This is a genomic window from Autumnicola lenta (assembly GCF_031846515.1).
GTDB classification, from domain to species: Bacteria; Bacteroidota; Bacteroidia; order Flavobacteriales; family Flavobacteriaceae; genus Autumnicola; species Autumnicola lenta.
Window position 1 is genome coordinate 115,344 of sequence record NZ_JAVRHO010000005.1, and the last position, 57,671, is coordinate 173,014.

A 57,671-nucleotide genomic window follows, 5' to 3' on the forward strand; every position below is an offset into this window, starting at 1 on the left:
ATGTGGTTTACCTACTGGGCTGAATATTAGGATCTCAGGAGGGAAAAAACCTTTGTTACTACATCTTATTTTCCATCAGAGTTTTATCTTTTAATTTGCCGCTCATAGCTTACCTTTGCCGCAAAATAAAATCTACACTTTGACTTTTCAGGATCTAAATCTAAATACACCTTTACGCAATGCACTGGAAGATTTGAACTTCCATTCGCCAACTCCAATCCAGGAACAGGCGTTTCCATCAATTATGTCTGGGAAAGATGTGGTTGGAATTGCCCAAACCGGTACCGGAAAAACCTTTGCCTACCTCCTCCCGCTGCTAAAAATGCTGAAATATTCTGAACAAAAGAATCCGAGGATTCTTATTATGGTGCCCACCAGGGAACTGGTAGTACAGGTGGTGGAAGAGATTGAGAAACTGGCAAAATATATTAATCTGCGGGTTTCGGGTGTTTATGGCGGAGTAAATATTAACACGCAGCACCAAAATTTGCTACAGGGGCAGGATATTTTAGTCGCTACTCCGCGTAGATTATATGATCTGGTTCTAAGGCGGGCTGTGCTGCTAAAATCTATTCAGAAGCTGGTAATAGATGAAGTTGATGTGATGCTGGATCTTGGGTTTAAGTTCCAGATCAACAACATCCTGGAATTATTGCCGCAGAACCGCCAGAGCATTATGTTCTCTGCGACGATGACGGAAACTGTGGAAGAACTGATTGACGCAAATTTTAAAGCTCCGGAAAAAATTTCGGTTGCTGTTAGCGGTACTCCCCTGGAAAATATTGAACAGCGCGGATATAAGATTCCGAATTTTAATACCAAAGCAAATTTACTGAAATATTTACTGCAAGACAGGGAGAAATTCAGCAAAGTATTGATCTTTTTAGACAACAAACGTATTGCCGACAGGTTGTTTGAAATTATTGACAAAGAATTTCCGGAAGAAGCTACGATCGTTCATACCGGCAAAGGCCAGAACTACCGGTTAAGAAGTGTTCGCCAGTTTGGTGACGGATTTTGCCGAATTCTAATCGCTACAGATGTAATGGCCCGCGGACTCGATATTGAAAACATCTCTCATGTTATAAATTTTGACACTCCTGCATACCCCGAAAATTATATGCACAGGATTGGGAGGACCGGCCGTGCAGAAAAGCAGGGAATTTCCTTTTTGTTTACTACAGAAAAGGAACAGCAAAGCCTGGAAAGTATCGAGCAACTTATGAATATGCAGGTGCCAGAATACGATTTACCCGAAAAAGTAGAAGTTTCTACAGAATTAATTCCGGAAGAACGGCCACGGGCCATTGAAATTAATAATCCCGGCGCATCTGCAGACAATGCCGGACCCGCTTTTCACGAGAAAAAAGAGAAGAATCGAAAAGAGAACCTTGGAGGTTCCTACCGAAGAGAAATTGCGAAAAAGTATAAAAAACCAAAAACCCGGGGCGACAAGCATGCAAACAGGAGAAAGAAGAAATAAAATAACTGTCTAAAAAGAACTTCAAAATGTCAATTCGAGCGGAGTCGAGAATTTAGTTGAAAATTAATTATAACATTTCGACTGCGCTCAATGAGACAAAAGTGAAGGCCAATCTTTTTAGACAGCCAATTAATTTATTAGATAAAGATTATGTTCTATTCTTTTTCTTAGCTGCTTTCGCTGCGCGCTTTTCTTTTAAATTAAGTACTGGCTCCTTCTTAGCCGAATTTTTTGAAGGTGATTTTTCTTTCGCCATGATTTCTAAAATTTTAGAATTATTAGGTAAATGTATGAAATTCAGCAATTGAAAATATAAAAAAATTTAGTGCCGAAACATTTTTTTCAGAAGCAAACAGGTTTATAAAAAAACCCGGAAACATCTGCTTCCGGGCTATATCTAAATTAAGGTTATTTGCAATCGACTAGATATGCAACGGACGGTTATCTGTTGCTGCAAGAGCTGCCTCTTTTACTGCTTCAGCAAAAGTTGGGTGCGCATGGCTCATTCTGGAAATATCCTCTGCAGACGCACGGAATTCCATTGCAGTAACCGCTTCAGCAATAAGATCGGCAGTACGGGCGCCAATCATGTGCACTCCAAGAACCTCATCTGTCTTTTCATCTGCAAGGATTTTTACGAATCCGTCAATATCCCCGCTGGCCCGGGAACGTCCCAAAGCACGCATAGGGAACTTACCTTCTTTATACTTCACTCCCGCTTCCTTCAGTTCTTCTTCAGTTTTTCCAACTGCAGCAACTTCCGGCCAGGTATAAACCACACCAGGTATTAAATTATAATCGATATGCGGTTTTTGGCCGGCAATGGTTTCAGCAACAAAAGTTCCCTCCTCCTCTGCCTTGTGTGCCAACATTGCACCGCGCACCACATCACCAATCGCGTAAATATTTGCTGTATTAGTTTGCAAATGATCATTCACTTTTACCCGGCCTTTATCATCAAGTTCTACTCCGGCAGCTTCAGCATTAAGTCCATCAGTAAATGGACGGCGACCAACAGAAACGAGGCAATAATCCCCCTTTAATTCTACTTCGTTATCCTTTTTATCGTCAGCTTTTACAATAACTTCATCACCTTTTCGCTCCACGGCTTTCACCTTATGCTTTACATAAAACTTAACGCCCTGTTTCTTAAGGACTTTGCTAAGTTCTCTGGCAAGAGCGCTGTCCATTGTAGGGATAATACTATCCATAAATTCAACCACAGAAACTTCAGCACCAAGTCGCTTATAAACCTGACCTAATTCCAAACCAATCACTCCGCCACCAATAACAATCATGTGCTTTGGAATTTCCTTCAGCTTAAGTGCTTCTGTAGAAGTGATTACCCGCTCTTTATCAAGGTCGATAAATGGCAAATTTGAAGGCTTGGAACCTGTGGCGATAATTATATTTTTTGCCTCAATGGTTTGAGTTTCCCCTTCAGCATTTTCTATTTTAATATGAGTTTTATCTTCAAAAGATCCTACTCCCTGGATCACATCAATCTTGTTCTTATCCATCAGGAATTTGACTCCGTCACAAGTCTGGCTCACTACAGAAGATTTACGCTTCATCATTTGCTCCAGGTTCACCTTAATATCTCCGGGAATATCTATCCCATGCTCTTCAAAGTGCTCTACAGCATCATGATAATGGTGAGAGGAATCCAATAAAGCTTTACTCGGGATACAACCTACATTTAAACATGTACCTCCAAGGGTTGGGTATTTTTCTATGATTGCAGTTTTCATTCCCAATTGTGCGCAACGTATGGCCGCCACATAACCTCCGGGACCTGAACCAATAACCGCAACATCATATTTACTCATAATTCTATGTTTTTTATGTTGATTTTTTAACAAATTGGTCACAAAAGTACGACTATTCTCTTCAATGAACAACGTTGCAGAGCGGCTTTGTAAAATTTTAAGAACTACTGTGTTGGCTACAACTACTTAATTATGTAATTAGTGAAAAATACTTAATAATATAAGTGTTTTTCAAATGGAGACATCTCTTTCTGACATATCCAAAAAGTAACGGAGGAGCATCGAAAAAAATTGTGGAAATGAATCATCTTTCTTCTTCACGTTTTTCCGGAAGAATATTAATACTTGCTCATTTTTGTTTAAAATCGTAACATTACAGGCTAAACAGGTAAAGAGAGAGTACATAAAGCACTGAAGGGGTTATTTTTTATATAACGAGCCGTTCTTGCTACAATAAATATTTCTCTCACCTACACTTAAGAAATTCTAAACACCTGATGGAAAACGAAAATACCTCCTTTAAAAATGAAAAAATCGAAAAAAACAGGGAGCTGAGTATTGGGGAAGCAATGATCCCGGTCTTTGCACTTATTGCCATGCTGGCTTTTAATGTTTTTGTTTTTAAAGATGCGGCGCTTGATGGTTCCAATCAGTTTATTCTTCTTTTGGGTGGTGCCGTTGCAGCAATTGTAGGGTACTTTAATAAGGTAGACTATGATAAAATGATAGATGAAGTTGCCGGAAATATACAGAGTACCACAGGGGCAATTTTAATTCTATTAATGGTTGGTGCACTTGCCGGAACCTGGATGGTTAGCGGCATTATACCCACCATGATTTATTATGGTCTTCAAATTCTTAATCCGACTATATTCCTGGCCGCCTGCGTGGTTATTTGTGCTGTTATCTCTGTCGCCACGGGAAGTAGCTGGACCACTTCGGCTACCGTGGGGATTGCGCTTATAGGAATTGCCGAAGCATTAGGAATTTCTGTAGGAATGACGGCTGGGGCAATACTTTCAGGAGCTTATTTTGGAGATAAACTTTCTCCGTTAAGCGATACTACCAACCTGGCACCTGCCATGGCCGGGACAGATTTGTTTACCCACATTCGGTATATGACCCTCACCACAGTGCCGACAATTATTATTACACTTATTATTTTTGTAATTATAGGGTTTAATATTGATACTTCAGGAACTACCGATACTTCGGCTATTTTAGGTTCTATAGAACAATCTTTCAGAATTTCGCCCTGGCTCTTTTTAGTTCCGGTAATAGTTATTGCTCTAATTGTAAAAAAGACATCGCCTTTAATTGCCCTTTTAATCGGAACTTTACTGGGAGCCCTTGCCGCACTGATTTTTCAGCCGAATATTGTTGCGCAAATCGCGGGTACCGAAAATCTTGATTTTATAAGTGGTTACCGGGGAATTATGCAAGCCATTACTGTAGATACCGCAGTAGAAACCAGTAACGAAAACTTGAACGATCTTTTCTCTTCCGGCGGAATGGCCGGTATGCTGGGCACGATCTGGTTAATTATCTGCGCCATGGTCTTTGGAGGGATAATGGAAGCCATTGGCGCACTGGCAAGAATCAGCAAAGCGCTTTTAGATATGTTCAACACTGTTTTCGGGTTATTTGCAAGTACGGTTTTTAGCTGTCTCGCGCTTAATTTAACTGCTTCAGATCAATACCTCGCTATTGTTGTGCCGGGAAAAATGTTTGCCCAGGCATACCGGGATAAGGGACTTGCTCCTGAAAACTTAAGCCGGTCCCTGGAAGATTCAGGAACCGTAACGTCGGTACTCGTTCCATGGAATACCTGCGGTGCATATCATAGCGGAGTATTAGGTGTACCTGTACTTTCTTATTTTGGCTATGCATTCTTCAATTACCTGAGTCCGTTTATGACCCTCATATTTGCTGCTTTTAACATAAAAATCAGGGAATTAAAGGAGAAATCTGTCGCATAAAAAATTCAAACTTCCTAATTTCACAGTGGTTTTGAGGTAAAATAGAATTATTCTATTTTCTATTTTAATAATCATAATGAAATCCTATTATTGCATAAAGAATTAAAATTTCAAATCCTTTATTTACTGCACTCATTCTCTAAATTTGCAGCAGATTTAAAAAACAAAAACAAACTTTAAAAATCAGTTATACTATGGCATTAGTAGGAAGAAAATTTCCAAATTTAAGCGTTAACGCAATGAATGAGATGGGCGACACTTTTAAGATCAACATTCTTGAAGAAGCTCAGAAGAATAACAAAAAAGTACTTCTTTTTTGGTATCCCAAGGATTTTACCTTCGTTTGCCCTACAGAACTTCACGCTTTTCAGGAAGCAATGGAAGAATTTGAAAAAAGAAATGTAATGGTAATAGGTGCTTCCTGTGATACTCCCGAGGTTCACTTTGCATGGTTAAACACGCCTAAGGATAACGGAGGGATTGAAGGAGTGACTTATCCAATTCTTGCAGATTCCAACAGAAATCTTAGCTCAAGATTAGGTATACTTGATATCTCTAACGAATCTTACGATGAGGAAACAGGAGATTTAACTGTAGAGGGTGACAATGTTACTTATCGTGCAACTTATCTTATAGACGAAGAAGGAACGATCTTCCATGAAGGTGTTAACCACATGCCACTTGGTAGAAACGTAAAGGAATTTCTTCGTTTAATAGATGCTTATACTCACGTACAGGAAAAAGGAGAAGTATGTCCTGCAAACTGGGAAGAAGGTAAAGAAGGAATGAACGCAAACAGAGAAGGCGTTGCTTCTTACCTAAGCGTAAACTAAAAAAGGAGAAAGACTGTTATGGTAAAAGAAATTGAAAGCGATAATCTAAGCGAAATAGTTGCTGATAATGATACGGTTGTTGTGCAATACATGGCTGGATGGTGCGGTAACTGCCGGTTAATGAAGCCAAAGTTTAAAAAACTGGCTTCAGAAAACGAGAATGTAAAATTCTTAATGGTAGATGCCGAAAAATTTCCGGAGTCAAGAAAAATGGCTAACGTAAACAACCTTCCAACTTTCGCAACCTTTAAAAGTGGAACTTTCGTGAACCAGGTTCAAACCAATAAATTTGAACCATTAAAAGACTTAGTAAATGAAGTTACCGGTAATTAAACACCTTCAACGCAATAACGAAGTTGAAAAACTGGAAAACACCATTGAAGTTTTGGAAAACTTCACCGAGCACAGATCTGTTTCTGACGAGGAAATGGATGTAATTGGAGAATTACTTACCAATCTTTGTGGAGCCGTTGAGGTTCATAAAATGATAGAAAATGGCGATTCTGAAATGGACGCTGCAAATAATTTTGTGAAAAAAGTATTAGGTTCTATAGATAAGTAGACCGCTTTTTATCATGAAAACACAAGTTGAAAAAAGGCTGCTTTTAGTTAAAAGCAGCCTTTTCTGTTTTATGATAATTTTAGTATTACTCAAAGAGTTTAATCCTAAATTTATGTTTCAAAAAAAATTACTTATGTCACAGATAACTTTCAAGGGAGAAAAAGTCACAACTTACGGTGATCTTCCTGCCAAAGATGAAAGAGCCCCACATTTTGAATTGGTAAAATCAGACCTTTCCACAGCGACTTTAAATGATTTTAAAGGAAAACGTGTGGTCATGAATATATTTCCAAGTATAGACACAGGAGTTTGTGCAACTTCTGTAAGAAACTTTAACCAAAGAGCTTCAGATTTAAAGAACACAGTAGTACTCTGTATTTCCAGAGATTTACCTTTTGCTCAAAAGCGTTTTGTAAATGATGAAGGACTGGAAAACGTTGTCAATTTATCAGACTTTAGGGAGAGAAATTTCGGGAAAGATTATGGCCTTGAGATGTTAGATGGTCCTCTGGAAGGATTATTGTCCCGGGTTGTAATTGTTCTGGATGAAAATGGTAATGTAATCCATAGCCAACAGGTAGCAGATATTGCTGAAGAACCAGATTATCTTTCGGCGCTTAAAACGCTTTTATAATGAGAGACAGTTTCCTCGGAAAACGTATTAGAGGAGGAGGCTATGCAATGAAGGGTGCGTGGTTGTTATTAAAACACGAACCAAGTATCCAGGTGCAGTTTGTAATAGCTATTGCTGTAACTATTGCCGGACTCGTTTTTGATATTACCAGAACAGAATGGCTTTTTCAGATCACTGCTATTGGTCTTGTTATGGGTGCAGAAGGTCTAAATACCGCTGTAGAAGCTATGGCAGATTTTGTTCATCCGGATTTCCATAGTAAAATTGGACATATTAAAGACGTTGCTGCAGGAGGAGTATTTTTTGCAGCTGTTGTTGCTGTTATTATCGCAGGATTTATTTATTTTCCTTACATCTTTCCGTAGTTTTCTGTGACTAAAATTAAAATTACTTGTTATGCTGAAGAAATATTATAATATCCTCTTTGCAGTTCTTTCTTTTCTCCCGGTAATTTCCCAGGAAACAGAAGATCTGCAGGAACTGGATTTGCGGCTTACAAGTTACGAATATCCTTATTCGGTAGATTTTTTTGAGGTAAATGCACAGCAGGAAATATATGAAATGGCTTATATGTTTATTGAAGCCGAAAATCCTAATGGAGAAACTATAATGCTGCTCCACGGAAAGAATTTTAATGGCGCTTATTGGGAAACGACTATAGAAGCACTTTCGGCTGAAGGATTTGATGTTTTGGTTCCAGACCAGATTGGCTTCGGGAAATCCAGTAAACCAAATCACTTCCAGTATACTTTTCAGCAACTGGCTTTAAACACAAAAAAGCTCGCAGATTCTTTGGAAATAGAAAAAATGAGCGTTCTAGGACATTCTATGGGAGGAATGCTCGCCACTCGCTTTGCCTTAATGTACCCTGAAGTCACCGAAAGCTTAATCCTGGTAAACCCTATAGGCCTGGAAGACTGGAAGCTGAAAATTCCATATCAGAGTGTAAACGACTGGTACAAACAAGAGCTAAAGAAAGATTATGAAGCCATTAAAAATTATCAGAAGGAAAGCTATTACGCCGGAGACTGGAACGAAGATTATGCCGAATGGGCAAAACTTTTAGCCGGCTGGACACTCAGTGAAAATTATCCTATTATCGCCTGGAATGCCGCGCTTACTTACGACATGATTCTTACCCAACCTGTGGTCTATGAATTTAGTGAATTAAAGGTTCCCACGCTTTTAATCATTGGTACCCGCGACCGCACCGCACTTGGAAAAAACCTGGTTTCAGAAGAGGTAAAAGCCACTATGGGTCTTTATGACCAGCTTGGGGAAGAAACCAGGAACAAAATTCCTAACGCAAAACTTGTAGAAATTAAAGATGTGGGTCACCTTCCACATATTGAAGCTTTTGACCGGTTTATAAATCCGCTTTTGGATTACCTTAAGAATTAGCATGCCGATAATTGACATTTTTGCGGCACCACCTTTAGCCTCTATCTTCTTCAATTACAGGTTGATGCTTTTTCGGTTTAATTCAGAAGAAAAAGCAGATTTAAGTAAACAAACGGGAGGTTTGGCCAGACATAAAGCTGTTTATTAAAGTTAACGGCAAAAATTGCTAATATTCGCTTTTTTCTATCGAAAATTGGCGTTTTTGAACCTGTTTTTAGTCCTTTTTTAGGCAATTATATTGGCGGAAAAGATTATACTTTAAAATACCCAATTTTCGCACTATAATTCTCGATTAAGTTCTGTACTTTCTTGAAGATTTGAAGGTGCGTTACCCAAATTTCTAATATTCAATTTACACTATTGCTGAAATTCCAAATTAGCCATCGTCCTACGGCAATATTTACGGCTAAAAATGTTAATTTTAAATACCTAAAGCTTTTCCTTATTTTAGATGAGGCTAATTTGTATTTTTGCCGAAATACTCCAAATCATATATGGCTAAAAAGAAAGCTAAAACCAGAAAAAATCCTGCAAATAAAACCTCCAAATTCACTTTTAAGCTGAACAGGCAACAAAAAGTGGTTCTTGGAAGTTTTTTAATGTTGTTTGGATTGGCTTTACTTGTAGCTTTCATCTCTTTTTTGTTCAATTGGCAGGCAGACCAGTCTTCTTTGGATCACCTGGCAGACCGGCAAATCGAATCAAAGAACTGGCTTAGTAAATTTGGAGCCGTTATTAGTGACTTCTTTATTTACCAGGGCTTTGGCATTGCCGCCTTTGTTATTTCCTTTCTTATAGGCCTTACCGGTGTTTACCTCTTCTTTAATTTTAAAAGAAGTAACCTTCAAAAATTCTGGTTTTGGGGTATACTTGTAATGATATGGCTTTCACTTTTTTTAGGGTTCTTTGCGGAAGAAAATCCTTTGCTGGGAGGAAGAATTGGTTATGAAATAAACGATTACCTTCAGGATTATTTGGGGTTCTTTGGAACTGTCTTGCTCATGACATTCCTTTTTATGGTCTATCTCACCCTTCGATTAAAAGTTACTCCAGAGCTTATTGGAAGTTACGTCAAGAAGTCTAAAAAGGATTTTCAATCTGAATTCGACAAGAAATCTGGCGGAGATATTTCAGAAACAGAAGAAGAGAAAGACTGGAAGGAAGAAGTAATTCTTAAAAAGCAGAAAGCTGAAGAAGAATCTGCTTCAGAAATAAAACTGGAAACAGTAACACCGGAAGAAAAGAAAGCTACGCCAACAGTTACTCCTTCTCGAAAGAAAGAGCAAAACGACGAGGTAGAAATGGAGGTCGAAACACCTCCTGAAGAAGATGAAGTAGAAGATAATTTAAGCAAAAAGCTGGTAAGCGATTTTGGTGAATTTGATCCTACTCTGGAGCTAAGCAATTATAAATTCCCGACGCTGGATTTGCTAAAAGATTATGGAGGAGGCATTACTGTAAACCAGCAGGAACTTGAAGAAAATAAAAATCGTATTGTAGAAACTTTGCGCAATTACAAGATAGAAATTGCCCAAATAAAAGCTACGGTAGGTCCTACAGTGACCTTATACGAAATTGTTCCCGAAGCAGGAATCAGGATTTCAAAAATTAAAAACCTGGAAGATGATATTGCGTTGTCTCTTTCAGCGCTCGGAATAAGGATTATTGCTCCTATTCCGGGTAAAGGAACAATTGGTATTGAAGTTCCGAACAAAAACTCTACAATCGTTTCAATGCGTTCGGTTATTGCCTCGCCTAAATTTCAGAATGCCGAGATGGAACTTCCCATGGCTTTGGGAAAAACAATTTCGAATGAAACTTTTGTAGTAGACCTTGCAAAAATGCCTCACATGCTAATGGCAGGTGCAACGGGACAGGGTAAATCTGTTGGTCTAAATGCCATCCTCACCTCGCTTTTGTATAGCAAACATCCTGCAGAAGTCAAATTTGTACTGGTAGACCCAAAGAAAGTAGAACTTACGCTTTTTAATAAAATCGAGAGACATTATCTGGCCAAGTTACCCGATACTGAAGAAGCTATTATTACTGACAATACTAAGGTTATCCATACTTTAAATTCTCTTTGTACCGAAATGGATAATCGTTACGAAATGCTGAAAAACGCAATGGTTCGTAACCTCAAAGAGTACAATGTAAAATTTAAAAACAGGAAACTTAATCCTGAAGACGGGCATCACTTTTTGCCATATATCGTACTTGTGGTAGATGAGTTTGCAGATTTAATTATGACAGCGGGAAAAGAGGTGGAAACTCCAATTGCCCGACTGGCACAACTCGCCCGTGCTGTGGGAATCCATCTTATAATTGCCACACAACGACCTTCGGTAAACGTAATAACGGGTATTATAAAAGCAAACTTCCCCGCCAGGATAGCGTTTCGTGTAACTTCAAAAATCGATTCACGTACGATTTTGGACAGTCAGGGAGCAGATCAATTAATTGGTCGGGGTGATATGCTTTTCACGCAGGGTAGCGAAATGAAACGTTTGCAATGTGCTTTTGTAGATACTCCCGAAGTTGATAAGATTACTGAATTTATTGGTTCACAAAAAGCATATCCAGATGCTCACCTTCTGCCAGCTTACGAAGGGGAGGATAATGGCACAGGAGTTGATATAGATGTGAGCGAGAGAGACAAGCTCTTTCGGGAAGCTGCCGAGGTTATCGTTACAGCACAACAAGGTTCAGCTTCTTTGCTGCAGCGAAAGTTAAAACTTGGTTATAACCGTGCAGGAAGAATTATCGATCAACTGGAAGCAGCAGGAATCGTTGGTCCTTTTGAAGGAAGCAAAGCACGGCAGGTATTGATTACAGATTTAGCGGCACTTGACCAATTGTTAAACGAATAAAGCCTTTTTAGGCATGTTAAAAGGACAGAATATAAATTTTGTCCGAAAAAATGTAAGTGTAATGAAAAATTTAATCTTTTTATTTTCTATTTTAATCAGCGTAGGCTTAAATGCGCAGAATTCTGACAAAGCAAAAGCTTTATTAAACGAGGTATCTTCTAAAGTGAGAGGTTACGATAATATGGTAATCGATTTTAAATACGCACTGGAAAATACTGCTGAGAATTTAAGTCAGGAAACCCGCGGAGACGTGAGCATTAAAGGAGATAAATATGTTCTAAACTTAATGGGAACTACCCAAATGTTCGACGGTAATAAAATCTACACGATAATTCCTGAGGATGAAGAAATCAATATTTCAACTTATGTAGAAGAAGATAGTAATAACATCACACCTTCAAAAATGTTTTCTTTTTATGAAGAAGGTTATAACTACAAATGGGATATTACCCAGGACGTAAAAGGCAGAAAAATCCAATATATAAAACTTATTCCGCAAGACAGTAACGCCGAAGTAAAAGATATACTTTTAGGAATAGACTCTCAAACAAAACATATTTATAACCTTATCCAGACACAGGATAACGGCACCAAAATAACAATTACTGTAAAAAGTTTTAAAACAGACCAGCCGCTTGCGCAAAGCCTTTTTACGTTTAATGAAGACAGATATTCCAGCTATTATATTAATCGGTTAGATTAAATTGAAGATACTTGACAGGTACATATTATTAAGTTTTCTAAAAACCTTCTTTACTGTTTTTATAATTCTTATGTTCATTTTTGTATTGCAGACGATCTGGCTCTACATTGGTGAACTTGCAGGAAAGGACCTGGACGTAGAAATAATTTTCAAGTTTCTACTCTACTTCTCTCCTAAGCTTGTGCCTCTGGTCCTGCCACTCACTATACTTCTTACTTCCATTATGACATTTGGAAGTTTTGCTGAAAATTACGAATTCGCAGCAATGAAATCTTCTGGTATTTCTCTGCAAAGAGCAATGAGCGGACTTACAATTTTTATATTCTTTGTTAGCCTTACGGCTTTCTTTTTTTCAAACAACGTAATTCCCGCAGCGGAATTCAAATCTATTAACCTTAGAAGGAATATTGCTAAACTCAAGCCGGCAATGGCTATTAGTGAAGACATCTTTAATGAGGTTGGTGATATAAATATTAAAGTTGACGAAAAAAGCGGGGACAATGATCAATACCTAACCGACATTATAATTCACAAAAAAGGCCCCCGTAGTGGAAATTATACTGTGATGAAAGCTACGGAAGGTGAACTCGTGGGCAGTTCCGACTCAAATGTTCTTTCCCTCGTCCTTAAAGACGGAAATTACTATGATGAAGTACAACCTAACGACGCTGCAAAAAGGAAAAGCAAACCCTATGCGAAAAGCTATTTCGAAGAATATGTGATAAATATCGACCTTTCAGAATTTAATAATGTAGACCTGGAAGATGAGAATTACCACAGCACGCAAGGCATGCTAAACACTTCTGAATTAAGAGAGAGTATAGACTCTTTTTCTACAGACTATAACAAGCAGGTAAAAGTTTTTAAGGAAAGTATGTTCAGCCGCTCTGGTGCTGCTACCATTGCGCTTAATTACAGACCGGCAGACACAACAATAGCTATTGGAGAATCACTGTTGGATCTTTATAGTACACAACAAGCTGCTCAAATCTCCGGTTTTGCTACAAGTTCGGCAGAAGCTGCATTATCTCATCTAAAATTGAAAAAGGAGGAATTCAAAGTAAGTTTCCGCCAGATCAATAAATTCGAAATAGCCTTGCATGAGAAGTATGCTTTGGCTGCAGCTTGTTTTGTCCTCTTCTTTGTTGGGGCTCCACTGGGCGCCATTATTAGAAAGGGAGGAATGGGATTACCTATGGTTGTTGCCATATTATTATTTCTCACCTATCATTTTATAGGGATATTTGCCAAAAATTCTGCTGAAGATGGCAGTATCAGCCCTTTTATCGCCACCTGGCTTCCCACATTTATTATGCTTCCGCTGGGAATGTTCCTTACTTACCGTGCTACCACAGATCAGGGACTTTTTGCTTTCGATAACCTTTTTGAACCCATTAAGAAGCTCCTCAAAAAAGCCGGAATTATAAGGACCAAAGACAAAATAGATTAAATATCTTTGAAGCTGAAAATATACTATAATGCCAGAAACTAACGCGAATTTGAATTCTATAAAGTTAGATAATATAAAGGATGCTATTGAAGATATCCGCAACGGAAAAGTCATTATTGTTGTTGATGATATCGACAGGGAAAATGAAGGAGATTTTGCAGCCGCTGCAGAAAAAGTAACCCCTGAGATGATCAATTTTATGGCAACACACGGGAGAGGACTTATCTGTGCCCCAATCACCGAACGCCGATGCAAAGAATTGAAGTTGGACATGATGGTTGGTACGAATACAGATCCTATGGAAACTGCTTTTACCATTTCTGTGGACCTTAAAGGAAAAGGGGTGACTACAGGAATATCGGCATCAGACAGAGCTAAAACCATCGAGGCTTTAATTGATCCTGAAGTAAAACCTTACGATTTAAGTCGCCCCGGACATATTTTTCCGCTGAAAGCAAAGGAAGGTGGCGTTTTAAGAAGAACCGGGCATACTGAAGCTGCCATAGACTTTGCCAGACTGGCGGGGTACGCACCGGCTGGTGTAATTGTTGAAATTATGAACGAGGACGGGAGCATGGCCCGCTTACCTCAGCTAATGGAAGTTGCACGTAAGTTTGATCTTAAAATAGTTTCTATAGAAGATCTTGTCGCTTACAGAATGCAACACGATTCTTTAATTGAGAAAAAAGAAGATTTTGATATAGAAACGAGGTTTGGAACTTTTAGGTTAAGGGCTTACAAGCAAACCACTAATAATCAGGTACACATTGCTCTTACCAAAGGCACCTGGAGTGCCAACGAAGAAATTCTGGTACGCATGAATTCTACTTTGGTTAATAACGATATTCTGGGTACCCTTACCAATGATGCCGATAAAAAACTGGATACAATGTTTCGTGCTGTTAACGAGGAAGGTCGCGGAGCAATTGTTTTTATCAACCCTGCCAATCAATCGCTGAACCTGCTCAATAGGTTGGGAGAATTAAAGGACATTCAGAAGAAGGGCGAAATAAAAGCTCCTCCTGTAAATATGGACAATAAAGATTTTGGTATTGGGGCACAAATTCTACACGATTTGGCAATACATAAAATGAAATTATTATCTAATTCCCAACAGAAAAAACGTGTGGGAATGGTCGGTTATGGGCTTGAGATCACAGACTATGTAAGTTATTAGCCAATCTCAATGATTACGTCCTCTAAAGGCCGTCTTACCTTCTTAAAGCTGGAGAATTGATCGTCCTCTGCACGGTATCCCACGGGAAGCACGAGTACAGATTTTAAATTGTGTTCTCCCAGATTAAGATATTCATCATATTTTTCCGGTTCAAAACCCTCCATGGGACAAGCATCAATTTCTTCAGTTGCGCAAACCGTAAGCAATGTTCCCAAAGCGAGATATGCCTGATTCACCGACCACAGCGTAATTTCATTGTATGGTTTTGAATTAAAATCGTTTACCAGAAACTCTTTAAAAGGAGTTAATACCTCATCCGGGGTTTTCCTGATGCTTTTAACCCTGGTAAAATAATCCTCAATAAATTCGGAACCCACTTCCTTTTCTATGCAAATAATCAGAATATGGGAAGCTGTGCTTACTTGTTGCTGGTTCATACTATAACCCTTCAGCTTCTCCTGAATTTTCTTGTTTTCTACAACTACCATTTTTATTGGCTGCAGACCGTAAGATGTCGCTGTAAGATTAAAAGCTTTCTTTAAAATATCAATTTTTTCAGAAGGAAGAATTTTTTCAGAATCAAACTTTTTTGTAGCGTAACGCCACTCCAGCGCTTTAATATTTCCCATATTCACCAGGTTTTTTTATCACATTGCTAATTTAGCGAATGAAAAAAGGATGACCCTACAATAAGGATAAATTAAACCTATACATCAAATTTTATTAACTATATTCGAGTCAGTTTTTAATTTTCATGGTTAAATGAGGCTGATAAAAAAATCCATCCTTACTTTAGTAATTCTTGTGGTAGTCGCCAGTTTAATTGTTCTTGGTCTTGATGCATTCCTCAAGCAAAATACGGCTTCACGTATCTACAGCGACATAGGAAAAGTACCTCCTGCAACTACAGTAATTGTTTTGGGAGCCAGCGTGCATTCTGATGGGAAACTCTCTCCTGTGCTCCAGGATCGAATGGAAACTGCAATAGAACTTTTTCAGAAAAACAAAGTAGAACAATTTCTTGTTTCCGGAGATCATAAAACCGATGATTACAACGAAGTAAGTGCAATGAAAAATTATTTGCTCAGCCACGGAATTCCTGAAAACAGAATTTTACAGGATCATGCAGGTTTTGATACATACGATAGTATGTACAGGGCAAACAAGCTTTTTAACATTACCAGTGCGATTGTGGTGACGCAAGAATTCCACCTTCCAAGAACTATTTTTATTGCGAAGAACTTAGGCCTGGACTATAAAGGATTTGTTGCAGATAAACGCTCTTATGAAACCTCCACAAGATCTATGCGACGTGAAAAATTGGCAAATTTTAAGGCGCTTTGGGAAGTACTTACAGATGGTAAACCTGCGACTCTAAAACAAAGGCTTGATTAGCATAGATTATTTACCTTTAAACCGTAACAACAAATTCTAAAAAAAGAAATATGATACAATGGTTACTACATATTGTAATAGATGCCGGAATACTTTTACTGGCGGCAAAAATGATGTCCAAAGTTGAGCTTAAAGGCTTCAAATCTGCTTTAATTGTCGCACTAATCATTGGAGTACTCAGTTTCCTGCTAAGTTGGCTGCTTACTGCTGTTTTAAATATTGCCACTCTGGGAATATTCTACTTCCTTGGATTAGGATTTATAATCAGGGTAATTGTTAATGCAATAATTATTGAATTGGCAGATCGGCTTAGTAAAGACTTTAAAACAGTAGGTTTTCTGCCTTCACTTTGGCTGGCAATTCTTCTGGCCGTAGTTGGTGGTATTGTTGATGCTATTTTGTTTTAAACCTGTTATTGAAAAAAGTAGAGGTCGAAAATTGCCAATTTTCGACCTCTACTTTTTTTCCTTTTAACCGGAAGTTAAAAAGCTCCTTCTGAAGGAACATATTTTTTCCTAGCCGCTGAATTTACCTTCTTTTTCTTATTTTTTCTACCCCACCAGATCATAAAACCGCTCACCGGGAGTGCCGCGATAAAAAGACTACCAAAAAAGGCAATTATCTTACCTGTAATACCAAAATATTGACCGGTATGCAGTCCGTAATTCATTTCCTGGAGCTTTAAACCGACACTTTTATCATTGTATAAATGCTTTTCTAGGAGTTCACCTGTTTCAGGATGAAAATAGAAGTTGGATTGGTGGTCATAATCCAAAGTTTCGGGATAAGAACCGGTAATAATGGGAGAATTAGGATCTTGTTCCCATACAAAATGCATTCCGGCACCGGGAAGGAGTTCAAATGTCTTCTCCATGGCAACATCTATCGCAGGGATTGAAGTATTTGCCGGCAGGCCGGTATTTATTACCGGCGGTGTAATTTCTTCAGGATATTCCTTTCCAAAATTGCCAATTACGTAGAAGCTTTCATGCATCCACTCATAGGAAAAACTAAGTCCGGTTATGGCAATTATCAATGCAAGCAGAGAAATATATAACCCGGTCACGTTGTGCCAGTCATAATTCACCCGTCGCCATTTAGCATCAAACTTTATTTTCAGCCGGTTTTTTAAATTCTTTCTTTTTTTCGGCCACCAAAGTATAATTCCGCTAATAAGCATTACAATAAAAACGATAGTAGAAATCCCAACCACCTGCCTACCAGTTTTCTCAGGCAAAAGGAGGTACATATGCAGGTTTTCTATAATGGCGAAAAAGTCATCTTCAATTTTCTGACTGTGAATAAGTTCTGCGGAATACGGATTAAAATATATATTGTACCCGGCATCCTCAATAAGGCTATACACAAAGGCAGGTCTTTCTCTTCCCGGGTAGACCACCATTCCCGGCGCCGAACCCGGATAACGTTGTTCCACCTTCTGCTGAAGGATAGAGGGCGCCACAAACTCTTTATCCTGAACAGCTACCTTTCTCCAGGGCTGCGTGAGGTCTTTAAGTTCATCATGAAAAACATAAATACACCCGGTAATTGCAACGATAAAAACAATAATTCCGGAAGCGAGTCCCAGCCAAAGATGGATTTTTCCAATCCATTTCCTGAAGGTAGTATGTTTTTTCCGCTTCGGTATTTATGCTGATATTTATATTCTCCAAATTTAAACTTTTGAAGATTATTCTGAAGTGATTCAGTGGTCCAGTTGTGTACTTAAAAAACCGTCCGGATTTCTCCGGACGGCTTTAACTAATTAACTAACTAACTCAACTAAAATTTATAGGTAAGGCTGGCTGCAAAATTTCTTGGCGTTTGCGGGTTTATTGTAGACCAACCGTTGTAATATTCTTCGTCTGTAAGGTTATTAAGCTTCAGATTAATTGCAAATTTTTCTACGCTGTAGAATAAAGAAGCGTTAAAAACAGTGTAGGAAGGAAGGGTGAAAACTCCGCCCAGATTCCTGTTGAAAATCATATTTTCACTGGCATAATTTCCTCCAAAACCGAAACCGAAGCCATCAAGATTTCCATACTGGAACCTGTAGCTTGCCCAGAAATTTGCCTGATTTTCAGGACCTGCAGATTCCGGCCTTCTTCCGAGGAAATCGTCACTTGCAGTAGATTCTGTCACTTCGCTGTCGTTATAGCTGTAACCGGCAATAAGATTTAGACCATCAAAAGGTGCAGCAGTTATATTAGCTTCGAATCCGCGGCTGTATTGCTGCCCACCCTGCAAATCTGTCGAGAAAGGATTTTCAGCAGAAATGGCAACGATATTACCAACCTCTATGTCGTAGTAACTAAAAGTTGCTGCCACCCTGTTATTTAATAAGTTTAGCTTTGTACCAACTTCAAATTGCCTGGCTGTTTCAGGATCAAAAACGATCGTCCTGCTCTCTCCACTTGCCCTGTCCACTACTTCTTGTGGCGCCACATTACTAAATCCATCCATATAATTGGCAAATATCGACACTTTGTCTAACACCGGCTGATATACTACTCCAAATTTTGGCGAAAGTGCTGTCTGGCTGTTGCTTTCATTCTCAAACTGATCAATCCTTAAACTTGCCATTGCCGAAAGCTGTGGGGTAAAATTAAAAACATCAGAAATATAAGCGCTGTAAACATCTTCTTTGGTGATCGTGCTGTTCCTGTTTACACCTGCCAAAAGATCATTTGTCGCCGCTGCAGAAAGAATTCCACTGTCATTATCTGTAATGTAAGCTTCAGGATCATAAATTCCGAAGACGCTTTCGTTAACATTCTGAAGGCTGGCGCCACCTATATACACTTTTCCGTTGGCAACATAACCAGAGCCGTTGTCAATCACTTTTCTATTAAAATAATCCAGTCCGACCACCATACGATTCCTGAAATCACCAATTTTAAAATCTCCTATAAAATTTTGCTGAAGGTCTGTAGTTAATGTAGTAGAATTCTGGTCGTTGAGATAACGTGTAAATACTACTCCTTCATCGAGATTTGTCACTTCGCCGGGAACTTCCTCCAGTCCCTGCTCATATTGGGTGGTTTCATATAAATAAGAATAATGCCCCCTTGCTTTCGCTGAACCTCTGGAGACAGCTGTTTGAGAAGTCCAGGAATCGGAAAGTTTATAATTCATCTGCCCCTGCAGGCTGAAATTTGGATTTTTAAGGGTAAGGTCGTTACTGGTGTAAGAACGTTCAGGATCATATCCCAGTTCTTCAATATTTGTCACTCTTAGCGGTGCGCCACGATCCACAAATAACATCGTTGGGTTGGTACTTTCACCTTGATAAAATTCCGTGTTAATTAAAAATGAGAGCCTGTCGTTTACTTTATAGCTAAGGGACGGTGCCACGAAAAGTGATTTCTGAAAACCGGCATCCTGAAAACTGTTCTGAGTATGATATGCTGTATTTACACGTAAAGCGACATCCCCGGTTTCATCGAGCGGAGTATTAACATCTGCAGTGATTCGGTTTAGACCGAAGCTGCCCATTGTGTAGGAAATATTTCCGCCAAAGTAATTGTATGGCATTTTTGTGACGATATTAATAAGTCCGCCATAAGAAATAAGGCTGCTGCCGTAAAGCGTTCCTGAAGGGCCTTTTACCACTTCAATACGTTCGATATTAGCAGGATCGGGGCTTCCGTTGGTGATACCGGGAAGTCCGTTTGTAAGGGATGGCTGCACCGCAAAACCTCTTATGGCAAAGTAACCTGCACCGTCATTTCCCCTTCCGGTAGATTCCCAAAGTTTTGAAATTCCGGGAGCATTTTTAATTGCATCGTCAAAGCTGGTAACTACCTGTTCCTGCATTAATTCTGCAGTAATGGTATTATAGACCTGCGGATTCTCAATATCTCTTAGCGGAAGTTTAGCGACATAATCGCTTTTTGTACGGGTAAATTCATTTACATTTCCATTTGCCCTTAGTACTACTTCCCCAAGTTGCTCTTCTTTACTGCTAAGGATAATATTAGACACGGTAGTGGTTTGGTTTGCCTGAACAGAAACCGCTAATTCTTTGGTTTGATAGCCTACATAAGAAATTCTAAGCGTAAAATTTCCTGAAGGAACTCCTCTAAGCTCAAAACTTCCGTTGCGGTTAGATTGTGTCCCAATGCTGGTTCCTTCTATATCTATATTGGCATCTGAAACAGGATTGCCGCTGTTATTGATGATATTTCCCTTTATGCTTCCCGTAGATTGTGCAAAACTAAACTGGAATATCGCCAGGAAAACGCTCAACAGAATGATTTTTTGATTCATGATTGTAGTAGTACTTTTATTTAGACTTGTTTTAAATAATGAAGCAAATGTAGAATGAAGAACCGAGAAATAAAAGCTTATTTAGACTAAATACAAATAAAATTTTTAGGTTTTTGTAAAAGCTTCAGTAAATCAGCAAGTTCCGTTCTTCGCTTTTATAGGTTCTATTGTAAATAATTATAATACTACATATAAATTTGATCCAGAATTAACACCAGTGGACTTCCATTAGTTATATTTGCGTCTTTAATTTTTGATATGATAAAACTGATTGTAACAGACATGGATGGGACTTTGCTAAACGACCAGCATGAGCTGCATCCTGATTTTTGGAAAATGGAACAAGCCCTAACACAAAAAGGAATCATCTTTTCTGTGGCAAGTGGCCGACAATTCTATAATCTTGAATCAAAATTTGAAAGAATTAAAGAAAGGATGTTGTTTTTTGCTGAAAACGGAACCCACGTAGTTCGAAATGGTGAAGAAATTTACGTTAATCAGTTGGATCGCGATGCTGCTAAAAAGTTTATTGAAATTGGGCGTAAAATTGAAGGCGCACAGCTTGTTCTCTGCGGAAAAACTTCAGCTTATGTAGAATGTGATGATGAAGAATTTATAAATGAAATTCAGCAATATTATAAGCGCTTAAAATTTGTAGAAAACCTGGATGAAGTAGAAGATACGATTCTGAAGGTTACCATTTGCGACCCCAAAGGAGTTGAAGATCATACTTTCCCGCATTTTGAGAAGTTTCAGGGAGATTATAAGGTTGCAATTGCCGCGAGAATATTTCTGGACATTACCTCTGCCAGCGCCAATAAAGGAAATGCTATAAAAAGAGTTCAAAAAGAGCTTAATATTTCTCCTGAAGAAACGCTCGTGTTCGGGGATTACCTGAACGATCTGGAAATGATGGAAAACGCGAAATACAGCTATGCAATGAAAAATGCACATTCTGATATAATTAGCGCCAGCAAATTTATCACCAGCTTCGATAATAATGACAACGGAGTACTAAAAACTATTGAAGAACTGGGGCTGCTTAGTGAAGAAGAAGTAAAGACAGGTTCTTAAAATGACAATTATCGACCTGCAGAAAGCTAGCTTACCAGCCAAGGCAATGCTTGTTTTTCTTAATAACTCCGGATAAATTCCGGGCTTAATTTATAATTATATTAGTTTTATCGACGCCCGTATTTCCGGTTACAGGATCGAATGCGTACACAGTAATTCCGTACAATCCAGCTTCCAGATTTGTGCTTACCGAAAAAGTACTTGGCTTCTCCCCTACCTTCATATTAAGCTCTTTCACCTGCTCACCATCGCTACTTATTAATGCTTTTACTTCGTATTGACTTGCATCCCAAATACCACCTTCGGTAACAGGGCATCCACACATCAGGACGATATTAGCCGTTATTTGCACCTCATTAGTTTCGGGAATTCTCTCGTGCGTTTGGGGAGACAAAATATCTACCACAAAGCCGGGAACCTCCAAAACGATTCCGTCACCGGTTATGTCCTTACCGGGAATTAACCAAAGCTGCGTACTGGAAACAACAGTTGCCTGCTTCTTATTAATTGGTGCATGTGCTTCTACTGTTACAAAAACCGGTTCTTCCAAGTCCATATTTGCCAAAAAACCAGCTGTACCTTCTTCAGATAAATCCTCATTACGCTTCCAGGGATTGTTCATTATTTTTTCGGTATTTCCTGTACTGCCTGTCGTAAGGCCTTCAGCCAGGATTTCTCCGGTTTCAGCATTTTTAATGTAGATTTTAGCTCCGCCAATAGAACTGCCGATAAATTTGGCGTCTTTTGCTTTAGCTCTTACCATCACCGAGGTTTGCTGTGCATTTAAGCCGGTAAAAGCAAAAATAAATAGCAGAAAAACGAATCGTGCTGAAGTAATTTTCATGACATTTCAAATTTGGTAATTTCTCTAAGATAGGAATTTCATGTTGAAGAATTTTCAGCAAGTTTATTCTCCTCCTCTCCGGCTTCTTCCTCTCGGAAATTGCGCGGATCTTGTTTGTATTCGGAAACATAGTTTTTAAGCGTCTGCAACTCCTCTTCATTGAGATCGTTTGTTTCCATATCTCTGGATAAACTTAGCCATGGCACAGCTGCATCAAATTCATAATCTCCAAAAACCATAAAAGGTGTACCATTACGAACAATGATATCATTTTCCAATTCCCACATCCTAGCCCAGTCATAGATAAATTTGGCATCTTCCATATAAAGCCTTACACAAGCGTGGCTGGCAGGAAAGCCCGGTAAATTATACTGATGCACCCCAACCCCTTCAAAATTCATAAAATTGAAATAATACGGCAGGATCCAGTCACTGTTCACAGTACTGACTTTTCGTTTTGCTTTGTAGTTTCCATAATGCAGGCCATTGGGAGTGGGCGTGGTTTGCTTACCGGAACTTACCGGCCCCCATTTTACAAGCTTTCCGGCTTCATAAAGTGCAAAACCCTGAATCCTTTGAGCGATAAGCACTGCTTTTGGTATAGAATCTAAAATCTGCAATTCCTTCGGAAAAGGACTATAAAGATTGATATCTTCAGAAATAGTATCTGGAATAATTATTGGAATATTAGGTTGTACCCGATATTCTTCGATCCTGTTTAGGGCATAAATTGTCTTTCTCTGACTTTCACTATACCTGGAATACAAACTGTCAACATCTGTCCCGGTTGCCAAAGAATCAATGCTGTATCCTACCTGCAAACGTTTAATCTCCGGCTCTTCTTCTTTTATTTCTTTACTCTCCGGAAGCGAATCTAAGGAAGATTCTAAAGAATCCGGCGGATTCGAAAATTCCCTTTCTGAAGTATCTTCAGTACAGGATACCAACAGAAGACTCATTACGAACCCTGGTAAAAGTGAGGAACATAATCTTTTAAGCGTATTTTTTTTCAAATCTCTTAATTTTAGCTAATTCAATTCAATAACTGTGCTAAATTACTTTCAGGCAGCTTCAGGAACTGCCAAGAATTCGTTAAATCGGCAGGATTTCCCAAAAATTTTTTAACTTACTAACATAAAATCCAAAGCTTATGAATAATCGTCGCGACTTTATCAAAAAATCAGGATTATTCCTGGCTGCCTCTACTTTACCTTTTCCATACCTTTTTTCAGATAATCCAGCTAAAAAACTGGGCGTCGCACTGGTAGGATTGGGCTACTACAGTAGAGATTTATTAGCACCTGCACTCCAGTTGACAGATTATTGTGAACTGCGGGGAATCGTAACCGGCAGCCCTGAGAAAATTCCGCAGTGGCAGGAAAAGTACGGAATTAAAGACGCAAATGTTTACAATTATGAAAACATGGACAGTATCGCAAATAATGATGATATTGACGTTGTTTATGTCGTGCTTCCAAACAGTATGCATGCGGAATATGCTATCAAAGCTGCCAATGCAGGAAAACATGTATGGTGTGAAAAACCAATGGCCAAAACCGCGGAAGAATGCAGACAGATTATAGATGCATGTAAGAAAAACAATGTGAAACTTTCCATAGGTTATAGAATGCAGCACGAGGTAAATACCCAAACTATTATGAAATGGGCAAAAACCAAACCTTTTGGTGAAATTGAGAATCTAAAGGCCGAAGCGGGTTTTTACAGTGATAATATATCTCCGTGGAAACTGGATAAAGCTATGGGTGGCGGCGCTATGTACGACATGGGTGTGTATTCTTTAAACGGTGCAAGATATGCTTCGGGAATGGAACCCATTGCTGTTAGTGCCACACATACCACCAACCGGCCTCAAATGTTTAATGAAGTAGACGAAACGACAATTTTCGACCTTGAATTTCCTAATGGAGCTACCGCTGCGTGCCGTACAAGTTTTGGTGAAAGCATGAATGTTCTCGATATAAATTGCAGCAAAGGAGGTTATTATCTTAAGCCATTCCAATCTTACTCGGGCGTAAAAGGCAAAGCGAGTGATGGTACCGTTTTAGAACCTTTTGGTAAAAACCAACAGGCGGTACAGATGGATGACGACTCTTTGGCAATTATTAATGATAAACCTGTGATGGTTCCAGGGGAAGAAGGGCTAAAGGATATTGTAATTGTAGAAAAAATATTTGAGTCTGCCGCAAATGGTGGAAAAAGGTTAAGCTTACGATAAGGAGTTATTTATACCTTATGGATAAGCATGTAACATTTTTCGGGCAGCTGAATCATCTTTTCCTCGCATTAAGCCTGCTGATGAATGTTAATTTTTCTGAAGCACAAGAACATCAATTGCTGGAAAATTTTGTTTACGTGCACAAAGTTGTTCCGGATATTACACTCGAAATACGTTATTGTGGTGCTAATAATTTTATGGGCAAACCAGTAGATGCCTATCGGGAATCTGTTGCAATTTTGACAAAACCTGCAGCAAAAGCGTTAATCCAGGTGCAGGAGGAGCTTCAAAATAAAGGATACCGACTAAAAATCTTCGATGCTTACCGACCGCAGTCTGCAGTGAATCAATTTGTGGAATGGGCAAAAGATGAAGCAGACACCATTAACAAAAACAACTTTTACCCTGAAATAGACAAGAGAAACCTGTTCGTCCTTGGTTATATCGCGTCCAGGTCCGGTCATTCCCGCGGTAGCACTGTAGATCTCACCATTATTGATTCCGAAACCGGGGAAGAGCTGGACATGGGTAGCCGTTATGATTTCTTCGGAAGCATATCCAGCCATAATTCAACAGAAATTTCTAAAGAGCAAAAAGAAAATCGCCTGATGCTTAAACACCTGATGATAAAAAATGGCTTCAGACCATATGCTGAAGAATGGTGGCATTATACTTTAAGGAATGAACCCTATCCAGACACCTACTTTGACTTTCCGGTTGAATAAGATTTTAAAGGTTTATTACTCCAGTTTTACTGCTAACGATGTAAGATTTTGCATTTTTGCATGATTGTATGCAGTTTTTCCGTGGCTGTCCTTCAAAGATTTATCTGCGCCATTTTGCAAAAGCAACTCTGCCATTTTCTCCTGGCCAAAAGTAGCAGCAAAAATCAAGGCAGTAGCTCCATTGGAATTCTGGATATTAACGTCTGCTCCTTTCTGAATAAGAAGATTAGCGATTTGAGTGTGCCCTTTAAAGCAAACTCCCATTAACGCAGTATTTCCGGCAGCATCAAGTGCGTTCACATCTGCTCCCGAATCTAAAAGAAGTTCTGTGATTTCATGCTGCTCGTTATAGCTGGCTAAGACAAGAGGTGAAAATCCTTTAGAGTCTTTTTCTTCCAATAGAGCCGGATTTTCGGCAATCATGGCTTTTACCTCCTCTTTGTTTCCTGAACGGATACTGTCATAAAAATTCATATACATATAGATTATTTAAGAGGCCTCCATAAAATGGCAATTATCGTCCTTAGCCTCCATGCTTCAGATGTACTGAAAATGTACTTTTTGACGACCTCTCTTTATTATTAAAATTGATCTTGTTTTCCAGACCAAATTAAAAGATTGTGGAGAGAAAGCAGCTACTGCTTAATATTCTTATTTAATCTATCCATAAAACATGTTTATGATGGCAGTTTTAAACTATAGCTATTAATTATTAATAACTGATTTCCAGTAGAATTCTTCAGCGGATCACTTTTATATTAAACGGTCATGGAAAAAAGCCTGGTTTCCGGTTTGCTTTTCTGAAGTAACAAATCGAACGCTAAGTGGATATAAAGACTTATCCCTTTTTTAAAATTACTTGTTTTGAATGATTTCTGTAAAGTAGATTTATAAATCAAAAATATTGCAGAAGCAGGCTCTAAAAAATGATCCTGATCACATTACGCTATTTCAGAATTGATTCCGAAAAGAACACTTTTATTTTCAGAGCAACTTCTTATGTTGAGTTTAATCATGTTTAAAGGCGGCAATTACCCTGAAGATATGCATAATAGCAGGAAACACAGCGTCCATAGACTCCTCTGCTCCTTTTGTAGAACCGGGCAGGGCAAGCACCAGCGTATTCCCGATTAACCCGGATACAGAGCGCGATAACATGGAATACGGCGTTCTGTCCTGACCGTAAGCTCTAATAGCTTCTTCTATTCCCGGCACCGGCCGCTCCAATAGCGGTTTGATAGCTTCGGGCGTGACATCACGTGGAGAAAGACCTGTGCCCCCGGTAAGAATAACCAGGCTTACTTTTTCCTTACATTTCTGCTTTACCAGCTTCTGAATTCCGTCCTTCTCATCGGGAATGATAACGTAATCTTCAATTTCTACCTGATAGGTTTTCAATTTTTCGATAATTGCCTTTCCGGCACGGTCTTCTTTTTTCCCGGCAGAAATGGAGTCTGAACATACGATAACACTCGCCGAAATTTTATTTTCTTCTACTACTTTTCTATAGTCGGTTTTGCCTCCCTTTTTTTCGAGAAGCTTAATATTTTCAATACTAATTCCTTTATCTATCGGCTTAAGCATATCGTACATGGTAATTGCAACCACAGAAGCGGCGTGCATGGCCTCTACCTCTACCCCGGTTTTATAAATAGTGTGGATTTCCACTTTAATTTTAACCATAAGCTCTTCAATTTCGTAAGTTATCCCTGTGTACTCAATAGGCAAGGGATGGCAATCTGGAATCATATCGCTGGTGCGCTTTGCAGCAAAGAGTCCGGCAGTTTTTGCCATTTCAAAAACATCTCCTTTAGGAACTTTTTTCTGTTCTATGGCTTGAATTGTTTCGGGGCTACTCACCCGCACGACCGCCTGCGCGATAGCTTTTCTAAGCGTATTTGTTTTATGCGTAATATTAACCATTGCCTTTCTTGCTTCTATTTGTTTACTTTCCAGGATTCTTCACTGCTCTCCAAAATCTCTTTTCCCCATACCGGCAGTTCTTTTTTAATGCGCTCTACCAGCTCATCACACGCATCCATTGCCGGCCTGCGATGTTTTGACGAGGTGAAAACAAACAGGCAGATCTCTCCTGTTTTCACTTCTCCCAGGCTGTGGTAAATATGCATACAGGTAAGATCGAACTTCTCAAAAATAGCTTCCCTTATTTCAAAAGCTTTTTGCAGCGCCATTTCTTCGTAACAGGTGTATTCTATCGCCCTTACAGAGCTACCGTCTATCTCGTCTGCCCTCACCTGACCAAGGAAAATTGAATGTCCGCCAATATTGGTTTTCTTATTGTGATTCTGAATAGAGGTCGCTATTTTCTCACTGGAGATGGGTCCTTCTACAAATATGTTTTTCGGTTTACGCGCCATGGTTTTCTTTTTTTAAGGGTGAAGAAGGATGCAATATCCCTCCTTCTACAGAAAAAATCTTTTTCTCCGGAAATTTAATTTTCAGCTCTTCAGCCATTTTTTGGCTTCTTGCACCCGATTTACAGAACAACAGAATATTTTCAAAAGTCTCTATCTGCGTCTGATCCTTTACCAGAACAGACATTGGGATTTTTTCTATTTCTGAATTCTCTACTCCCGGTTCTTCATTTAATTCCCGAATATCTATTAACACAGAATTTTTCAAATTTCGTGTCCAGTCGAAAGCCTTTTCCCAGCTGATGCTTTCCGCTACACCACAGTTAATTTCATAATTAGCCGCTTTAAAAGCTTCTTTACTCACCGGAATCTTTTTACGGCCCTCCGGATTTGCTTCTGCCTTGATTTCAAAGAAAGAAGTGGTTTTCAGGTTGTAAAACAATATCTTATTGGAAAGCACCGTCCCCACTCCCGATAGTAATTTAATAGCTTCAGTGGCCTGTAAAGTTCCAATAAGCCCCGGAAGCACTCCGAGTACTCCCGTTTCACTGCAATTGGGAATTTCATTTGATGAAGGCGGATGTGGATATACATCCCGATAGTTTATAGGATCCTCTCCATAATTGAAAACCGCAAGCTGACCTTCATATTGATAAATCGCACCCATTATTAATGGTTTACCTAGTAAAAAGCAGGCATCGTTTATCATGTATCGTGTCCCAAAATTGTCTGTCCCGTCCAAAACCAAGTCATATTCTGAAATCACCTCCAGGGCATTTTCGGGAGTAAGAAATTGTGGAATAATTCTAAAAGCAACATCAGGATATTTTTGTTGTAAAACAGAAGCTGCTGTTTGAGCTTTAGGTTTCCCAACGTCGGCTTGTCCGTACAGGGTTTGTCGGTTAAGATTGGATTCGCTTATGGTATCTCCATCTGCAATCCCTATCGTTCCTACACCGGCCGCGGCAATATGTAGCAAAGCCGGACAACCAAGTCCTCCTGCTCCAACTACGAGCACTTTTGCTCCGGACAATTTTTCCTGCCCCTGGATTCCAAAATCAGGTAATATTGTCTGTCTGTCGAACCTGCTCATCCTCCTGAAAATGGTGGTAACAATGCAATTTCCTCATTTCCGTTAAGTGCGGTATTTTCCTGCACTATCTGCTGATTTACCGCTAGTGAAAAGTTCTGGGATTCCAGTTGAGGATATTTTGCTTTTAATCTATCCAGAAGCTCTTTGGTATTCTGGTAGTAAGGAAACTGAAATTCTGACGCCTCAAGCTTTTCTGCTAGCATTCCAAAGGCTTTTATATTAAGTTGTTCCATCGTTTCTCTGCTTCTCTAAATTCTTCCTGCGTGTTGATATTACGGAAATATTCAGTCGTTTTGCTAAAACCGGAAGATACTAAAGTATGCTTGTTTTTTAAAATGAAATCTGTCATTTTCAATTCTTCAGAAGCAATAGCATCCTCCACTTTTTTCTTTAGTTTTACAGGATAAAGGGCAAACAATGGATTAATCCCTTGCCCTACCAGGGGCGCAATGATTTCCTCAATATCTACTTCCGAAGTAAGATTTTTCACTCCTACTTCAGTTAGAAAAGGCATGTCGCAACTTACCAGGAAAACAACATCTGCTGAAGTGTTTTGAAAGGCCGAAAGGAGACCGCCCATTGGGCCTTTTTCCTTTACCACATCTGGAAATACTGAAACTCCAAATTGATTATACTCCGGATTATTGGCAATAATTTTTACAGGTAAACCTGCTTTTTTTAAAGTTTTTAGCACATAAGATATCATAGGCTTCCCCTCCATCAGCATCAATCCTTTATCGCATCCCATACGGCTGCTTTTTCCCCCGGCAAGTACGAAAGCTTCTATTTTTACTTTAGGGTTCAAGAAAGTATCAGTTTAATTGCTGCTCCCGCCAGGACAAAAGTGAGCAGATTTTTAACTAATTGTACATTAAAGCGGTGAGAACCGTAATAGCTGCCCAGCATCCCCGCTACCACTGTAGGCGGAATAAAGATCCAGAGTGATTTATCAAAAGAAAAACTGAAACCAAGAGTGCCAATATATCCCGCCACAGAATTCACAAATATGAATAAAGCGCTTAGAGCTGCTGTTTGCCTGATGTTTGTCCAGCCCAGCATGAGTACGAGCGGAGAAAGAATAATTCCACCGCCAATTCCTATTAACCCGGAAAAGAAACCGATTAAAATTCCAATAAGTGGCGGCAACCAAAAATTGTTTGCTACAGTTCTGGATTCGCTTTGAGGAAAAACCCCGAGAAACCGAAAAACGGGAAATAACAAGAGTACCCCCAGGATTTTCATATAAAGTGCTGTGTCTACCATCACCATTCCCCCTACAAAAGCTGCGGGCATCGAAAATATCACCAGTTGTAGAAATAGTTTCTGTGGAAATTCGCAGGTTTTGCGGTGGTTTAGAAAAGCAATAAATGAAATTATGATATTCATTAAAAGTGCAGTGGGCCTTATTTCCTCTGGTGCAAACCCGGCAAGCGCCAAAATCATCAAATAACTGCTCGCGCCACCATGTCCCACCGAAGCATAGAAAAAAGCGGCCACCGGTAATAAGAGGATTAAATAAAAAATCACGTCTGCGGACATTAAAAAAGAATTAGATGCTCTAAAAATAGCAAATCCAGAAGTAGTCTAAAATAATACCTTCAAAATAATTAAGGTAAAAAGAATGATTGCCAGGCTAAGGCCGGTAATCTTCTTGTTTTCTTTATTGAAAAAATCTCCCATTGATGCTATACGTTTCAGTTAAATGAAGGTAATAAATGGTCTTGAAAATCAGCTTCTTTAGAACCAGTAAAATTATGATAAAAGAGTCAGCGAAATATATAAAAAAAGTAAAATGTCAAATATTGCAATTTTCGATATCCTCGTTTCGTGATGGTTTCTGTATTAAATTACTAAATGCAAATACTATGAATATTCAGGATTTTTTTTCTAAATTCCTCTGAAAAGCATAAAACTATGGATAAAGAAGAAGAACAAAAGTCGATAAGAAATGAATTTTACGATAATGTGAATATGGCTCCCAAAGAGCTGGAAGAGTGGTTAAAAACAGAAGAATCTAAATCTGTAGGCCAGGACAGCGGGAGCGGCGAATCCATCGGGCATAAATCGGGAAAGAAAATCATTGATATCAAAAACAAAAATAAAGATGAATTAACCAAATCAGATTATGAGCATATGAAGAAGGTGAACAGTTATGTTAGCCGGCATACCGCACAAGGTCCTTCTTCAGATAAAAAAGAATCTCCGTGGAGGTATTCTTTAATGAACTGGGGTCATGATCCCTGTAAAAATGGCGGGTGCTAGTACACAGCGTCTTCCGAAGAGAAAAAAGACAGGTTCGAAATTTCGCAATTGTCGACCTTGCTTTTCAAGTACCACTTACTACAGGCTAACCAGAAATTCATCTGCTTTTCGATGTATGGAGATTTGTTTGTTATTGTCCCATTTGTCGAAGGTTCCCATCAGCATTCTGAGCCTTGGATTTTTCAGAAAAAAATTACGATGAGTATCCAAAAAACGCCAGAATAAAGCATCCCAGACTTCCTGCCAGTCGCCTTTGGGATAGTCGCTCATTTTCATAAGATAATTGCTTCCGCTAATATAAGGTTTAGTAGACATCATCCCTCCATCTGCAAACTGGCTCATGCCATAAACGTTGGGCACCATCACCCAATCATACGCATCTATAAACAACTCCATAAACCACCGGTAAACCTCGTCGGGATGAAATTCGCAAAGCAACATAAGGTTGCCCAGCACCATCAATCGCTCTATATGGTGGCAGTAGCCTGTTTTCAGCACCTTTTTGATGGTCTCATCTACGGGAACAATTCCTGTGGAGCCATCGTAAAAGCTTTTCGGAATTTTTCTGGTAAAGCCCCAATAATTCCTGGTTCGTTCTTCCCTACCCTTTGTCACGTAAACCCCTCTGATAAATTCCCGCCATCCAACAATTTGCCTGATAAATCCTTCCAGGGAATTTATTGGAATAGCATTGTATGAGTTAAAATCTAGGGTCTGCTCAATAACTTGCGCTGGGGTAAGTAAACCAATATTTAGCATGGGTGTGAGTAAACTGTGATTTAGCAGCATTTCTTTATGCACAATGGCATCTTCATAATCCCCAAACTCTGCCATTCGATAGTCCAGAAACTGGATTAGCCATTCCTCACTTTCTGAATAGTTCATGGGATAATTTACCTCTTCGCTAAGAAATCCAGGGTTTTCAGAAAAGTGCTGATTGGTATAAGCGCGTGCTTCCCGAATATATTGATTTGGAAGCGGAAATGTGGTTTTGATTACCGGCTTTGTTTTTGGATACTTTTTGCGATTCTCTTCATCAAAAGACCATTTACCACCTTCGGGACCTCCGGTTTTATCTATTAATATCCTTCTCTTTATTCTTTCCTGTTTATAAAATTCAGTTTGAAAAAACTTCTTTTTTTCAGGTTTAAAAAAAACTTCCAGGTCTTCGTTGGTATTCAGAAACATCGGGGATTCTAAAATACTAAGCTCAATTTTCAGTTTTTCGCAACTTGTCTTCAATCTTCTGGTTAACCAATCGTCAACAGGATCGACAACGGCTATGGATTTAACTTCAAGACCATTTAAATGCACAATTAGCTGCCTAATATCTGCTTCCTGTTGCTGAGATTCAAAATACTTTACTGAAAAGCCATTTTTGAGCAAAAAATCCTGATAAAATTTCATAGTTGCTCTATGAAAGGCAATTTTTTGTTTGTGGAATTTAAATTGATTGAAGAATAGACTTTCTTCTATCAAATAAAAATCCCCTTCTATGGAAAAGAGTGGATTTGATTCAAATAATTGATTTGGAAAAATTAATTTTGCGGTACTCATTTTCCGAATTTCTATTTCTTCTGCATTTTATATCACTATGAAATTCTTCCCAGATCAGCCTCCAGATTTGACAATTATCGACCTGCAGGAAAATAAATTTCATAGGATTGCTCTTTGTATGATTCTTTACTGAATATCCTGCTTTCTATTAGCAGAGGATCCAGGATTTTATTATTCAGGTTTTGGAAGGAAATTGTTTACTTCCAGCCAATAAATAAAAGCGTCGAACCAGCGATTACTGGTACGGTCTGGATTTCCAAGGCCAAAACCATGTCCGCCGTTCTGGTATAGATGAAACTCAACAGGCACATTAGCTTTATACCAGGATTCTATTAAACCAAACTCTCCGTTAAACAGAAAATCATCAGAGGCAATAACATTAAACATTGGAGGAGCGTTCTCTGGCACTTCTACAGCGTTCATGCCACCATAAATTGGACCGATAAAAGCCAATTTCATGGTCCTGGAATTCAGCGTTGAATGCATGGTAAGACCCGCACCGGCCGAGAAGCCAATCATACCTATATTGTTAGGATCAACACCCCACTCTTCAGCACGTTCAACAATCATAGCATAAGCAGCCTCGGCATCTTCAAGCTGATTAGACAAACTTGAACGTGGACGTTCTGGTCTTCTGGCTTCCTTATCATCTGAAGAACCAGCCGGAGGCGTGGCAGGAGGATTCATCGAGGTTCTAAAGTCGTCAAGCGACTTGGGAGTTGGGTGTAGCCGGTATTTAAGTACAAACGCTGCAATTCCTTTTTCTGCGAGCGCTTCTGCAACTTCCCAGCCTTCGTTACCCATAGAAAGCCATCTAAAACCACCGCCGGGTGCCACAATAATTGTGGTACCAGTCGCCTTGTCCGGATCGGGCAGGAATGGAGTAAGTGTAGCTTCAGTGATATTTCGTGCCATGGGATCTCCCCACTGGCGGAACCAGGTTTCCCCGGCAGGCTGATTTTCAACACCACCAGTTTCCAAAGGAATGGCATTCGGTTCTTCAGGGTTATCGAGTGGATAAATTGTACCATCCTGTGCCATTCCCGATGTAGAAAAGATAAACAGAAATGCCCAAACAATTGTTTTTGCAAAATTAGTGAGTGAATGATCCATTATAAGTTAGTTAATTCGCTAATAACTCTAAATGTATACATTTATATCCTGATTTTTTTATGCTTTGCTTTTCATTCTTAAGTAAAAATAACTTTTCCATTTTTAATGATATACCACGGCTGTCGTAAAATAAATGGTCCCTTCGGAGTGCAATCCGAAAGATCAGGTGCCGAATTTGTCAATTATCGACCTTCTGCTTCAGCTTTATCGAAAATCTTTTTCTTCCAAAGGGAACAGCATCACAAAACAAGAAGTATAAAAAATTCAGGTTGAACACTGAATAAAACTTTTTTGCTGATTCCTTATTCTTCTACAGTATTAAAATACAACTTCGGTTTCATTTTCCCTGTCTGTCCAGTATTTTCAGAAGCATAAAAAGACGCATCAATTGCTCCAAGTGGCTTTATGAGCAATCCTTTTGTGGTACCATTAAGCAGACGCTGCATGACGGGTTGGGAAATGGTAATAAAATTTTTGCCTCCGGGGATTTTATCTACTTTAAAATCATATATCATTTGTGTATTAAAAACTTCCTGATACCGCTTCCCCTGCATAAAACTAATATAGGTAACCTCTTCCTGCTCCCAGGCCTCCTGTCCGCCAAAAATCTCAATTACCCTTACCCGCGGAAATTCCTCTGCAAGTTGATCTTCATAAACTTCTACATAATTTCCTCCCGTGGCGACCGACTGGGTGGTGATCTCGAGAAGACCGGCTCCTTTGGCTTCAGAATCTTTGAAATTTTCCAGATCCCAACGCAAAATTGCCCATTGATTTCCATTTACCGTTAAAACCCGGGAAACACCTTCTTTCTCCCGAACATGCCAGTCATTCAGATTAAGTTCGGGATATTCCTGATTGATCAAGGCATCATGCGCTACCTCTGCTTTATTCGAAAAGCTGCTGAGTTCCGGAATCGCCGGATGGTAAGGTATCTGAATTCCTTTATCGGGTTCGGCTTTTTTGGTGTTGATGATGTCTGCCTTTATATAATCGACATCCACCTCGTATTTATCCGGACCAAAATCTGTGACATTAAACTGAACAAACAAAGAATCCCCCGGGACAGCATCAAGGTCTTTTGTGGTCATACTTATTACATGCCAGTCCTGGTCTTGCAATTCAAACTCCATTAAATCATGATGAAATTCGGTTGTTCTCTGGGTGTTGACCATGATATTCACCCGCTTAGGCGGATTTTTGATCCGTACCCTTGCTTCCACCCGCAATTCAGAATCTGGTCCTTTTAACTTCTTCAGGTTTAGATAAGGAGCAACATTTCGTTTGGTAATGGCATACCAGACATTATGTTGATCGTTGGTGGCATCTATATAAATCGTGGCAAAACCCTCCTTTTCCTGTACAAAATTCATTTCCGCATTTCCATCTCCCGTAAAATAAAGCCAGTCTTCCAACTCCTCTTTTTCAAAATCATCAATAAACTGGGCGCTGCAAAAACCTGAAATAAGAAACAATGCAATAAAAACAGCTAAGCTTTTTTTCCTGAACATCTGTGTATTTATTTAAAATAGACCTAAAACTAAATCTTTATTTACACATTTAAGGATCAGGAATATTAAATATTGAAAACGAACAGAAAAAGCTGCCACTTATTTCCTGCTCTATTATTTTCTTTAACTTCGATTAAACAATATATTTATAGCTAAACCGGTAATCTTATATTGATGAACATTAGACCCTACTTATTTCAATTCTTTTGCCTGTGGTTTCTTTTTATAAACACCAACAAGGCAGCTGCTTTCCAAACTTCCTCCCCTGAAGAAATTCACGTATGGGAGATGCAGGAATTAATTTTTGAAGCTGAAAACACTTATGATAATTTTTACACAGATGTTAAGGTATGGGTTGATTTAAAAGGTCCCGGTTTTTCAAAACGGATCTACGGATTTTGGGATGGTGACAATATTTTTAGGGTAAGGCTGGTGGCAACAGCGCCGGGTGAATGGGAATGGACCAGCGGATCTACTTCTGAAGATTCTGGATTAAACCAGAAGTCCGGTAAATTTACAGCTGTAAAATGGACAGAACAGGAAAAGCAGGAAAATCCTAACCGACGGGGTTTTGTACGGGCCACACCAAACGGACACGCCCTGCAATATGCAGATGGCACTCCGTATTTCATGGTTGGCGATACCTGGCTTGCCGGTAGCACCTGGCGGCTGCCGTTTCGCAGTGCCTCCACATCAGACGAATATAGTCCGGGACCGGGAATTGGTTTTGAAGACGCGCTAAATTACCGCCGGAACCAGGGCTTTAATTCCGTTAGTATGATTGCAGCCTTTCCAAACTGGGAAGCCGATAATAACCCCAGCACTTATGCAGATGAAAACGGGATTTTTGTGCGTAATGCCTGGGAAAAGTTTGGCTATGATGTTGCCAGTGATGAAGGAATAGACGCTTCGGGCGGCGAAAGTTACTGGGGAACTTTTACCGCAAAAAATATGCGGGATGAATATGGGAACTTGCCCTTTTCCATGTCTGCTGAATATAAAGGAGTCTCAAATTTCAACAATATCAATCCGGAATATTTTCAGAGTCTCGACAAGAAAATGCAGTATATGTCGAAAGAAGGATTTGTACCTTTGCTGGAAACCATTCGGCGGGATGCAGGACCTTCATGGAATGCTTACTTCAATTTTAATGAATCCTTTGCCCGCTATGTGCAGTACCTGATTTCCCGTTACGGAGCGCAAAACTTTTTGTTCAGCGGAATTCACCTTGACTGGATTCCGGAAGATTTCAGCCTTACAGCAGAGCAATTTAACGAGGCTCTCACCTACCACTTAAATACCTATGGGCCGCCACCTTTCGGGCAGCTGCATACAAGCCTAATAGACCGCTCCACTTATACAACCTTTGGCCACGGGGAGGAAGTGCCCTGGCTGGATATGCACAGCGTAGGGAACAAACCGAGGGACCACGGATTTTATGGGGCTATGGACACTTTATTTCATTTAGAACCTCCGTATCCTGCCATTAATTTTGAGCCTTATTACACAGGCTGGGATCATGAAATCAACAAACCTGGTGGGGAAACTCCAATAGCCAATTCCGATAGGGACAATTATTTTGCACGGGCACAAATGTACGGATCTGTACTTTCTGGAGGCCTGGCAGGCCACGTTCATGGGACAGCGGCTTATGATATTACCACTACCGGAGAGCCCGCCGGAGCCCGCCCTCAAATTTGGGATGCACTGAAGTATGAATCCGGAAATCAAATGCAGCACCTTAGATCGTTTATGCTTTCTGAAGGCGATCGATATCAGCAATTGAAGCCCGGCCATCAACACCTCCATCCGCATAAATCAGAAACCAGCAAGTTGCGCGGTTTGGACGGTTGGACACTTATGATAGTGACTCCGGAAAAAGATTTCTCCTTGCTGTACTTCGAAAATAAAGCAGTACTGCCAGAAATTAGCGGACTAAAGAAGAATACCTCTTATACTTTTACATGGTTTAATCCCCGGAACGGGGAATGGTTGGAGGCAACAGTACTTAAATCTGACCGAAAGGGAAATTTGAAGCTCCCCGGTTTTCCTGATGGTTCAAACCCATCTTCTAAGGACTGGGCAGCCAAAATCCTGCAAAAACAGTAAGGAAGATATCTTAGAGAGTTGCAAATTTTGACAAATATCGACCTGCAGGAAACAGAACTTCGTTTTATAAATTATAGACCTTTACCGGAGTTCCCGCTGTAACCTCTTCTTTATCTTCTTCTAACTCAACAAGGCAATTTGCAGTGCTAAACGCCTGCAGATTGAAGGACTGTTGTGCGCCCAGAACTTCTACTTCGGCTCCATTTGTTTTGGCTTTTACGAAAAAAGTCAGACCCGGCTTTTTCTTGTGAACTTCGGCTAAAATCAGCTCGCTATCAGCATCCCAGACATTATCCCGACCTATGAAGTAATAGAGAGAGGGTTTTACATATTGATTAAAACAACATAAAACCGAAGCAGGATTCCCCGGAAGTGCAAAAATCCATTTTTCGCCCTTTTTACCAGCAAACATTGGTTTTCCCGGCCGTTGTTTTATTTTATAAAATATTTCCCTCACTCCGGCATTTTCCAGGCATTCCTTTACAAAATCATAATCGCCAACAGAAATACCTCCGCTTAAAATAAGCACATCCTGTTGCTCCAGGGCTTCATCAATTATTTTCTGAAGCTCCTCCTTTTTATCTGATGCTTTTCTGGGAAAAATTTCTGTTACTCCGGACTTTTTCAGCAAAGCTTCGAGCATGGGGCCGTTGGAATTATAAATCTCACCAGGTTTAAGGGGAGTTCCCGGTTCTACTAATTCGTCTCCGGTAATGATATAAGCCACAGAAGGTGATTTAAAAATTTTAACCTCAGCCAGGCCAACAGAAGCCAGCAGCCCAATGATGCCGGGTGAAATTACCGTTCCTCTTTTCAGAATTAAATCGCCACGTTTACATTGCGAGCCTTTTAAGCGTACGTTGCTTCTGGTACTTATTTTATCCTCCTGATAACTAATTTCTCCTGAAACTTCATCTTTGGCTATTAATTCCTGCGGAATAACAGTGTCTGTACCTTCCGGGATTTTTGCGCCGGTAAAAATACGTGCGGCCTCTCCCCTTTCTATTTTATATGCTGAAGTATTTCCTGCCTGGATAACGGTATTCACCTTCCAACGCTGAAGTTTATCAAACTTTATTGCATAACCGTCCATAGCCGAATTATCGAAAGAAGGGACATCTATGGGAGAATATATATCTTCAGCTACTATAGAGTCAAAGCTTTGGCCAAGCGGTACCGCCTCAATTTTTCCTCTTGTACAATTCTCTGAAAGAATTTTCCTGGCTTCATTTACTGAAATCATCCGCCTATTTTAATCATACTACGGTTCTTAATGGTAGAAGCTTCAGCATCTTTATAGGATTTCGCAAACTGTCCGCCCATTACGGAGTGTTTTCTTCGCACCGAAGTTCTAATCAGCGGAACAATATCCTCTCCTTTTCTAAGAGTTCCCAGAACATCCATTTCTTCACTTCCAAAGAGGCAGTTTTTCATTTTCCCGTCCGCCGTTAAACGCATCCGGTTACAGTCTCCGCAAAAATGTTCCGTCATTGTGGTAATAAAAGCAAACGTACCTTCATGCCCTATGGCTTTATACTTTTTGGCGGTTGCATGAGGTCTATCTTTCAGTTTCACCATATCGTATTCTTCCTCCACCCACTTAAGCATTTGCGTGGCCGTAATGACTTTTTTGCTGTTCCAGTGATTACCTTCAAAAGGCATAAACTCAATCATTCGAACGTGTAACGGCAAATCTTTAGTAATCGCTACAAAATCAAGGATCTCTTTTTCTATGACTCCTTCTATTGCCACGGCATTGATTTTAACCCGAAAGCCTTCGTTTAAAAGCAATAAGATATTATCCCAGACAAGCTGAAACTGGTTTCGTTTCGTGATCCTTTTAAAAGTTTCGGCATCCAGGGTATCCAGGCTTACGTTTAAAGACCTTACTTCCGCTGCCTTTAACTGGTCTATATATTTATGGGCGAGCACCGCATTGGTGGTAAGGCTTATCTCTACAGGTAATTCGGAAAGCTTCTGAAGAATTTGCGGAAACTCTTTACGCACCATAGGTTCGCCTCCCGTAAGCCTTATTTTATTAACACCAAGGCCTACAAAAGTCTTTGCGATCTCCACAATTTCTTCCACCTGCATAAGGTGTTTATTGGGCAAACACTGGATATTTTCATCTGGCATACAGTACTGGCACCTGAAGTTGCAGCTGTCTGTAAGGGAAATCCTGAGGTAATCGTGAATTCTTTGATGAGTATCCTGAAGCATTATACATTTTTAGAATTTTAAATTTAAGGAATAAGAATCACAGAAACCAAAGTCTACGAGCCTTTTTAATTTTTACTCGATAATCGAGATTTTAATGCTCCGAGGCTTGCCTCGAAATCGAAAATCATTTCTTCTTAATGCTTCGTGGGCTTGCCCCGAAGCAGTTTACTACGGATATGTTATTTAGAACCTCTTTTTCTGAAGAAAAGAAAAAAGTCAAGCCCGGAATTTGCCAATTTTCGATCTTTATTCCTCAGAAAGACCAAAAAATGTCGATTATTTCGGCTTAAATTCAGAAAAAAGATTAAAATCAGCTACTTTTTTTACTGTTTACATTATAACCTCTTCTTCCAAAGAAAATAGGTAGAAGGACAGCCTTCAAATTTGGCAATTATCGACCTAAATAATGGCAAATGGCTAAAATTCAGCTCAATTTTAAAAATTTCAGAAAAAAATACAGGAGCAAACGCTAATTTGCTCCTCCTGATGATTTTGTATTCACACTGTACCTGCTTCTTAATTCATTTCCGGAGTAATAATTTGATAATTTCCGCTTAGGTGCATCAAACTGAAAAGATACATTAGTCCGTCGAAATAAGGATCAAAATATTCGTCTGGATAAGGTTCCAGTTTGGCATTCCAGATTGCATCCACAAATTCCCGACTTTTCTCCTGGGGACTCATAATAGCTGTAGTAGCCGCGGTAGAGACTAATCCCAGCGAATGTCTTAGCTTCTGGTAACCTCCCGCAGGCAGAATCCAGTCCGGAGTTGTTCCATCTATGTTATATTGATCTACGTAAGTATCCATTCCCTGCTCATATAGGAAATTCTGAAAACGTTTGGCGTAATCCTGCTGCCACTCCTTGTCTTTTGCATACCAGCTATAGTCCATCGCAACATTCATAGGAACCCGCCAGGAGTCATACCTGAAGGCATCACCCATTTTACCCCTGCTATGCGGCTCACCGCTAAATTCGGAGTAATCTGGTGTTAAAGCCGTGACGGGATGAGTAGCGCGATGAAGAAAAGCGCGGGCAGTATCGGCATATTCCCTGTACAATTCTTCCCGCCCATCATTGGCATAATCTGCCCATACTTCGTAAAATGCAGGCAAATGGTAAGATGGGTCTGTCCAGTCGTAACCACTTTCGTCTGGTACGAAATTTATCATTTTATGCTCTGTATTAATCACATTTTTAATACCCATAGTACCGTCTTTACTATACATCGCATCCAGAATTCTTCTTGCTTCTGCATAGTAATCGATACCGGTATGATTCCCCCAACGGTTTGAGGCAAACAAAAGATCGGTAACAAAATACAGCTCCCCGTCTGAAGCTGAACCTTCTGCATTATGCTTTCCGGTTTTGGGATCTACGCTCCAGGCAAAATAGGCATCACGCGGGCCACCCTGGTGCTGCATATTTTCTTTCGTCCAACGCCAGAGTTTATCAAAAACATCCTTTTTATCCAGCTGAACGGCCACCATCATTCCGTATGAAAGCCCTTCTGTCCTGGCATCTTTATTTTTGATATCGGAAACATAAGCCATAGAATCATTAACTTCGAAATAGACCCGGTCCGGTCCTTCAAAAAGATCGTAATAAGCCTTTTCCAGTTTTGCGTCAATGGCTTCCTGCGAATAACCGGCCTCTAAAAACACATTACGATATTTGCCGGTTTCGGCAGCTCCTTTTTCCCATGGTTCTAGATTTCCGCGGGAATCTGTAACATTCTCTTTCGATTCACGCTGTTTAGCAGATGAACATCCTGCTATTGAAATTAGAACAATCACCACAAGGGCAATTGCGCTTAAAAATTGATTTTTCTTCATATTAATAGCTATAGTAATTAGAAACTGAAATTATAATTTTATAGAGGGCAACTGAAAATAATAGTTTTGATGTCATTAATAACGTGCTTTATTAAGGCTTTTAAGGTAGTGATTTCAGGTTATAGTCATAGTTACTTTTAAGAATTTTTATACACATGGTTTCTCATCCTTCAGATTGTTTTTTATTACTTTGGATCCTGGTGGAACAGTCCCGACCGTAAATATTCATTAGAAGCGATTATAATTCTTTTTCAATTTGAAGGTAAAAAGTGGACATTAAGGCACTTCTGAGTATTGTTTCACTCTTCAATTTATATATTCTTCTCTATATATTATCAAAATATTTTATCAAGCTTTGCAGCCTCAAAATGAGTATTGAAAAAGTTCGCAATCATGTTATAGCTTCTAAACCTTGGTCTGTCTGGATTATTAAAGAACCGTCCGGATATTCGACAGGTCGAAATGGAACGGGCGGCTGCAAAACTGGATGTAAAAATTGCCAGAGCAGATTTTTATCCATCCTTTAAGATCGAAGCAAAGGAGGGATTTCAGGCGTTTGATCCCGCTTATTTAATAGAACCAGAATCTTTGTTATATAAACCTTACTGGCGAGGTTATGGCTCCGCTAATCAACAGAAATGCAATAAGAGCGGCCTATAACACTGCAAATGCAAAACAGTTACAGGTTGTATTACATTACGAGCAAACAATTTTATCGGCTTATCCGGAAGTCAGAAACCAGCTTTCTACTTATAGAAATTATGAGCAGAGTTTTGAGAAGAAATCTCAGGAAGTAGTAAAAACTTTCTCCTGGCTTCCCTTTAATGTAGTAATGTCCGCATGTTGTTGCGTACAATATTTTAAAGCAGAAATAAAATAGAAGCCAAGAGCTTCATAATCAGATTAAAAAATAAAAAGCTGTAAAAAACAGCAATAATTTTTTTTTGGAATGGAAAAAGCTTTCTATATTTGCATCCGCTAAGGAGAAATGGCAGAGTGGTCGAATGCGGCAGTCTTGAAAACTGTTGAGGGTCACACCTCCGGGGGTTCGAATCCCTCTTTCTCCGCCATAGGAACCCGTAACCAACTGAAAATTAAGTTGTTACGGGTTTTTTAATTCCTATTTGTACCGTCATTTGTACCGAAATTCAACCCAAGGCAAAACATTAAAGTGTTCTTTACAGTTAATTTCCAATTTAAACGTAGTCTAATTTCTTCGTATTCAGAAGTGAAACGGTATAATGCTTTTGCACCGTTTCCTCTTACTTGTGTTTTTCTTGGTTCTTCAAAAAACGTAATAACCTCATCTAGACGTTGCATTATTGGTTTTATAGGGCCTGGTTTTATTTGAACCAAATCGATATCTTCTGAATAACGTGGTGCAGGGTTTAAATACAACTTATGAAGTGCCGTACCACCTCTAAATGCTAAGTTTTCATTTAAGAATTCATCTGAAAATATATCTACAAGTGTGCGACTGATAATAAGGTCTTGTTCTACCTGTGAAAATTCCTTCCAAGGTGCGTGCATTTGCCATTTAGCTATATCGGGTCTCGGTATCATAAATCACTTTCCATTTTTATATTCACATCTACTTTCCATCTGTTCTCAACTGCACCTGCCTTTTCACTCGACCTCGGACTCAATAGAACTGGATAGAATTTTTTTAATTTTAGATGTTCATATATGAGATTCGCTATTTCAGATCCGGGATTAATTTCGTCCAATAAAAAACCTAAACGTTGTAAAACGCTTTTTTGAGAATACCAGGACAACAAATCTTTTGCATCTGCCAATTTCATTTCTTCTGTCAGTTCTTCCAATACTGAAAGCATTCTATTTAGTCCGCCGATTTTAGTTTGATGGTAAATCAAGTCCACGGCGGTTAAGCAAGGACTCGATATTTTGAACATCCCTGCATCTCCTTTTCTTGATACCACATTTTTTTTTGGCCAGTTGGACACGGTAAAAAAATCAATATGGATAGCATTCTTAGAGATGGTTAAAAGGGGCGCCTTATCGTGTAAGACGTATTCTTTCTGGATTTGCTGATGCCCAGCACCATAAAATTTTGCGGCTGAATACAATCCCACATAATGATTACGGTCTAAGTACTCAAACAAGTTATTTACGTATAGCTCCAAAGGTAATTTGCCAAGCCTTGAATATCGTGGTGGAATAATTTAATAAAAGTGATGCCTTAGTGGAATGATATCTCCATTTTTGGTTGCGTACTTTAAATCGCTTTGTACTGAAGTTTCAGACTTACTTGAATAAGCTTCAACTACTTCATCAAAAGTAAATGAATAGTTTTCAAAAGATAATTGGTTAGTAATGAAATCAGATAAAGTCAATCTTAGTAAATTTTCGAGAAAGGTAGTAAAAATTACCCTTTTTCTCGAAAGTTTACTAAAGTATTCTATTTTCTTTATTACACTATATACTTTTAAAATCCATTATGAACTATCTCTTCATCTGCTCTGCAAAGAAACAACCTGCTTGCCGGGGGCAGACGCTCAAAGACAGCTGAAGACTACTTTTCCCAACTGTTCACGAATTCTTGAATGCAGGAACAAATATTAAAATTTGTAGAAAAGAAGTAACTACAGAATTTATTGAGGAATTATTAGAAAGGGCCGATATGGTTTATATAAATGAAAATCCACACCTGGATGATATTAGAAGAAGAAAAAACATCGTTTTAAAACAAATATTATATTGGTAAAAAACACCGTCAAAATTACGATTATAATGGTTCCTTACGTACTTTCGAATTGTAATTTTGAAGTGAATCAACTTTAGTAAATTTTCGAGAAAAACACTAAAAACTGGTACTTTACTTGAAAATTTACTAAGAATTTTGTTCTAAAGCGATGTTTGGTAACTAATAAACTATTTTAGAAATTTTTTCAAATCCCTGCTACCGTGAAGCACACGAACTATTCTTATATGATTATTAAAAACCCTGTAAAAGACAATATGAGAAACATAGGGAAAACTAAAAAGTCCCTCCTTAATTTCATCACGCTTTTTACCAATGTGTGGATTTTTTAGAAGGAATTCAAAATGAGTTCTCAAACCGATCAGATATTCCAGAGCCTGATCTTCACCAAACTTGTCAGCACCAAAATCATATATATCATCAATATCTTCATGGGATTTTTGAGATAGGATGTATTGATCCATTAAGACTTCCTTTTGGATTCAATAATCTGGTCCATGGTCATTGAACTGTCCGGGCCATCCCAGCCAAGCTCGATTTCTTTTCTAAGATCCTGGATTACTTTTTCCCGGTAAATACCGTGAAGCCTTAAAGCGTCCCTAATGACTTCGCTATTATTCTGATATTCCCCGGAAGCAACCTGCTTGGAAATATACTCTTCTTGTTTTTTAGTGAAACTTATATTCATAGTTTAAAAATACTGAAATATCTATAAATAGTAAATATAGATATGAATTAACTTTTCACTCTTGACACTAAAAAATAGTTTTACCATTTCTTATCTGGTTTTAAAAAGTTCTTCAGAAAATTGTCTGGATTGGCACTTAAGATATATTTATTATGACAATATCAGTTTTTCCATTCTCATTCCTTTTACTTTTCAAACTGGACCCAGTCTATTTCAACTCCTTCACCACTTGTAAGCTCCACTAACAAATCCTGCACAGCTGTTACCTCTGCTTTTACCGGCGCTGTGAAAACGTCCCAATTTCCGCCTTTTTGAATGGTAACTTGAGAAATCTCCTGGTTGTCCTGACCTGCCAATTTTAGAGCTATAGTACCCCCAGTTAAAGATCTTGCTCTTATTTTTACATTTTTGGGACTTTCTGTATCATAATCCACCTGATTATATCTTACCCAGGCATCAGGTTTATTTAATACCATTTTCCATCCCTGAAAAGGATCAAGCCTGTCTAAAAAAACTGCAGCAGCTCCAATGTTGCTTTTATTGCTATACCGGTCAATCTGAATTTGAGCAGTGCTTGATGTAATTCCAACGCCACGATGCGTGGGAATAACTGTTTTAATGTTTCCGTTTTCCTCAAAAAATAAACTATCGGCACGAATGGAGCGGTTTTTGTCAAAATCGGGCGAAAGGTCATTATCGTGATAAAATAGGTACCACTGATTTTCATATTTAACAATTGAATGGTGATTGGTCCAGGTGCCTGAAGGGGATTCATTCATAATGACACCTTTGTGTGTAAAAGGTCCCATTGGGTTATCGGAAATTCCGTACTCAAGTCTTTCGGTATTATTTGCAACGTGAGGATAAGTCATATAGTAAATACCGTTTCGTTCAAAAACAAAAGGCCCTTCAATATGTCCTTTCTGAGGGATTTCACTGAATGTTTTTATTTCTGAATTTAGGTCCAGCATATTTTCCTTCAATTTTGCACCATAAATTTTACCACGAGACCAGTATAAATAAGCCTGGCCATCTTTATCTATAAAAATATTCGGATCTATTCCTTCTACACCTTTAATATGGCTTGGCTGTGGTTTATAGGGTCCTTCAGGTTTATCGGCAATCGCTACGCCAATAGAAAAACCGCTTTCCCCATCTCCGGCGCCTCTTATCCTCGTGGGAAAATAGAAGTAATATTGGCCATTTTTCGCTATCGCATCCGGCGCCCACATACTGTATGCTTCAGGATCTGCCCAAGGGACATCTTTTTGATCCAGAATTTTTCCATGGTCTGTCCATTCGGTAAGATTTTCCGAAGAAAAAACGTGGTAATCGGCCATATTGAACCACTCTGCACGGCCTTCACCTTCCGGAGGTACAATATCATGGGAAGGAAATACATATAACTTGCCGTCAAAAACTCTTGCCGTAGGATCTGCCGTAAATTGGTCCATTATCAGCGGGTTTTGTGCAAAAGTATTAATGGTTAGAAAAAAGATTAACAGGTTTGCAGATTTCGTTTTTGCTATTTTCCTCTTCAAAGTTTTGTAGTTCATCTTAATTGTTTTTTATTTTAAGCACTAAGGACCAGTGGACCAGTAGATACATTTAATTTGTAATTACAAATCCACCTTGAGGCTGCATGGTTACTTCAAACTTTCCGTTTTTTGGTTTTATTTCCTTCTTTTCAGATTTCCCTTTTCTGAAGTCATTTATGATACTGAAGTTAGTTCCTCCTAGTTCCGGAAGGAAAAAACTCACTTTCTTAGGTTCTTCCGAGGCATTGATGCCCGCTATGTACCATTGCTCCTCGTGCCTTCTTGCCAATACACTGTACTCCCCGGGATATCCATCAATAAAAATTGTTTCGTCCCAGGTTGTAGGTATGTTTTTCATGAATTCTATTGCAAACTCCGGGGCATCTTTCAAATTATTAGGCGTCAACGCAAAGAATTGTACCGGCGTCTGAAATAAAACCGCAGTCGCCAGTTGAAAGGCATCAGAGGTTTTCCTAAAATTCCCGCCATCATTGCTTCGGTTATATCTTTCGTTTAAAACAGTACCTCCAAAATCCATACTTCCTACAGTATTTCTTATAAAAGGATGAATTGCAGCGCTTCGGGCTTCCTGCTCGTTTGCGTACTGACTAAACATGAGGTTTTCTGAAGCAAGAACTGCTTCAGTACTTATAAAATTCGGGTACATTACCTCCCAACCCCTTGGGATTGTGGCGCCATGAAAAATCATCATTAATCCGTGATCATTGGCATCAGACATGATATCCTCATAAAGCTGAATGGTTTCTTGTTTATCACCACCCATAAAATCGACTTTTAAGCCTTTTACACCATTTTCCTGCAACCACTGCATTTCCTTTTTTCGGGAAATAGCCCTGTGCATTTTATTTCTTGGCGTCATAGGAGCATCATTAGCAACTCCGTTAGAATTATACCATAGAAAAACATCGACATTTTTGCTCCTGGCATATTCAATTAGATCCTCCATTTTATCGTACCCAATATTTTGATCCCAAAGTGCATCAATAAGAATATATTCATAGCCCATTTCTGCAGCAAAATCTATATAAGTCACCTGGTCATCGTAATTCATACTTTGATCCTGCCACATAATCCAACTCCAAACTCCGCGGCCATATTTATAATCTTCAGAAGCTTTATAAAGCGGCTCCACCACATCAAAAGGAATGGTGGTTTCTACTATTGGCTGAAGGGTTTCTCCCAGAGTAATTGTACGCCACGGAGTACTAAACGGAAGGGAAATTGCAGCACCGGTACTTCCGAAGCTGTTAAGTTCTGTACTCTCAGGAAAAGAAATTGTGAATTCTCCTTCATCATTTGGATCACTTAGATGAGAAGCAACGTAAGTACCGTCAACCCCAGTTTCAGATATTAGAACCCAATGATTTTCAGTTTTAAATAAACCAGGAAATGTGTAACCCAAATTATTAACTGAAGCAGTTTTTATATTCTGATCTAAATAATATCCCTCTTCGTAACTTGGTTTAGTACGCTGGAAACCTACCATGGATTTTGACTGAGGGGTTAGAAAACTTTTGGCCGTTTGTGGAAAATTAAATCCCGTGAATTCCTGGGTAACAACGTGAGCTACGGTATCATTATATTTAGGAATATGGTACTTAAGTGCAATATCATTGTTGCTTACCCGGAAAACAACATCTATTTCCTGACCTTTTTTGTTAGAAAATGTGGTAATTAGCTCCTCTGCCTTATAGTTAATTTCAGACTGCTTAAGCTTTGAAGATTTGTACGTCTTCTCCACCAAATTGGTTTCACTACTTTTGAAACTTACTCCTTCGGAATAGTCAGTAATATTCGTTTTCAGTCCTAAAGGAGATTTTTCCAGCACAACTTCATTATTATATAAAACTGAATAGACTGGTTTTCCTGATTCAAGATAAACTTCCAGTTTAAGGGCTTCATTGGGGCTGTTTATCGTAGCTTCTTGGGCCACTGTGAAGTTAAATGTGACTACCAGGGCAATAAGAAAAATTAGATTTTTCATTCTACAATTTCAAAGTGTGGATTATTTTACTGACGCTAATTTAATAATTTTCAGCCACCCCTCTCTTTAACTTCCAAAGAACAACCTGGAGAATTATTTTGCTTTTTCAAAAAGCAGTTACAATTCTTTTACCTGTGTTACATTGGGAGACAAATTGGTCACTGATGATCAAAAAAAAATGATTTAAAATTATTCAGTTTTTTCAAAGGGTTAGACACAAAAAATTAGCGGAAAGAAACTATGAAAATTCAAAAGCTCTACTGAAAACAAGAATTAACAAACATTGAGATTTCAGATTTATTTATTTTGAACCATTCAAATTATCTTGAGAATTAACTCTTAAAAACCTGAAGATGTTGAAATCCTTTTCACCGATCCTTTCTATTCTTTTTTTTGGTAGTTTTTCCCATTCTTCCATTCAGGCGCAGAAATCTCCTGAAGTAGATATTGATGGAGCATTACGTTTTAATTATAACCTCTCTTCATGGAAACCTGAACAAAAACCCGGGGAGGTGATTTTGGCTATAACATTTTCATAATCAATGCCGTGGCTGCTTATAGAGGAATTTACGTCAACCATTCCCAACAGAAAAAGTAGCTTTCCGGTTCCTACGGTGACCTTTATATTTTTTCCTCCCATGAGTTACGCGAAAAAAACGTGTTCTCCTTCATAAAGAATTGAAATAACCGGCAATAGAATAAAGAACGCCAGTTTAAATTTAGGTATGTCGCTTATTCCAAACATTATCTCTCCCCCTATTATCTGAAAGGTGCAAATTTGGAATTACCGTTTTTCATAAGGAAAGATTAAAGACTCACATGAACATTCTAAAATATGGACTGATATCTTAAATTTATTGATTTTTATTTACAAATGAATCAAAAGCATTTCGATCTCTATCTGTTTCTGTTATCTTTAGCTGTAAACTGAAATCAGGAATTGAATGTCTATATTATTTTCACCTTTTACAATTAAAGAAATTGAATTCAAAAACCGAATTACCGTATCTCCTATGTGCATGTACAGCAGTAAAGACGGCTTTTCCAACAACTGGCACATGGTACACCTTGGAAGCCGTGCAGTAGGTGGCGCCGGACTCATTTTTACTGAAGCTGTTGCGGTCTCTCCAGAAGGCCGTATTACTCCGCACGACCTGGGAATTTGGAAAGATGAGCATATCAATGGATTAAAAGAAATCGTGGAGTTTGTCGAATCTCAGGGAGCAGTTATTGGCACCCAACTTGCCCACGCAGGTCGTAAAGCGAGCACAACGCCACCCTGGGAAGGAGGCGCCCTTCTGGACAATAAATCCGGTGGCTGGGATACCCTCGCTCCCAGCCCGGTTCCGTTTATAAATAATAATCCGTTACCAAAGGAGCTGGATGAAACCGGAATTAAAAAGGTGATAACCGATTTTAAGTCTGCGGCAAAACGAGCTGTAAAAGCAGGATTTAAAGTAGTAGAAATCCATGCTGCTCATGGATATTTACTGCACCAGTTTCTGTCGCCCATAAGCAATCATAGAAATGACAATTATGGAGGAGATTTTGAAAACCGAATCCGTTTACTTCTGGAAGTTCTGGAGGCTGTAAAAGAAGAATGGCCGGCAGATTTGCCAATTTTCGTCCGTATTTCTGCAACAGACTGGGTCGAAGGGGGATGGAACGAGGAAGAATCGGTAAAACTGGCTAAAATTTTAAAAGAAAAAGGCGTGGATCTTATAGATTGTTCTTCGGGAGGGATGGTTCCTCATGCAAAAATCCCGGTGGAAAAAGGATACCAGGTACAATTTTCAGAAAAAATTAAAACCGAAGCAGATATTGCTACCGGAGCAGTAGGATTAATCACAAATGCTGAAGAGGCAGAGAAAATCCTTACCCACGATCAGGCTGATCTTATATTTATGGCACGGGAATTCCTCCGGGAGCCTTATTTTCCGCTAAAAGCTGCCAGAACACTGGGAACCGATGTTCCCTGGCCTCCTCAATATGACCGTGCAAAACCGAGGGGATAAAATTCAATTAAATATATTTCAAATATTACAAAGACTTAGATTCTAATGAAAAAACGACTGTTTTCTACATTTATCCTACTGCTAATCGGTTTTAACCTTTTTGCACAAAAAGAAGAATATAAGGAACTTATGAGTCAGGATTGGGCGAATTTAAAAAAGTATCGGGACGCCAATAAGAGCATTATCGAAAATGGCAATTATCCCCAGGTAGTTTTTATGGGGAATTCCATTACCGAAGGTTGGGTAAGAATGCATCCGGATTTCTTTTCTGATAACAACTTCGTCGGAAGGGGAATTAGCGGGCAAACCACTCCGCAAATGCTTATCCGTTTTATGCCAGATGTTGTGGAACTTAAGCCAAAAGCGGTCGTTATCCTCGCCGGAACTAATGATATAGCCGGCAATACAGGATTTTCTTCAGTAAAAATGATTACAGACAACATAAAAGCCATGGCCCAGCTCGCCGAAGCCAACGGAATAAAAGTAATCCTGAGTTCTATCCTTCCCGTGTATGATTATCCCTGGCGCCCGGGTCTCGAACCGGTATCGAAAATTGCCAAAATTAACGAGTGGCTCGAAAATTACGCCCGGCAAAACGGACACGTTTATCTGGACTATTTCTCTGCACTAAAGAACGAAAAAGAAGGCATGAAAGTGGAATATGCTGAAGATGGCGTCCATCCCACAAGTGCCGGTTACGATGTGATGGAACCTCTGGCAAAAGAAGCAATTCAAAAAGCACTAAAATAGACAGAAGCTCCCCAAGGATCATTTTCGGCACGAAATCTGAAGGAAATAATCCTGAAAACGGCTATCTTGCCGCACCCAAACCACAAATTAATTTTATTTATGAAAAAAATATTTTTTCTGGCGCTTACAGTTAACTTTCTTGCCTGCGGTACGCAACCCAGGAATGTGGAAAACGTAAACCCCATAGAATATGCAAACACAATAACTGCTGAAGAGTTAAAAGAACATCTTTACACCTTCGCCAGCGACGACTTTGAAGGCCGTGAAACCGGTGAACCGGGACAGAAAAAAGCTGCCGAATATCTTAAAAATGAGTATCAGAAACTGAATATTCCAGCACCAATGGGAGACGATGATTACTACCAGGAAGTGCCTTCCAGCGTCTTTCGTGGTGATATTAAAGATTCCGAAAACGTAGTTGCTTATTTCAAAGGCAGTGAAAAATCTGATGAGCTTTTGGTAATTTCTTCACATTATGACCATGTGGGAATGGATGACGAAGGAAATGTTTTTAATGGTGCCGACGACGATGGATCCGGGACAGTGGGTATTCTTGAAATTGCAGAAGCTTTTGCTAAAGCCAAAGAAGACGGCTACACTCCAAAACGATCTATTCTTTTTCTGAATGTAACCGGTGAAGAAAAAGGGCTGGTAGGATCAAAATTTTATACAGATAATCCAATTTATCCTTTAGAAAACACTGTTGCTAACCTTAACATAGATATGATTGGGAGAATAGATCCTGAACATAAAGGAAATGACAATTATGTTTATCTTATTGGCAGCGATAAACTCAGCACAGATCTGCATAAGCTAAGTGAAGAGGTTAACGAAAAATATATGAACCTTGATCTGGATTATACTTATAATGACGAGAATGATCCTAACCGTTTCTATTACAGAAGTGACCACTATAACTTTGCAAAAAACAATATTCCGATTATTTTCTATTTTAACGGAGTTCACGAAGATTACCATAAAATTACCGATACTCCAGACAAAATTGAGTATGATGTCCTGGCAAAACGAGCAAAACTCGTCTTCCTTACCGCATGGGAAATTGCAAACCGTGATGAAAGGTTAGTAGTTGATAAAGCAACAGCTGCAGAATAGTAAGCTGAAATTATAGAATATTCAAGCCTCACAATTGTGGGGCTTTTTTTATTAAAGCTGTTTAGCGTTTGTTGTTCTTTGTTTCTATATTATGTTAACTACGAACTATAGACCATGAACTACAAACAATTTAATTCTTGTCCTCCAACAGCGGCACAAACCTGAAATCTCCATACTCCTTTTTATTAAATTCGGTATCAGATTTCCTGGTAAATAAGGTCATAACCTGTACGCCTTGCCCAATTGGGATTACCATCTTCCCTCCTACTTTCAGCTGGCCCAGCAACGTTTTTGGTAAATAGGGTGCACCTGCAGTCACGATGATTTTATCAAAAGGAGCATATTCCGGCCATCCCTTGTAACCATCCCCAAAACTCAGTTGTTTTGGACGATATCCAATTTTCGCCAGGAAATTTTTCGTCTTCTTATAAAGCTCCCGCTGCCTTTCTATACTGTAAACTTTCGCACCGAGTTCGCACAAAACAGCAGTTTGATAACCACTTCCGGTTCCAATTTCCAAAACGGTATCAGTTCTGGAAACCTCAAGAAGTTCAGTTTGAAAGGCTACGGTATAAGGCTGGGAAATGGTTTGATCTGCGGCTATAGGAAAGGCTTTATCCTGATAAGCATGATCTTCAAAACTACTGTCCATAAATAAATGCCTCGGAATTTTTCCAATGGCCTCCAGCACCTTTTTATCGGTAACACCTTTTCTTTTAACGGTTTCTACCAGTTGCTGTCGCTTTCCTTTATGTCTGAAGTTATCCTTTTGCAAAATTTAAATGTTTTGAAGTATAAAATTAGGCAAATATCGGCATTGAATACAAACAAATTACCCAGGGATTATAACAGAATCTTTTAAAATATTTATTCTCAAAATACTATTTTTGCGGTAAACTGCTTCAAGGTAAGCCCACGAAGCATCAAGAAGAAATAATTTTCAATTTCGAGCCAAACCTCGGAGAATTAAAATCTCGATTATCGAGTAAATCCTGAAAACTATGCTAAAAGTAGGCGTTCTGGGTGCCGGCCACCTGGGAAAAATTCATTTAAAACTTCTCAACCAATCCGAAAAATTTGATCTAATAGGCTTCTATGATGCCAATGAAGAAAATGCCTCTAAAATTGAAGAGGAATTCGGTTATAAAAAGTTTAGCAGCCTGGATGATTTAATTAAATCCGTTGAAGTTGTAGACGTGGTCACCCCTACCCTTTCTCATTTTGAAGTTGCGAAAAAGGTGATCTCCGCAGGGAAGCATCTTTTTATTGAAAAACCTATTACCAATACTTTTGAAGAAGCTCAGGAACTTATAAAATTGGCTAAAAAATACAACGTAAAAGGCCAGGTAGGCCATGTGGAGCGTTTTAATCCTGCTTTTCAGGCTGTGGTTTCCCGCATTGAAAACCCAATGTTTATCGAAGCGCACCGCCTTGCAGAATTTAATCCGCGCGGGACAGATGTTCCGGTGGTGCTGGATTTAATGATCCACGATATTGATGCTATTTTGAGCGTGGTAAAATCTGAAGTTAAAAATATCAGCGCAAGCGGAGTTTCAGTAATTAGTGACACTCCAGATATCGCGAATGCCCGTATAGAATTTGAAAATGGCTGTGTGGCGAATTTGACAGCGAGCAGAATTTCACTGAAAAACATGCGAAAATCCAGATTTTTTCAGCGGGACGCTTATATCTCTGTAGACTTTCTGGAGAAGAAATGTGAGGTTGTAAAAATGAAAGATGTTCCGGAAAATCCCGATGATTATGCTATGATCCTTCAAAATGCTGAAGGAGTCAAAAAACAGATTTATTTTGATAACCCCTCTGTTTCTCCAAATAACGCCATTTTACAGGAACTGGAAACTTTTGCAGACGCGATAAATAATAATACAGAACCTATAGTAACACTGGAACAGGGCGCAAGGGCTTTAAAAGTGGCTAATCAGGTGATAGCAAATTTCTAGCAGTTCGTGGTTTGGAGTTCGGAGTTTTGGAGTACGAAGTTCATGTTCAAAAACAGGTTATGAATACAAATACTCTTCTCCTTTTAAGGAGGGGTGGCCGTAGGTCGGGGTGGTTTTTTACCTGTTATTAAAAATACTAAATTCGGAATTTAAAATACTTAAAATGAAAAACATAGCAGTTATAGGTGCAGGGACAATGGGCAACGGAATTGCTCATACTTTTGCACAATTTGGATATAAAGTTCAGTTAATAGATGTTTCCAAAGAAAACCTTCAGCGGGGAATGGATACTATTAACAAAAACCTGGACAGAATGGTGGCGAAGGAAAAAATTTCCGAGGCACAAAAAGAGGAAACGCTTAGCAATATAACTCAGCAAATTGACCTTCCTACAGGAGTAAAAAATGTAGATTTAGTAGTAGAAGCAGCGACAGAAAATCAGGAACTGAAACTGAAAATTTTCAAACAACTAGATGGTATTTGTTCAAAGGATACCATTTTGGCATCGAACACCTCCTCCATTTCCATTACGCAAATTGCTTCCGTGGTTTCTAATCCGGAAAGGGTAATTGGGATGCACTTTATGAACCCGGTGCCGGTGATGAAACTGGTAGAAATTATCCGCGGCTATAATACCAGCGATAACATCACCCAACGAGTAATGGAACTGTCTGAAAAGCTGAACAAAGTTCCTGTGGAAGTGAACGATTATCCCGGTTTTGTTGCAAACAGAATTTTGATGCCCATGATTAATGAAGCTATTGAAACACTTTACAATAGGGTCGCCGGAGTTTACGAAATCGATACGGTTATGAAACTGGGAATGGCGCACCCAATGGGTCCGCTTCAGTTAGCAGATTTCATCGGGCTCGACGTATGTTTGTCTATTCTTGAAGTGATGCATGATGGTTTTAAAAATCCGAAGTACGCTCCTTGTCCGTTGTTGGTGAATATGGTGAGAGCAGGAAAATTTGGCGTGAAGTCCGGAGAAGGTTTTTATGACTATTCAGAAAATAAAAAAGCCGAAAAAGTTTCGCCGCAGTTCAGTTCTTAATGACGGTCCGAAAATGGCAATTTTCGATATTCTGTTTAAGGTCAGTATTAGTATGGAATCAGACCTCACAGGTTTTGAAAACCTGTGAGGTATCCCTTAAAGAAGACAGTCCAAAAATGGCAATTATCGACCTCCTGTCTAAAGAACATAATGCCGCAGGCATGGAAGAATATTTCCCCTCGAAAAACAGCACCTCCCCTTTTTTTAAGGGGAGGTGGCCGAAGGTCGGAGGGGTCTTTTTCACTTTTAACTCATTAACTTTTTAACTTTACACACAAATCTTGGCAGAAATCCTTCCTTTTAAAGCAGTGCGACCGGCAAAAGCTAAAGCAGGACTTGTTGTTTCCCGCTCTTATCAGGATTATAGCAAAGCAGAAATTGCAGCTCAGCTGAAAAACAATCCCTATTCATTTTTGCACATTATTAATCCCGAATATAGCCTTCAGGAGGAAAACGTGGGTGAAAGTCGGTTTAAAATGATTAGAGATCGCTATTTGCAGTACAAGGAAGAGGGTACGTTTATCACAGACGAAGAACCATTTTACTATGTTTATAAAATTGAAACCCCGCAGAATAGCTGCTGCGGAATTATAGCTGCCGCCAGTGCCCGGGATTATGAGAAAAACATCATTAAAAGGCACGAAGATACCATAGTTCACCGCGAAATACTTTTTAAAGAATATCTGAAAACAGCTGGCTTTAACGCCGAACCTGTTTTACTTACTTTCCCGGAAAACAGGAGGATTGACAACCTGATTTCAGAAACTATAAACACCACTGCGGAATATAATTTTACCACCGGCGATGGTGAAACACATCATTTGTGGAAGATTTCAAATCCTGAGGTAGCTGAAAGTCTAAGGTCAGAATTTGCAAATATCGGCAGCCTGTACATTGCCGACGGACATCACCGGTGCGCCTCCTCTGCCCTGTTTGCCAAGGAGAGTCAAATAAATAACCCGAATCATACCGGTAAAGAACCGTACAATTATTTTTTGAGTTACATTATTTCAGAAAGTAGTTTGAAAATTAAAGGCTTCAGCAGACTTGTATCCGATCTTAATTCCCATTCTAAAGAAGAATTTCTTGTTCTTTTGAAGAAAAACTTCAGTATAGAAAATTCCGAAAAAAAAGATCTCGTACCAACAGAAAAACATCAATTCAGCATGTATCTGGATGGCAGGTTCTATTCTCTTCAGCTAAAGAAAACCGGGTACAGCCTGGACGATTCCCGCAGCAACCTGGATGCTGTAATTCTGGATGAACATATCCTGAAACCGATTCTTGGTATTCACGATCTGAGAAATGACAAAAGGATTGCTTATTTCCCCGAAAGGGACAATAATGTGGAAATTAAGCGGCAGGTGGACAGCAGAAAATTTGCCGTTGGCTTTGCAATGCTCCCTCCAGATATTGCTGAAATAAAACAAATTGCAGAGGAAAATTTGACGATGCCGCCAAAAAGTACTTATATTGAACCTAAACTGCGCAGCGGTTTAACAATTTACGAGTTTTGATTATGAATATCTCTAAGAATATAAAGAAATATAAAGACGAATTACCCGAAAATATTAAGCTGGTAGCTATTTCCAAAACCAAGCCAAACGAAGATCTTCTGGAAGCTTATGAAGCCGGCCAACGGATTTTTGGCGAGAATAAAATCCAGGAAATGACCGATAAATGGGAAAGCCTGCCCAAAGATATCGAATGGCATATGGTTGGTCATGTACAGCGTAATAAAGTAAAATATATGGCGCCGTTTGTTGGCCTGATTCATGCTGTAGATAGTTTGAAGTTATTGAAGGAAATTAACAAAAGGGCGAAAAACGAAGAGCGCGTTATAAAATGCCTTCTTCAGATAAAAATTGCCGAAGAAGATTCCAAATTCGGAATTTCAAAAGAAGAGGCGGAAGAGATCCTAAATTCCGAAGCCTATAACAAAATGGAAAATACTGAAGTAGTCGGTCTTATGGGAATGGCTACTTTTACTGAAGATGAAAATCAGGTAAAATCAGAATTTCTGAAATTAAAAGCTATTTTTGACGACTTTAAAGAAAAGTATCCTTCAATGAAAGAACTTTCCATGGGAATGAGCGGCGATTATAAGATCGCGGTAGAATGCGGGTCTACAATGGTAAGGATTGGAAGCAGTATTTTTGGGGAACGAAATTATAACTAAACGAAAAGAATTTATTGTACGCAGTTTTAGACATAGAAACAACAGGCGGAAAGTATAACGAAGAAGGTGTTACCGAAATCGCAGTTTACAAATTCGATGGCCACAAAGTAGTAGACCAGTTTATTAGCCTGGTTAATCCAGAGCAGCCTATACAGCCTTTTGTAGT

The 57,671-nt window shown here is 39.2% G+C and carries 57 protein-coding genes and 1 tRNA gene (2 of these 58 cut by a window edge); 32 read left to right on the top strand and 26 right to left on the bottom strand.

What is annotated here, in order from left to right; translation table 11 throughout:
- Positions 1 to 30: the 3' portion of a hypothetical protein gene (locus tag RM545_RS04775; protein ID WP_311494182.1), read on the top strand. The gene continues 366 nt to the left of window position 1, outside the view; 30 of the gene's 396 nt are visible here — the last part of the coding sequence; its start codon lies beyond the left edge, outside the window; the stop codon is at positions 28 to 30.
- Positions 31 to 139: 109 nt separating this feature from the next.
- Positions 140 to 1,483 (top strand): DEAD/DEAH box helicase, encoded by a 1,344-nt coding sequence (locus tag RM545_RS04780; protein ID WP_311494183.1) that lies wholly within the window; start codon positions 140 to 142, stop codon positions 1,481 to 1,483.
- 422 nt (positions 1,484 to 1,905) lie between these two features.
- On the opposite strand, the gene lpdA is transcribed toward RM545_RS04780, so the two are convergent.
- Positions 1,906 to 3,312 carry a dihydrolipoyl dehydrogenase gene (gene lpdA / locus RM545_RS04785; protein ID WP_311494184.1) on the bottom strand — a complete coding sequence of 469 codons (1,407 nt, stop codon included), beginning with the start codon at positions 3,310 to 3,312 and terminating at the stop codon, positions 1,906 to 1,908.
- Between the two features lie 437 nt (positions 3,313 to 3,749).
- Here lpdA and nhaC point away from each other — a divergent pair, with 437 nt between their 5' ends.
- The 11 genes from nhaC (at position 3,750) to ribB (ending at position 14,861) form a co-directional block, all read left to right on the top strand.
- Positions 3,750 to 5,231: a Na+/H+ antiporter NhaC gene (nhaC, locus tag RM545_RS04790; protein WP_311494185.1), complete on the top strand. Its 1,482-nt coding sequence runs from the start codon at positions 3,750 to 3,752 to the stop codon at positions 5,229 to 5,231.
- A 194-nt stretch (positions 5,232 to 5,425) separates the two neighbouring features.
- Positions 5,426 to 6,064: a peroxiredoxin gene (locus RM545_RS04795; protein WP_311494186.1), complete on the top strand. Its 639-nt coding sequence runs from the start codon at positions 5,426 to 5,428 to the stop codon at positions 6,062 to 6,064.
- Between the two features lie 18 nt (positions 6,065 to 6,082).
- Positions 6,083 to 6,397 (top strand): thioredoxin family protein, encoded by a 315-nt coding sequence (locus tag RM545_RS04800; protein ID WP_311485740.1) that lies wholly within the window; start codon positions 6,083 to 6,085, stop codon positions 6,395 to 6,397.
- On the top strand, positions 6,378 to 6,626 hold the full coding sequence (locus RM545_RS04805) for a DUF6952 family protein (RefSeq protein WP_311485739.1): 249 nt from the start codon (positions 6,378 to 6,380) through the stop codon (positions 6,624 to 6,626). The genes RM545_RS04800 and RM545_RS04805 overlap by 20 nt, the downstream gene beginning before the upstream one ends.
- 133 nt (positions 6,627 to 6,759) lie before the next feature.
- On the top strand, positions 6,760 to 7,260 hold the full coding sequence (tpx, locus tag RM545_RS04810) for a thiol peroxidase (protein WP_311494187.1): 501 nt from the start codon (positions 6,760 to 6,762) through the stop codon (positions 7,258 to 7,260).
- On the top strand, positions 7,260 to 7,625 hold the full coding sequence (locus RM545_RS04815) for a diacylglycerol kinase (protein WP_311494188.1): 366 nt from the start codon (positions 7,260 to 7,262) through the stop codon (positions 7,623 to 7,625). The genes tpx and RM545_RS04815 overlap by 1 nt, the downstream gene beginning before the upstream one ends.
- A 31-nt stretch (positions 7,626 to 7,656) precedes the next feature.
- Positions 7,657 to 8,661 (top strand): alpha/beta fold hydrolase, encoded by a 1,005-nt coding sequence (locus tag RM545_RS04820; protein WP_311494189.1) that lies wholly within the window; start codon positions 7,657 to 7,659, stop codon positions 8,659 to 8,661.
- 494 nt (positions 8,662 to 9,155) lie between these two features.
- Positions 9,156 to 11,531 carry a DNA translocase FtsK gene (locus RM545_RS04825; RefSeq protein ID WP_311494190.1) on the top strand — a complete coding sequence of 792 codons (2,376 nt, stop codon included), beginning with the start codon at positions 9,156 to 9,158 and terminating at the stop codon, positions 11,529 to 11,531.
- A 61-nt stretch (positions 11,532 to 11,592) separates the two neighbouring features.
- The gene (gene lolA1, locus RM545_RS04830) at positions 11,593 to 12,234 is read left to right on the top strand and encodes an outer membrane lipoprotein periplasmic chaperone LolA1 (protein ID WP_311494191.1); all 642 of its coding nucleotides are present in this window, start codon (positions 11,593 to 11,595) and stop codon (positions 12,232 to 12,234) included.
- Between the two features lie 70 nt (positions 12,235 to 12,304).
- Complete coding sequence (locus RM545_RS04835; protein ID WP_432264572.1) at positions 12,305 to 13,684, top strand: LptF/LptG family permease; 1,380 nt, start codon at positions 12,305 to 12,307, stop codon at positions 13,682 to 13,684.
- A 28-nt stretch (positions 13,685 to 13,712) separates the two neighbouring features.
- A complete protein-coding gene (gene ribB / locus RM545_RS04840) occupies positions 13,713 to 14,861 on the top strand; it encodes a 3,4-dihydroxy-2-butanone-4-phosphate synthase (RefSeq protein ID WP_311494193.1) in 1,149 nt (382 codons plus the stop codon).
- Here ribB and RM545_RS04845 read toward each other — a convergent pair.
- Positions 14,858 to 15,490 carry an NAD(P)H-dependent oxidoreductase gene (locus RM545_RS04845; RefSeq protein ID WP_311494194.1) on the bottom strand — a complete coding sequence of 211 codons (633 nt, stop codon included), beginning with the start codon at positions 15,488 to 15,490 and terminating at the stop codon, positions 14,858 to 14,860. The genes ribB and RM545_RS04845 overlap by 4 nt on opposite strands.
- A 133-nt stretch (positions 15,491 to 15,623) precedes the next feature.
- Here RM545_RS04845 and RM545_RS04850 point away from each other — a divergent pair, with 133 nt between their 5' ends.
- The gene (locus RM545_RS04850) at positions 15,624 to 16,256 is read left to right on the top strand and encodes a SanA/YdcF family protein (protein ID WP_311494195.1); all 633 of its coding nucleotides are present in this window, start codon (positions 15,624 to 15,626) and stop codon (positions 16,254 to 16,256) included.
- Positions 16,257 to 16,306: 50 nt separating this feature from the next.
- A complete protein-coding gene (locus tag RM545_RS04855) occupies positions 16,307 to 16,663 on the top strand; it encodes a phage holin family protein (protein WP_311494196.1) in 357 nt (118 codons plus the stop codon).
- A 74-nt stretch (positions 16,664 to 16,737) separates the two neighbouring features.
- Here the strand turns inward: RM545_RS04855 and RM545_RS04860 are convergent, their stop codons facing one another.
- Together RM545_RS04860 and RM545_RS04865 are read right to left on the bottom strand one after the other, a co-directional pair.
- Complete coding sequence (locus RM545_RS04860; RefSeq protein WP_311494256.1) at positions 16,738 to 17,904, bottom strand: PepSY-associated TM helix domain-containing protein; 1,167 nt, start codon at positions 17,902 to 17,904, stop codon at positions 16,738 to 16,740.
- A 134-nt stretch (positions 17,905 to 18,038) separates the two neighbouring features.
- A complete protein-coding gene (locus tag RM545_RS04865) occupies positions 18,039 to 20,525 on the bottom strand; it encodes a TonB-dependent receptor (RefSeq protein WP_311494197.1) in 2,487 nt (828 codons plus the stop codon).
- 258 nt (positions 20,526 to 20,783) lie between these two features.
- Here RM545_RS04865 and RM545_RS04870 point away from each other — a divergent pair, with 258 nt between their 5' ends.
- A complete protein-coding gene (locus RM545_RS04870; RefSeq protein ID WP_311494198.1) occupies positions 20,784 to 21,599 on the top strand; it encodes an HAD family hydrolase in 816 nt (271 codons plus the stop codon).
- 85 nt (positions 21,600 to 21,684) lie between these two features.
- Here RM545_RS04870 and RM545_RS04875 read toward each other — a convergent pair whose 3' ends face one another.
- Both RM545_RS04875 and RM545_RS04880 read right to left on the bottom strand, forming a co-directional pair.
- The gene (locus RM545_RS04875) at positions 21,685 to 22,443 is read right to left on the bottom strand and encodes a hypothetical protein (protein ID WP_311494199.1); all 759 of its coding nucleotides are present in this window, start codon (positions 22,441 to 22,443) and stop codon (positions 21,685 to 21,687) included.
- 38 nt (positions 22,444 to 22,481) lie between these two features.
- Entirely contained in the window at positions 22,482 to 23,456 is a 975-nt protein-coding gene (locus RM545_RS04880; RefSeq protein ID WP_311494200.1) for a L,D-transpeptidase, read from the bottom strand.
- Between the two features lie 137 nt (positions 23,457 to 23,593).
- On the opposite strand from RM545_RS04880, the gene RM545_RS04885 reads away from it, so the two are divergent.
- Both RM545_RS04885 and RM545_RS04890 read left to right on the top strand, forming a co-directional pair.
- Entirely contained in the window at positions 23,594 to 24,679 is a 1,086-nt protein-coding gene (locus RM545_RS04885; RefSeq protein WP_311494201.1) for a Gfo/Idh/MocA family protein, read from the top strand.
- 17 nt (positions 24,680 to 24,696) lie between these two features.
- Positions 24,697 to 25,404 (top strand): M15 family metallopeptidase, encoded by a 708-nt coding sequence (locus RM545_RS04890; RefSeq protein ID WP_311494202.1) that lies wholly within the window; start codon positions 24,697 to 24,699, stop codon positions 25,402 to 25,404.
- Between the two features lie 15 nt (positions 25,405 to 25,419).
- Here the strand turns inward: RM545_RS04890 and RM545_RS04895 are convergent, their stop codons facing one another.
- From RM545_RS04895 to RM545_RS04925, 7 genes are all read right to left on the bottom strand, one after another.
- Positions 25,420 to 25,884, bottom strand: a complete 465-nt coding sequence (locus tag RM545_RS04895) for an ankyrin repeat domain-containing protein (protein ID WP_311494203.1) — start codon at positions 25,882 to 25,884, stop codon at positions 25,420 to 25,422.
- A 528-nt stretch (positions 25,885 to 26,412) separates the two neighbouring features.
- On the bottom strand, positions 26,413 to 27,327 hold the full coding sequence (gene moaCB / locus RM545_RS04900) for a bifunctional molybdenum cofactor biosynthesis protein MoaC/MoaB (protein ID WP_311494204.1): 915 nt from the start codon (positions 27,325 to 27,327) through the stop codon (positions 26,413 to 26,415).
- 14 nt (positions 27,328 to 27,341) lie between these two features.
- A complete protein-coding gene (locus RM545_RS04905) occupies positions 27,342 to 27,782 on the bottom strand; it encodes a molybdenum cofactor biosynthesis protein MoaE (protein WP_311494205.1) in 441 nt (146 codons plus the stop codon).
- Positions 27,772 to 28,872, bottom strand: a complete 1,101-nt coding sequence (locus RM545_RS04910; protein ID WP_311494206.1) for a HesA/MoeB/ThiF family protein — start codon at positions 28,870 to 28,872, stop codon at positions 27,772 to 27,774. Before RM545_RS04910 ends, RM545_RS04905 begins: the two co-directional genes overlap by 11 nt.
- A complete protein-coding gene (locus tag RM545_RS04915) occupies positions 28,869 to 29,075 on the bottom strand; it encodes a MoaD/ThiS family protein (protein ID WP_311494207.1) in 207 nt (68 codons plus the stop codon). The genes RM545_RS04910 and RM545_RS04915 overlap by 4 nt, the downstream gene beginning before the upstream one ends.
- Positions 29,076 to 29,086: 11 nt before the next feature.
- The gene (mobA, locus tag RM545_RS04920) at positions 29,087 to 29,677 is read right to left on the bottom strand and encodes a molybdenum cofactor guanylyltransferase (protein WP_311494208.1); all 591 of its coding nucleotides are present in this window, start codon (positions 29,675 to 29,677) and stop codon (positions 29,087 to 29,089) included.
- Positions 29,674 to 30,411, bottom strand: coding sequence for a sulfite exporter TauE/SafE family protein (locus tag RM545_RS04925; RefSeq protein WP_311494209.1), 738 nt, complete (start codon positions 30,409 to 30,411; stop codon positions 29,674 to 29,676). The genes mobA and RM545_RS04925 overlap by 4 nt, the downstream gene beginning before the upstream one ends.
- 375 nt (positions 30,412 to 30,786) lie before the next feature.
- Here RM545_RS04925 and RM545_RS04930 point away from each other — a divergent pair, with 375 nt between their 5' ends.
- On the top strand, positions 30,787 to 31,134 hold the full coding sequence (locus tag RM545_RS04930; protein ID WP_311494210.1) for a DUF3140 domain-containing protein: 348 nt from the start codon (positions 30,787 to 30,789) through the stop codon (positions 31,132 to 31,134).
- A gap of 78 nt (positions 31,135 to 31,212) precedes the next feature.
- Here RM545_RS04930 and RM545_RS04935 read toward each other — a convergent pair whose 3' ends face one another.
- The 3 genes from RM545_RS04935 to RM545_RS04945 form a co-directional block, all read right to left on the bottom strand.
- The gene (locus tag RM545_RS04935) at positions 31,213 to 32,691 is read right to left on the bottom strand and encodes a cryptochrome/photolyase family protein (RefSeq protein WP_311494211.1); all 1,479 of its coding nucleotides are present in this window, start codon (positions 32,689 to 32,691) and stop codon (positions 31,213 to 31,215) included.
- 171 nt (positions 32,692 to 32,862) lie between these two features.
- Entirely contained in the window at positions 32,863 to 33,804 is a 942-nt protein-coding gene (locus RM545_RS04940; protein WP_311494212.1) for an alpha/beta hydrolase, read from the bottom strand.
- 302 nt (positions 33,805 to 34,106) lie between these two features.
- Positions 34,107 to 35,315, bottom strand: coding sequence for a hypothetical protein (locus RM545_RS04945; RefSeq protein WP_311494213.1), 1,209 nt, complete (start codon positions 35,313 to 35,315; stop codon positions 34,107 to 34,109).
- A gap of 174 nt (positions 35,316 to 35,489) precedes the next feature.
- On the opposite strand from RM545_RS04945, the gene RM545_RS04950 reads away from it, so the two are divergent.
- Entirely contained in the window at positions 35,490 to 37,424 is a 1,935-nt protein-coding gene (locus tag RM545_RS04950; RefSeq protein ID WP_311494214.1) for an apiosidase-like domain-containing protein, read from the top strand.
- Positions 37,425 to 37,488: 64 nt separating this feature from the next.
- Here the strand turns inward: RM545_RS04950 and RM545_RS04955 are convergent, their stop codons facing one another.
- From RM545_RS04955 to RM545_RS04965, 3 genes are all read right to left on the bottom strand, one after another.
- Entirely contained in the window at positions 37,489 to 38,667 is a 1,179-nt protein-coding gene (locus RM545_RS04955; protein ID WP_311494215.1) for a molybdopterin molybdotransferase MoeA, read from the bottom strand.
- Positions 38,664 to 39,644: a GTP 3',8-cyclase MoaA gene (gene moaA, locus RM545_RS04960; RefSeq protein ID WP_311494216.1), complete on the bottom strand. Its 981-nt coding sequence runs from the start codon at positions 39,642 to 39,644 to the stop codon at positions 38,664 to 38,666. Before moaA ends, RM545_RS04955 begins: the two co-directional genes overlap by 4 nt.
- A gap of 516 nt (positions 39,645 to 40,160) precedes the next feature.
- Positions 40,161 to 41,480, bottom strand: a complete 1,320-nt coding sequence (locus tag RM545_RS04965; protein ID WP_311494217.1) for a family 8 glycosyl hydrolase — start codon at positions 41,478 to 41,480, stop codon at positions 40,161 to 40,163.
- Positions 41,481 to 41,942: 462 nt separating this feature from the next.
- On the opposite strand from RM545_RS04965, the gene RM545_RS04970 reads away from it, so the two are divergent.
- The 3 genes from RM545_RS04970 (at position 41,943) to RM545_RS04980 (ending at position 42,550) form a co-directional block, all read left to right on the top strand.
- Positions 41,943 to 42,140, top strand: coding sequence for a hypothetical protein (locus RM545_RS04970; protein ID WP_311494218.1), 198 nt, complete (start codon positions 41,943 to 41,945; stop codon positions 42,138 to 42,140).
- A complete protein-coding gene (locus RM545_RS04975; RefSeq protein WP_311494219.1) occupies positions 42,097 to 42,360 on the top strand; it encodes a hypothetical protein in 264 nt (87 codons plus the stop codon). The genes RM545_RS04970 and RM545_RS04975 overlap by 44 nt, the downstream gene beginning before the upstream one ends.
- A gap of 102 nt (positions 42,361 to 42,462) precedes the next feature.
- Positions 42,463 to 42,550: transfer RNA gene (locus RM545_RS04980), tRNA-Ser, on the top strand.
- 43 nt (positions 42,551 to 42,593) lie between these two features.
- On the opposite strand, the gene RM545_RS04985 is transcribed toward RM545_RS04980, so the two are convergent.
- The 6 genes from RM545_RS04985 to RM545_RS05010 form a co-directional block, all read right to left on the bottom strand.
- A complete protein-coding gene (locus tag RM545_RS04985) occupies positions 42,594 to 43,043 on the bottom strand; it encodes a nucleotidyl transferase AbiEii/AbiGii toxin family protein (RefSeq protein ID WP_311494220.1) in 450 nt (149 codons plus the stop codon).
- Positions 43,040 to 43,603, bottom strand: coding sequence for a type IV toxin-antitoxin system AbiEi family antitoxin (locus tag RM545_RS04990; RefSeq protein ID WP_489752647.1), 564 nt, complete (start codon positions 43,601 to 43,603; stop codon positions 43,040 to 43,042). The genes RM545_RS04985 and RM545_RS04990 overlap by 4 nt, the downstream gene beginning before the upstream one ends.
- A gap of 769 nt (positions 43,604 to 44,372) precedes the next feature.
- Positions 44,373 to 44,666: a type II toxin-antitoxin system RelE/ParE family toxin gene (locus RM545_RS04995; RefSeq protein ID WP_311494222.1), complete on the bottom strand. Its 294-nt coding sequence runs from the start codon at positions 44,664 to 44,666 to the stop codon at positions 44,373 to 44,375.
- A complete protein-coding gene (locus tag RM545_RS05000) occupies positions 44,666 to 44,890 on the bottom strand; it encodes a type II toxin-antitoxin system ParD family antitoxin (RefSeq protein WP_298246109.1) in 225 nt (74 codons plus the stop codon). Before RM545_RS05000 ends, RM545_RS04995 begins: the two co-directional genes overlap by 1 nt.
- Before the next feature lie 185 nt (positions 44,891 to 45,075).
- The gene (locus tag RM545_RS05005) at positions 45,076 to 46,446 is read right to left on the bottom strand and encodes a family 43 glycosylhydrolase (protein WP_311494223.1); all 1,371 of its coding nucleotides are present in this window, start codon (positions 46,444 to 46,446) and stop codon (positions 45,076 to 45,078) included.
- 52 nt (positions 46,447 to 46,498) lie between these two features.
- Positions 46,499 to 48,433: a glycoside hydrolase family 97 protein gene (locus tag RM545_RS05010; RefSeq protein ID WP_311494224.1), complete on the bottom strand. Its 1,935-nt coding sequence runs from the start codon at positions 48,431 to 48,433 to the stop codon at positions 46,499 to 46,501.
- Positions 48,434 to 48,786: 353 nt separating this feature from the next.
- Here RM545_RS05010 and RM545_RS05015 point away from each other — a divergent pair, with 353 nt between their 5' ends.
- The 4 genes from RM545_RS05015 (at position 48,787) to RM545_RS05030 (ending at position 52,311) form a co-directional block, all read left to right on the top strand.
- Positions 48,787 to 48,972, top strand: a complete 186-nt coding sequence (locus RM545_RS05015) for a hypothetical protein (RefSeq protein ID WP_311494225.1) — start codon at positions 48,787 to 48,789, stop codon at positions 48,970 to 48,972.
- Positions 48,973 to 49,377: 405 nt separating this feature from the next.
- Positions 49,378 to 50,448, top strand: a complete 1,071-nt coding sequence (gene namA, locus RM545_RS05020; RefSeq protein ID WP_311494226.1) for an NADPH dehydrogenase NamA — start codon at positions 49,378 to 49,380, stop codon at positions 50,446 to 50,448.
- Between the two features lie 45 nt (positions 50,449 to 50,493).
- Positions 50,494 to 51,198, top strand: coding sequence for an SGNH/GDSL hydrolase family protein (locus RM545_RS05025; RefSeq protein WP_311494227.1), 705 nt, complete (start codon positions 50,494 to 50,496; stop codon positions 51,196 to 51,198).
- A gap of 99 nt (positions 51,199 to 51,297) precedes the next feature.
- The gene (locus RM545_RS05030) at positions 51,298 to 52,311 is read left to right on the top strand and encodes a M28 family metallopeptidase (RefSeq protein ID WP_311494228.1); all 1,014 of its coding nucleotides are present in this window, start codon (positions 51,298 to 51,300) and stop codon (positions 52,309 to 52,311) included.
- Between the two features lie 130 nt (positions 52,312 to 52,441).
- Here RM545_RS05030 and RM545_RS05035 read toward each other — a convergent pair whose 3' ends face one another.
- Complete coding sequence (locus RM545_RS05035) at positions 52,442 to 53,086, bottom strand: protein-L-isoaspartate(D-aspartate) O-methyltransferase (RefSeq protein WP_311494229.1); 645 nt, start codon at positions 53,084 to 53,086, stop codon at positions 52,442 to 52,444.
- Positions 53,087 to 53,312: 226 nt separating this feature from the next.
- On the opposite strand from RM545_RS05035, the gene RM545_RS05040 reads away from it, so the two are divergent.
- The 5 genes from RM545_RS05040 to RM545_RS05060 all read left to right on the top strand — a co-directional run.
- Entirely contained in the window at positions 53,313 to 54,272 is a 960-nt protein-coding gene (locus RM545_RS05040) for a Gfo/Idh/MocA family protein (protein WP_311494230.1), read from the top strand.
- A gap of 163 nt (positions 54,273 to 54,435) precedes the next feature.
- Positions 54,436 to 55,326: a 3-hydroxyacyl-CoA dehydrogenase family protein gene (locus tag RM545_RS05045; protein ID WP_311494231.1), complete on the top strand. Its 891-nt coding sequence runs from the start codon at positions 54,436 to 54,438 to the stop codon at positions 55,324 to 55,326.
- Positions 55,327 to 55,607: 281 nt separating this feature from the next.
- Positions 55,608 to 56,843, top strand: coding sequence for a DUF1015 domain-containing protein (locus tag RM545_RS05050; RefSeq protein ID WP_311494232.1), 1,236 nt, complete (start codon positions 55,608 to 55,610; stop codon positions 56,841 to 56,843).
- A gap of 2 nt (positions 56,844 to 56,845) precedes the next feature.
- Complete coding sequence (locus RM545_RS05055; RefSeq protein WP_311494233.1) at positions 56,846 to 57,505, top strand: YggS family pyridoxal phosphate-dependent enzyme; 660 nt, start codon at positions 56,846 to 56,848, stop codon at positions 57,503 to 57,505.
- A gap of 14 nt (positions 57,506 to 57,519) precedes the next feature.
- Positions 57,520 to 57,671: the 5' portion of an exonuclease domain-containing protein gene (locus tag RM545_RS05060; protein ID WP_311494234.1), read on the top strand. The gene runs 1,219 nt beyond the window's last position; the window shows 152 of its 1,371 coding nt (coding positions 1-152); its start codon is at positions 57,520 to 57,522; the stop codon falls past the right edge of the window.

Bases quoted from the DNA above. Each gene is read 5' to 3' on its own strand.
- RM545_RS04865 (WP_311494197.1), bottom strand. From the start codon at position 20,525: ATGAATCAAAAAATCATTCTGTTGAGCGTTTTCCTGGCGATATTCCAG.
- RM545_RS05005 (WP_311494223.1), bottom strand. From the start codon at position 46,446: ATGAACTACAAAACTTTGAAGAGGAAAATAGCAAAAACGAAATCTGCA.
- RM545_RS04870 (WP_311494198.1), top strand. From the start codon at position 20,784: ATGATAAAACTGATTGTAACAGACATGGATGGGACTTTGCTAAACGAC.
- RM545_RS04955 (WP_311494215.1), bottom strand. From the start codon at position 38,667: ATGATTTCAGTAAATGAAGCCAGGAAAATTCTTTCAGAGAATTGTACA.
- lpdA (WP_311494184.1), bottom strand. From the start codon at position 3,312: ATGAGTAAATATGATGTTGCGGTTATTGGTTCAGGTCCCGGAGGTTAT.
- namA (WP_311494226.1), top strand. From the start codon at position 49,378: ATGTCTATATTATTTTCACCTTTTACAATTAAAGAAATTGAATTCAAA.
- RM545_RS04815 (WP_311494188.1), top strand. From the start codon at position 7,260: ATGAGAGACAGTTTCCTCGGAAAACGTATTAGAGGAGGAGGCTATGCA.
- RM545_RS04905 (WP_311494205.1), bottom strand. From the start codon at position 27,782: ATGGCGCGTAAACCGAAAAACATATTTGTAGAAGGACCCATCTCCAGT.
- RM545_RS04915 (WP_311494207.1), bottom strand. From the start codon at position 29,075: ATGCTAGCAGAAAAGCTTGAGGCGTCAGAATTTCAGTTTCCTTACTAC.
- RM545_RS04930 (WP_311494210.1), top strand. From the start codon at position 30,787: ATGGATAAAGAAGAAGAACAAAAGTCGATAAGAAATGAATTTTACGAT.
- RM545_RS05025 (WP_311494227.1), top strand. From the start codon at position 50,494: ATGAAAAAACGACTGTTTTCTACATTTATCCTACTGCTAATCGGTTTT.
- RM545_RS04975 (WP_311494219.1), top strand. From the start codon at position 42,097: ATGGCTCCGCTAATCAACAGAAATGCAATAAGAGCGGCCTATAACACT.
- RM545_RS04885 (WP_311494201.1), top strand. From the start codon at position 23,594: ATGAATAATCGTCGCGACTTTATCAAAAAATCAGGATTATTCCTGGCT.
- RM545_RS05015 (WP_311494225.1), top strand. From the start codon at position 48,787: ATGTTGAAATCCTTTTCACCGATCCTTTCTATTCTTTTTTTTGGTAGT.
- RM545_RS04800 (WP_311485740.1), top strand. From the start codon at position 6,083: ATGGTAAAAGAAATTGAAAGCGATAATCTAAGCGAAATAGTTGCTGAT.
- RM545_RS04820 (WP_311494189.1), top strand. From the start codon at position 7,657: ATGCTGAAGAAATATTATAATATCCTCTTTGCAGTTCTTTCTTTTCTC.
- RM545_RS04965 (WP_311494217.1), bottom strand. From the start codon at position 41,480: ATGAAGAAAAATCAATTTTTAAGCGCAATTGCCCTTGTGGTGATTGTT.
- RM545_RS05030 (WP_311494228.1), top strand. From the start codon at position 51,298: ATGAAAAAAATATTTTTTCTGGCGCTTACAGTTAACTTTCTTGCCTGC.
- tpx (WP_311494187.1), top strand. From the start codon at position 6,760: ATGTCACAGATAACTTTCAAGGGAGAAAAAGTCACAACTTACGGTGAT.
- RM545_RS04795 (WP_311494186.1), top strand. From the start codon at position 5,426: ATGGCATTAGTAGGAAGAAAATTTCCAAATTTAAGCGTTAACGCAATG.
- RM545_RS04805 (WP_311485739.1), top strand. From the start codon at position 6,378: ATGAAGTTACCGGTAATTAAACACCTTCAACGCAATAACGAAGTTGAA.
- RM545_RS05055 (WP_311494233.1), top strand. From the start codon at position 56,846: ATGAATATCTCTAAGAATATAAAGAAATATAAAGACGAATTACCCGAA.
- RM545_RS04995 (WP_311494222.1), bottom strand. From the start codon at position 44,666: ATGGATCAATACATCCTATCTCAAAAATCCCATGAAGATATTGATGAT.
- RM545_RS04875 (WP_311494199.1), bottom strand. From the start codon at position 22,443: ATGAAAATTACTTCAGCACGATTCGTTTTTCTGCTATTTATTTTTGCT.
- RM545_RS04950 (WP_311494214.1), top strand. From the start codon at position 35,490: ATGAACATTAGACCCTACTTATTTCAATTCTTTTGCCTGTGGTTTCTT.
- moaCB (WP_311494204.1), bottom strand. From the start codon at position 27,327: ATGGTTAATATTACGCATAAAACAAATACGCTTAGAAAAGCTATCGCG.
- RM545_RS05045 (WP_311494231.1), top strand. From the start codon at position 54,436: ATGAAAAACATAGCAGTTATAGGTGCAGGGACAATGGGCAACGGAATT.
- RM545_RS04850 (WP_311494195.1), top strand. From the start codon at position 15,624: ATGAGGCTGATAAAAAAATCCATCCTTACTTTAGTAATTCTTGTGGTA.
- RM545_RS04890 (WP_311494202.1), top strand. From the start codon at position 24,697: ATGGATAAGCATGTAACATTTTTCGGGCAGCTGAATCATCTTTTCCTC.
- moaA (WP_311494216.1), bottom strand. From the start codon at position 39,644: ATGCTTCAGGATACTCATCAAAGAATTCACGATTACCTCAGGATTTCC.
- RM545_RS04835 (WP_432264572.1), top strand. From the start codon at position 12,305: ATGTTCATTTTTGTATTGCAGACGATCTGGCTCTACATTGGTGAACTT.
- RM545_RS04910 (WP_311494206.1), bottom strand. From the start codon at position 28,872: ATGAGCAGGTTCGACAGACAGACAATATTACCTGATTTTGGAATCCAG.
- ribB (WP_311494193.1), top strand. From the start codon at position 13,713: ATGCCAGAAACTAACGCGAATTTGAATTCTATAAAGTTAGATAATATA.
- RM545_RS04945 (WP_311494213.1), bottom strand. From the start codon at position 35,315: ATGTTCAGGAAAAAAAGCTTAGCTGTTTTTATTGCATTGTTTCTTATT.
- RM545_RS04940 (WP_311494212.1), bottom strand. From the start codon at position 33,804: ATGGATCATTCACTCACTAATTTTGCAAAAACAATTGTTTGGGCATTT.
- RM545_RS05040 (WP_311494230.1), top strand. From the start codon at position 53,313: ATGCTAAAAGTAGGCGTTCTGGGTGCCGGCCACCTGGGAAAAATTCAT.
- RM545_RS05010 (WP_311494224.1), bottom strand. From the start codon at position 48,433: ATGAAAAATCTAATTTTTCTTATTGCCCTGGTAGTCACATTTAACTTC.
- RM545_RS04935 (WP_311494211.1), bottom strand. From the start codon at position 32,691: ATGAGTACCGCAAAATTAATTTTTCCAAATCAATTATTTGAATCAAAT.
- RM545_RS04985 (WP_311494220.1), bottom strand. From the start codon at position 43,043: ATGATACCGAGACCCGATATAGCTAAATGGCAAATGCACGCACCTTGG.
- RM545_RS04925 (WP_311494209.1), bottom strand. From the start codon at position 30,411: ATGTCCGCAGACGTGATTTTTTATTTAATCCTCTTATTACCGGTGGCC.
- RM545_RS04895 (WP_311494203.1), bottom strand. From the start codon at position 25,884: ATGTATATGAATTTTTATGACAGTATCCGTTCAGGAAACAAAGAGGAG.
- RM545_RS04855 (WP_311494196.1), top strand. From the start codon at position 16,307: ATGATACAATGGTTACTACATATTGTAATAGATGCCGGAATACTTTTA.
- lolA1 (WP_311494191.1), top strand. From the start codon at position 11,593: ATGAAAAATTTAATCTTTTTATTTTCTATTTTAATCAGCGTAGGCTTA.
- RM545_RS04845 (WP_311494194.1), bottom strand. From the start codon at position 15,490: ATGGGAAATATTAAAGCGCTGGAGTGGCGTTACGCTACAAAAAAGTTT.
- nhaC (WP_311494185.1), top strand. From the start codon at position 3,750: ATGGAAAACGAAAATACCTCCTTTAAAAATGAAAAAATCGAAAAAAAC.
- RM545_RS04970 (WP_311494218.1), top strand. From the start codon at position 41,943: ATGGAACGGGCGGCTGCAAAACTGGATGTAAAAATTGCCAGAGCAGAT.
- RM545_RS04825 (WP_311494190.1), top strand. From the start codon at position 9,156: ATGGCTAAAAAGAAAGCTAAAACCAGAAAAAATCCTGCAAATAAAACC.
- RM545_RS05000 (WP_298246109.1), bottom strand. From the start codon at position 44,890: ATGAATATAAGTTTCACTAAAAAACAAGAAGAGTATATTTCCAAGCAG.